The organism is Kitasatospora sp. NPDC004272 (assembly GCF_053603035.1).
In genome coordinates, this window is the sequence record NZ_JBSGET010000070.1 from 1 (window position 1) to 41,720 (window position 41,720).

General features: G+C 74.8%; 33 protein-coding genes, 1 tRNA gene and 3 pseudogenes. 18 read left to right on the forward strand and 19 right to left on the reverse strand.

Annotation, left to right across the window (positions count from 1 at the left end; all coding sequences use genetic code 11):
* Window positions 1-87: 87 nt before the first annotated feature.
* Both ACWEO5_RS21755 and ACWEO5_RS21760 read right to left on the reverse strand, forming a co-directional pair.
* Window positions 88-501, reverse strand: a complete 414-nt coding sequence (locus tag ACWEO5_RS21755; RefSeq protein ID WP_344557252.1) for a VOC family protein — start codon at window positions 499-501, stop codon at window positions 88-90.
* 10 nt (window positions 502-511) lie between these two features.
* A complete protein-coding gene (locus tag ACWEO5_RS21760; protein WP_452163972.1) occupies window positions 512-934 on the reverse strand; it encodes a helix-turn-helix transcriptional regulator in 423 nt (140 codons plus the stop codon).
* A 212-nt stretch (window positions 935-1,146) separates the two neighbouring features.
* Here ACWEO5_RS21760 and ACWEO5_RS21765 point away from each other — a divergent pair.
* Window positions 1,147-1,217: transfer RNA gene (locus tag ACWEO5_RS21765), tRNA-Cys, on the forward strand.
* A 66-nt stretch (window positions 1,218-1,283) separates the two neighbouring features.
* Complete coding sequence (locus ACWEO5_RS21770) at window positions 1,284-2,681, forward strand: NADP-dependent succinic semialdehyde dehydrogenase (RefSeq protein WP_452163943.1); 1,398 nt, start codon at window positions 1,284-1,286, stop codon at window positions 2,679-2,681.
* 69 nt (window positions 2,682-2,750) lie between these two features.
* Here ACWEO5_RS21770 and ACWEO5_RS21775 read toward each other — a convergent pair whose 3' ends face one another.
* Entirely contained in the window at window positions 2,751-3,029 is a 279-nt protein-coding gene (locus ACWEO5_RS21775; RefSeq protein WP_452163944.1) for a hypothetical protein, read from the reverse strand.
* 113 nt (window positions 3,030-3,142) lie between these two features.
* Here ACWEO5_RS21775 and ACWEO5_RS21780 point away from each other — a divergent pair, with 113 nt between their 5' ends.
* The gene (locus ACWEO5_RS21780) at window positions 3,143-3,952 is read left to right on the forward strand and encodes a phosphotransferase (RefSeq protein WP_452163945.1); all 810 of its coding nucleotides are present in this window, start codon (window positions 3,143-3,145) and stop codon (window positions 3,950-3,952) included.
* Here ACWEO5_RS21780 and ACWEO5_RS21785 read toward each other — a convergent pair.
* From ACWEO5_RS21785 to ACWEO5_RS21850, 14 genes and pseudogenes are all read right to left on the reverse strand, one after another.
* A complete protein-coding gene (locus tag ACWEO5_RS21785; protein ID WP_452163946.1) occupies window positions 3,852-4,439 on the reverse strand; it encodes a GNAT family N-acetyltransferase in 588 nt (195 codons plus the stop codon). The genes ACWEO5_RS21780 and ACWEO5_RS21785 overlap by 101 nt on opposite strands.
* 71 nt (window positions 4,440-4,510) lie before the next feature.
* On the reverse strand, window positions 4,511-5,815 hold the full coding sequence (locus ACWEO5_RS21790; RefSeq protein WP_452163947.1) for a M20 metallopeptidase family protein: 1,305 nt from the start codon (window positions 5,813-5,815) through the stop codon (window positions 4,511-4,513).
* Between the two features lie 115 nt (window positions 5,816-5,930).
* The gene (locus tag ACWEO5_RS21795) at window positions 5,931-6,146 is read right to left on the reverse strand and encodes a hypothetical protein (protein ID WP_452163948.1); all 216 of its coding nucleotides are present in this window, start codon (window positions 6,144-6,146) and stop codon (window positions 5,931-5,933) included.
* 257 nt (window positions 6,147-6,403) lie between these two features.
* Window positions 6,404-7,495, reverse strand: a complete 1,092-nt coding sequence (locus ACWEO5_RS21800; protein ID WP_452163949.1) for a caspase, EACC1-associated type — start codon at window positions 7,493-7,495, stop codon at window positions 6,404-6,406.
* Window positions 7,492-7,848, reverse strand: a complete 357-nt coding sequence (locus ACWEO5_RS21805; protein ID WP_452163950.1) for an effector-associated constant component EACC1 — start codon at window positions 7,846-7,848, stop codon at window positions 7,492-7,494. The genes ACWEO5_RS21800 and ACWEO5_RS21805 overlap by 4 nt, the downstream gene beginning before the upstream one ends.
* Window positions 7,849-7,857: 9 nt before the next feature.
* Window positions 7,858-8,976 (reverse strand): hypothetical protein, encoded by a 1,119-nt coding sequence (locus ACWEO5_RS21810; RefSeq protein ID WP_452163951.1) that lies wholly within the window; start codon window positions 8,974-8,976, stop codon window positions 7,858-7,860.
* The gene (locus tag ACWEO5_RS21815; RefSeq protein WP_452163976.1) at window positions 8,973-9,881 is read right to left on the reverse strand and encodes a hypothetical protein; all 909 of its coding nucleotides are present in this window, start codon (window positions 9,879-9,881) and stop codon (window positions 8,973-8,975) included. Before ACWEO5_RS21815 ends, ACWEO5_RS21810 begins: the two co-directional genes overlap by 4 nt.
* A 489-nt stretch (window positions 9,882-10,370) precedes the next feature.
* Window positions 10,371-10,433 (reverse strand): annotated as a pseudogene (locus ACWEO5_RS21820) (hypothetical protein); the annotation flags it as partial.
* Window positions 10,434-10,702: 269 nt separating this feature from the next.
* On the reverse strand, window positions 10,703-11,320 hold the full coding sequence (gene kdpC / locus ACWEO5_RS21825; RefSeq protein ID WP_452163952.1) for a potassium-transporting ATPase subunit KdpC: 618 nt from the start codon (window positions 11,318-11,320) through the stop codon (window positions 10,703-10,705).
* 17 nt (window positions 11,321-11,337) lie between these two features.
* Entirely contained in the window at window positions 11,338-13,431 is a 2,094-nt protein-coding gene (gene kdpB, locus ACWEO5_RS21830) for a potassium-transporting ATPase subunit KdpB (protein WP_452163953.1), read from the reverse strand.
* The gene (gene kdpA / locus ACWEO5_RS21835; protein ID WP_452163954.1) at window positions 13,431-15,092 is read right to left on the reverse strand and encodes a potassium-transporting ATPase subunit KdpA; all 1,662 of its coding nucleotides are present in this window, start codon (window positions 15,090-15,092) and stop codon (window positions 13,431-13,433) included. Before kdpA ends, kdpB begins: the two co-directional genes overlap by 1 nt.
* A 1-nt stretch (window position 15,093) precedes the next feature.
* Window positions 15,094-15,183 (reverse strand): K(+)-transporting ATPase subunit F, encoded by a 90-nt coding sequence (kdpF, locus tag ACWEO5_RS21840; RefSeq protein ID WP_014136735.1) that lies wholly within the window; start codon window positions 15,181-15,183, stop codon window positions 15,094-15,096.
* Between the two features lie 347 nt (window positions 15,184-15,530).
* Window positions 15,531-15,785 (reverse strand): annotated as a pseudogene (locus ACWEO5_RS21845) (DNA-binding protein); the annotation flags it as partial.
* 315 nt (window positions 15,786-16,100) lie between these two features.
* Window positions 16,101-18,032, reverse strand: a complete 1,932-nt coding sequence (locus ACWEO5_RS21850; protein ID WP_452163955.1) for a potassium transporter Kup — start codon at window positions 18,030-18,032, stop codon at window positions 16,101-16,103.
* A gap of 234 nt (window positions 18,033-18,266) precedes the next feature.
* Here ACWEO5_RS21850 and ACWEO5_RS21855 point away from each other — a divergent pair, with 234 nt between their 5' ends.
* From ACWEO5_RS21855 to ACWEO5_RS21890, 8 genes are all read left to right on the forward strand, one after another.
* Window positions 18,267-18,854: a universal stress protein gene (locus ACWEO5_RS21855; protein WP_452163957.1), complete on the forward strand. Its 588-nt coding sequence runs from the start codon at window positions 18,267-18,269 to the stop codon at window positions 18,852-18,854.
* Complete coding sequence (locus tag ACWEO5_RS21860; RefSeq protein ID WP_344557286.1) at window positions 18,770-18,958, forward strand: YegP family protein; 189 nt, start codon at window positions 18,770-18,772, stop codon at window positions 18,956-18,958. Before ACWEO5_RS21855 ends, ACWEO5_RS21860 begins: the two co-directional genes overlap by 85 nt.
* Before the next feature lie 167 nt (window positions 18,959-19,125).
* Window positions 19,126-20,199 carry an NUDIX hydrolase gene (locus ACWEO5_RS21865; RefSeq protein WP_452163958.1) on the forward strand — a complete coding sequence of 358 codons (1,074 nt, stop codon included), beginning with the start codon at window positions 19,126-19,128 and terminating at the stop codon, window positions 20,197-20,199.
* Window positions 20,200-20,358: 159 nt separating this feature from the next.
* Window positions 20,359-20,739, forward strand: coding sequence for a DUF6188 family protein (locus ACWEO5_RS21870; protein ID WP_452163959.1), 381 nt, complete (start codon window positions 20,359-20,361; stop codon window positions 20,737-20,739).
* 78 nt (window positions 20,740-20,817) lie between these two features.
* A complete protein-coding gene (locus tag ACWEO5_RS21875) occupies window positions 20,818-21,273 on the forward strand; it encodes a GNAT family N-acetyltransferase (RefSeq protein ID WP_452163960.1) in 456 nt (151 codons plus the stop codon).
* Between the two features lie 77 nt (window positions 21,274-21,350).
* Window positions 21,351-22,544 carry a DUF5685 family protein gene (locus ACWEO5_RS21880; protein WP_452163961.1) on the forward strand — a complete coding sequence of 398 codons (1,194 nt, stop codon included), beginning with the start codon at window positions 21,351-21,353 and terminating at the stop codon, window positions 22,542-22,544.
* Between the two features lie 50 nt (window positions 22,545-22,594).
* Window positions 22,595-23,125 (forward strand): GNAT family N-acetyltransferase, encoded by a 531-nt coding sequence (locus ACWEO5_RS21885; protein ID WP_452163962.1) that lies wholly within the window; start codon window positions 22,595-22,597, stop codon window positions 23,123-23,125.
* Window positions 23,126-23,600: 475 nt separating this feature from the next.
* Window positions 23,601-24,386, forward strand: coding sequence for a DUF4232 domain-containing protein (locus tag ACWEO5_RS21890; protein WP_452163963.1), 786 nt, complete (start codon window positions 23,601-23,603; stop codon window positions 24,384-24,386).
* Window positions 24,387-24,406: 20 nt separating this feature from the next.
* On the opposite strand, the gene ACWEO5_RS21895 is transcribed toward ACWEO5_RS21890, so the two are convergent.
* Window positions 24,407-26,290 carry an amino acid transporter gene (locus tag ACWEO5_RS21895; RefSeq protein WP_452163973.1) on the reverse strand — a complete coding sequence of 628 codons (1,884 nt, stop codon included), beginning with the start codon at window positions 26,288-26,290 and terminating at the stop codon, window positions 24,407-24,409.
* 435 nt (window positions 26,291-26,725) lie between these two features.
* On the opposite strand from ACWEO5_RS21895, the gene ACWEO5_RS21900 reads away from it, so the two are divergent.
* Window positions 26,726-27,253, forward strand: coding sequence for a hypothetical protein (locus ACWEO5_RS21900; protein WP_452163964.1), 528 nt, complete (start codon window positions 26,726-26,728; stop codon window positions 27,251-27,253).
* A gap of 185 nt (window positions 27,254-27,438) precedes the next feature.
* Window positions 27,439-28,119, forward strand: a complete 681-nt coding sequence (locus ACWEO5_RS21905) for a response regulator (protein ID WP_452163965.1) — start codon at window positions 27,439-27,441, stop codon at window positions 28,117-28,119.
* Between the two features lie 112 nt (window positions 28,120-28,231).
* Here ACWEO5_RS21905 and ACWEO5_RS21910 read toward each other — a convergent pair whose 3' ends face one another.
* Window positions 28,232-30,100 carry a serine/threonine-protein kinase gene (locus ACWEO5_RS21910; RefSeq protein WP_452163966.1) on the reverse strand — a complete coding sequence of 623 codons (1,869 nt, stop codon included), beginning with the start codon at window positions 30,098-30,100 and terminating at the stop codon, window positions 28,232-28,234.
* A gap of 224 nt (window positions 30,101-30,324) precedes the next feature.
* Between ACWEO5_RS21910 and ACWEO5_RS21915 the strand changes: the two genes are divergently transcribed.
* The 5 genes and pseudogenes from ACWEO5_RS21915 to ACWEO5_RS21935 form a co-directional block, all read left to right on the forward strand.
* Window positions 30,325-33,993 carry a DUF4132 domain-containing protein gene (locus tag ACWEO5_RS21915; protein ID WP_452163968.1) on the forward strand — a complete coding sequence of 1,223 codons (3,669 nt, stop codon included), beginning with the start codon at window positions 30,325-30,327 and terminating at the stop codon, window positions 33,991-33,993.
* Between the two features lie 232 nt (window positions 33,994-34,225).
* Window positions 34,226-37,624 carry a DUF4132 domain-containing protein gene (locus ACWEO5_RS21920; RefSeq protein ID WP_452163969.1) on the forward strand — a complete coding sequence of 1,133 codons (3,399 nt, stop codon included), beginning with the start codon at window positions 34,226-34,228 and terminating at the stop codon, window positions 37,622-37,624.
* Window positions 37,625-37,651: 27 nt separating this feature from the next.
* Window positions 37,652-38,152, forward strand: a complete 501-nt coding sequence (locus tag ACWEO5_RS21925; RefSeq protein ID WP_452163975.1) for a DUF4132 domain-containing protein — start codon at window positions 37,652-37,654, stop codon at window positions 38,150-38,152.
* A 643-nt stretch (window positions 38,153-38,795) separates the two neighbouring features.
* Window positions 38,796-39,902, forward strand: coding sequence for a hypothetical protein (locus ACWEO5_RS21930; RefSeq protein WP_452163970.1), 1,107 nt, complete (start codon window positions 38,796-38,798; stop codon window positions 39,900-39,902).
* Between the two features lie 159 nt (window positions 39,903-40,061).
* A pseudogene (locus tag ACWEO5_RS21935) lies at window positions 40,062-41,720 on the forward strand (hypothetical protein); the annotation flags it as partial.

Here is a 41,720-nt window from a genome sequence, read left to right on the forward strand (position 1 = left end):
GGGCCCCCGCGCCCCCCCCCGCGGTGGCCCGCCCACCACTCAGTCGGGGTCCGCGCGAACGGCGGCGGCCGGACGGCGCGGCGCCCCTCAGGCCCGGGGCTGGGCGAAGCGGACCATGTTGCCCGCCGGGTCGCGGAAGGCGCAGTCGCGAACGCCGTAGGGCTGGTCCATCGGCTCCTGGAGCACGTCGGCCCCGGTGGCGCGGATCTTCTCGAAGGTGGCGTCGCAGTCGGGGGTGCGGAAGTTGACGGCGCGCAGCAGGCCCTTGGCGAGCAGTTCGGCGGCGGCCTGCCGGTCGGCGTCGGTGGCGCCCGGGTCGGCGACCGGGGGTTCGAGCACGACCTCGACCTCGGGCTGGGCGGTCGAGCCGAGGGTGACCCAGCGCATCCCCTCGAAGCCGATGTCGTTGCGCACCTCCAGGCCGAGGGCGTCGCGGTAGAAGCCGAGCGCGGCGTCGTGGTCGTCGACGGCGATGAAGCACTGCGAGAGCTTGATGTCCATGCCCCCGACGCTACTGACCGGCGGGGCCGCGCGCTTCTCCGTTCCTGATCTCCTGCGCCGGGGTCCGCTGCGGCCGCCCGGTGTCGGTGCCGCGGATCGGGCGGGTGAGGTACATCGCGACGCAGGCGGTGATGTGCTCGGCGGCGCTGTGGTCGCGGGCCCGGTAGGTACTGGGGCTCTCGCCGACGAGTTCGGTGAAGCGGGTGCTGAACGAGCCCAGCGAGGTACAGCCGACGGCCATGCACACCTCGGTGACGGACAGGTCGCCGCGGCGCAGCAGCACCTTGGCGCGCTCGATCCGGCGGGTCATCAGGTAGCTGTAGGGGGTTTCGCCGTACGCGGCGCGGAAGCTGCGCTGGAAGTGGCCGACGGACATCAGGGCGACCCGGGCGAGGGCGGCGACGTCCAGCGGTTCGGCGTAGTCGCGGTCCATGGTGTCGCGGGCCCGGCGGAGGCGTTTGAGGTCGTCGATCTGCACGGGCCCAAGGGTAGCCGCGGCCCCCGACGGGCGGGGGGATGATTCGATCATCCGCTGACCGTTCGTCACACTTCGGTCGAAACGGGGCATTCGGGTGATGTCCGGGCGGTTCGGATTCCCGTCCCCCGCTCCCCCGCTGCTAGCTTTTGAGTCACGCGAGGGAGCCCGGTGGAGTGGCCGAGAGGCGAGGCAACGGCTTGCAGGGCCGTGTACATAGGTTCGATTCCTGTCTCCACCTCCTCGCTCCCCTCGATGTCCGCCCCCGCCCGGTTGGCCGGGCGGCAGTCGAGGAAGGAATGGTCCGATGGCCATCGCCACCGTCAATCCGGCCGACGGCCGCAGCGTCGAGGTCTTCGACCCGCTGGACGAGGCCGCCGTGGAGCGCCGGCTGGCCCGCGCGCAGTCCGCGTTCGAGTCCTGGCGGCTGACCACCTTCGCGCACCGCGCCGAACTGATGCACCGGGCCGCCGATTTGCTGGACCAGGCGAACGAGCAGGTCGCCCGGACGATGACGCTGGAGATGGGCAAGCCGCTGGCGCAGGCCCGGGCCGAGGCGGCCAAGTGCGCGAAGGCGATGCGCTGGTACGCGGACCGGGCCGAGGCGCTGCTCGCCGACGAGCACCCGGCGCAGCAGGACGTGGCGGACTCCGGCGGGGTGTCGGCGTACGTCCGGTACCGGCCGCTGGGGCCGGTACTGGCGGTGATGCCGTGGAACTTCCCGTTCTGGCAGGTGGTGCGGTTCGCCGCCCCGGCGCTGATGGCGGGCAACGTGGGCCTGCTCAAGCACGCCTCGAACGTGCCGCGCACGGCGCTCGCGCTGGAGGAGCTGTTCGCCCGGGCCGGGTTCCCGCAGGGCTGCTTCCAGACGCTGCTGATCTCCTCGTCCCAGGTGGAGGCGGTGATCCGGGACGAGCGGGTGGTGGCGGTGACGCTGACCGGCAGCGAGGGGGCGGGCCGGTCGGTGGCGGCGGTGGCCGGGGACGAGATCAAGAAGACGGTGCTGGAACTGGGCGGCAGCGACCCGTTCCTGGTGCTGCCCTCGGCGGACGTGGCGGCCGCGGCCGAGCGGGCGGTGACCGCGCGGGTGCAGAACAACGGGCAGTCCTGCATCGCCGCGAAGCGCTTCATCGTGCACACGGACGTGTACGAGGAGTTCCTGGCCGCGTTCACCGGGCGGATGCGGGCGCTGACCGTCGGCGACCCGACCGCGGCGGACACCGAGGTCGGCCCGCTGGCCACCGAGCAGGGCCGCACCGACCTGGAGGTGCTGGTCGCGGACGCGATCGGGCACGGCGCGGCGGTGGCCTGCGGCGGCGCCCGGCCGGACGACCCGGCGCTGGCGGACGGCTGGTACTACCTGCCGACGGTGCTGACCGGGGTGACCCCGAAGATGCGGATCCACCGCGAGGAGGCGTTCGGCCCGGTCGCCACCGTGTACCGGGTCGCCGACCTGGACGAGGCCGTCGCGGTCGCCAACGACTCGCCGTTCGGCCTGAGTTCGAACGTCTGGACCACGGACGACGCGGACCGCGAGCGGTGCGTGCGCGACCTGCGGGCCGGCGGGGTCTTCTTCAACGGGATGACCGCCTCGCACCCGGCGTTCCCGTTCGGCGGGGTCCGCCGCTCCGGCTACGGGCGGGAGCTGTCCGGCCACGGCATCCGCGAGTTCTGCAACATCACCACGGTGTGGTCCGGGAGCTGACCGCCCGCGGCGCACGGCCCGGGCCGCGTGCGGCTTCAGGCCGCGCACGGCTTCAGGCGGCGTGCGGCTTCAGGCGGCGTGCGGGTGGGCGCGTTCGTGGCGGCCGAGGAACTGCGCGGCGAACGCGACGATGGTGACGGCCCACACCACCGAGAACACGATCAGCAACCAGAGCTGGTCGAGCTGCGCCGCGACCAGGCCGAGGCCCAGGGACAGCGCGAGCAGGAAGACCAGCGAGGTGTTGTGCTTGGCGTTCAGCCAGGCGGCGAACCGGTGGAACGCGCCCGGGCCGGGCCCACCGGTGGCGGTCGTTCCCCTGGTGGTCGTTCCGGTAACGGTCGCGGGCATCGCCCTCACCTCCGCGGAGTTCGGTGTCCGTTCGAGTATCGCGCCGGTCCGGGTGGGCGGGCCACCCGTGGAAGGATCGCGGGACGGACGGGGAACCGAGGGACGGGGAGCCGGTGGGCGGGGAACCGAGGGACGGGGAGCTGTTGGCGGGCGGGCTGGCCAACGCGGGCGCGGTGCGGCGGCGCGGCGGCGTGGTGGAGCGGCCCGCGCCGCCGCACGCCGCCGCCCTGCACGGGTTCCTGGCGGCGCTGCGGGCGGGCGGGTTCGCGGGGGCGCCGGTGCCGGTCGGGCCGGTGACCGGCGGCCGGGAGCGGCTGGAGTTCCTGCCGGGGGAGGTCGCGGTGCCGCCGTACCCGGCCTGGGCGCTGGACGACGCGGCGCTGGTGTCGGTGGCCCGGCTGCTGCGCCGCTGGCACGCGGCGAGCGCGCGCACGCCGTTCGACCCGGCGGCGCACTGGCCGGACGAGTTCGCCGATCCGGAGGGCGGGCCGCTGCTGTGCCACAACGACGTGTGCGCGGAGAACGTGGTGTTCCGGGCGGGCGGGGCGGCCGCGCTGATCGACTTCGACTTCGCCGCCCCGGGCCGGCCGCTCTGGGACGTGGCGCTGACGGCCCGCTACTGGGTGCCGGCGCTCGACCCGGCGACGGCTGCCGAGACCGGCCGCGCGCACCTCGAAGTGCCGCGCCGGCTGGCCCTGTTCGCCGGAGCGTACGGTCTCTCCGCCGCCGACCGCCGCGCCCTGCCGTCCGTCCTGGAGCAGGCCACCGCCGTCTGCCGGGCCTTCGTCGCCCGCCGGGTGGTGGCCGGGGACGCCGCGTTCGTCACGTACTTCGACTCGTACGGCGGCTGGGCCCGCTGGGATCGGCTGCAGTCCTGGCTGGCGGATCAACGGCCGTCGTTGGAACGGCAGTTGCGGGACTGACGGCGAGCCGCCTGCGCATCAGGGTGCACACCGTCTCGTGGCGGCGGAGCGTGCCGTCCGCGTCCTCGACGTCCCAACCGTCGAGGGCGCGGCCGAAGGCGCGGTAGCCGAGGCGTTCGTAGAGGGCGCGGGCGCGCGGGTTGGACTCCTCGACGCCGAGTTCGGCGACGGCGAGGCCGCGGGCGGTGATCCGCTGCTCGGCGGCGCGGATCAGCAGGGTGCCGATGCCGCAGGAGCGCAGGGCGGGGTGGACGCCGAGCTGCCAGAGCGTCCCGGCGCCGGGGGCGGGGGTGTAGTCGACGCCGCCGACCGCGACGGGGAGGCCGACCGGCGTGCACACCGCCAGGTAGTCGACCTCGCCCGCCTCGGCGCGACGGAGCTGGTGGACGAGTTCGCGCACGTGCTTGGGCGAGCCGGCCCAGCCGCAGGAGGGCAGGTCGGCCTCGGTGAGGTCGCGCACCGTCAGGCGCAGTGCGATCTCCGGCATCCTCGGGCTCCCTCCGCCACCGGGTCGTCCGGTCATTGCAGCAGGTGGACTCCCGTCCCGTCCAAGGGGTTTCAGGCCCGGTCGGCCGGGAGCAACCGGCCGGTGAGGTGGTCGGCGGCGAGGTGGGCGTGGAGCCGGACGCCGGTGGGGAGGGTGTCGTCGTCGAGGTAGAAGTGCGGGTTGTGGTTGGGGACGATGCCGCGGCCGCCGGGGGTGGGGACGGGGTTGCCGGCGGCGTCGAGTTCGGTGTCCTGGGCGCCGAGCATGACGTACAGGCCGCCGTAGGCGTTGACGAACTCGGAGACGTCGTCGTAGCCGAGGGTCGCGCCGGTCTCCAGGACGCGGTCCGCGCCGACCACCCGGCGCAGGGTGGGCAGCGCGGCGTCCAGCCACTCCTGGCGGTTGTCGACGGCCGGGACGTCCTGCAGGTGCTCGACGGTGGCGGTGCAGCCGTACGCCTCGGCGGTGTGCTCGGCGAGCCGGGTCAGGCGCCGCTGGACGTCGGCCATGTCGCTCTCGACGGCGCAGCGGACGGTGCCCCAGAGGGTGACGCGCTCGCCGATGATGTTGAAGCGGCCGATGTCCTCGACGTGGCCGACGGTGACGGTGACCGGGTGGTAGGCGTCGAGCTGGCGGTAGAGCTGGCCGATGCCGGTGATGATCGCGGCGGCGGGCGGCATCGGGTCGACGCCCTGCCAGGGGGTGGAGCCGTGCACCTGGCGGCCGGTCACGGTGATCTTGACCAGGCAGGAGGCCGCGTACTGGTTCCCGGCCCGGTAGCCGACGTGGCCCTTGGGGTGCGGGGTGAGGTGCATGCCGAACACCATGGTGGGTTCGGGGTCGTCGAGGGCGTGCTCGGCGAGCATCTGCCGGGCGCCGCCGGCCTCGGTGACCGGCGGGCCCTCCTCGGCGGGCTGGAACACGAACAGCACGGTGCCGGGGAGCTGTTCGCGCACCCCGGCGAGCACGGTGGCGGCGCCGAGCAGCATCGCGGTGTGGCCGTCGTGGCCGCAGGCGTGCGAGACCGGGAACGGGCCGCCGGGGTAGTCGCGGTCGACGGCCGAGGAGGCGAAGTCGGTGCCGCACAGGTCGGCGACCGGCAGCGCGTCGGTGTCGGCCCGCAGCGCCACCACCCGGCCGCCGGGCCGGCCGCCGCGCAGCACCCCGACCACACCGTGCCCGGCGATGCCGGTGCGGACCTCGTCCAGGCCCAGCGAGGTCAGGTGCCCGGTGATCAGCTCGGCCGTGGCCCCCTCCCGGTTGGACAGCTCGGGGTGCCGGTGCAGGTGCCGCCGCCAGGCGATCACCTGCTCGGCGACGGCCGCGCTGCGGCGGTCCAGCTCGGCGTACAGGGTGGTGGCGTCCGTCGCGTCCATGGGTGTCCTCCGTCGGTGTCCCCGCTGTCCCCCGCCGTGGCCTCGGCTCCGGCTCCGGCTCCGGCTCCGGCTCCGGCTCCGGTCGAGCGTACGACGCGGGCGGGGCGACGGGGGGTCAGGACGTGAGCCGGGCCGGGGTGTCGGCGATCAGGTCGGCCCGGTCGGGGACGGGCCCGGGCGGGACGTCGAGCAGCCGGAAGCCGTACCGGCGGTAGGAGGCGAGGTGGACGCGCTCGAAGGCGAGCGAGGCCGGGTAGTCGATCCGGCGGGCGGCGGTGGGCGCGCAGAAGCCGATCGACCGGCGCTGCCGGGCCCGCTGGAGTTCCAGCACCCGGAGCGGGAGGTCCGGTACGGACGGCCGCGGTGCCGGTCGGGTCGACGGGCGGTAACGGCGCCCGACGATCCTGCCCGGAGCCGGTCATTCATACCTGCACACCTGTGCGGGAGATGTCGGAACCCTCCCGCCCGGGAACCCTCCCGCCCGGGAACCGTCCGTCCCGGTGCCCGGGCGGGCGTCCATGGCGGAGTCTCGCCGAGAACCTGATCGCGCGTGTCTCACGCCTCTGCCGCGTCTCCCCCGGCAGCTGGTCACCGACCGTGGTTCGGCTTCGGGGACTGCTCCGACCACCCCTGCAAGGTGGCATTGATGGTGGCCAGCTCCTTTGAATCAACGGGAAGCCGGACGGCGGCTCGGGCGGCGAGGGGCACCAGCAGGGCGAGTGCGGCCGCCGGGCCGTGCAGGAGGCCGACGGCGTGGCCGTGGGCGTTGGCGAGTTGCAGGGCCAGCGGGTGGTCCGGGCCGAGGGAACGGGCGGCGTCGGCGGAGATGTCGGCCAGCAGCGCCACGGCCTGGGGGCGGTGCCAGGGTTGGCGCTGGTTGCGGATGGCGAACTGCCGGTAGGCGAAGCCGGCCCGGGCCCGGAGCCCGGGCTCGGTGCACGACGTACCGTGGGCGGGGTTGCGGAACAGCGCGATGTGCCCGGTGGCGTCGACGGTGCGCTGCTGCGGTACGGGGGCCTGGTAATGACGGGGTGCATCGGTGGGGATCTGCGCCAGGTTGACGGCCAGGTGGTGGTGGATCAGGTCGAGGGGGAGGAAGGCGGGGCCGTCGGGGACGCCCTCGCGGCAGAGGCGGAGAAGTTCTTCGCCGAAGCGGGTGAGGCCGGTGTCCTTGTTGATCAGGGCCCTGCGGGCCCGGTCCACGGCGGTGAGCAGGTGGAGGTCGGCCGCAGCCGGTTCGTCCAGCGCGAGGCCGGCGTAGCAGCAGTCGAGGACGGCGATCCGGTGGGCGGCCCGCTGGCCGACGGCGGCGAGCAGGGCACCGACGGGGAGCGCGGTGCGGGGTACGTGGTCAGGTTTGTCCAAAGTGCCGGGGAGGCCGAGGTGGAGGTGGCCTGCCGTGCTGGTGACGCCGTGGCCGGCGTAGTGGACCAGGAACGTGTCGGTGGTCCGGGCAGAGGCGGCGGCGACCCGGTCGACCACCTCTCGGGTGCTCTCCGGGTCGACCACCCGAAGCACCTGAGAGGGGGCGAAACCACCGTCCGGGCCGGAGAGCTGATCGGCGAGCAGCTCCATCGAGGCGACCGCCTCGGGCATGTCGGACATGTCGGCGTAGCGGCCGACCGCGATCAGGACGGCCCAGGAGCCGGCCGGATCGGGCCGGATCAAGCGGTGGTTCATTCGGCGGAAAGGAACTCCTCGACCTGGTCGAGGAGTTCGGAGCTGTCCCGGGTGGAGTCGGTGGAGATCCGGAGTTCGGTGCCGTCGGGGCGGCGCAGTTCCAGCGAGACGGTGTTCTTGCGCAGGCGGGCCTCCAACCAGACGCAGAGCGGGCTGATCACCAGCGGGCCCAATTCGGCGGCGTACTGGACCGCGTCCGCGATGCCGCCCTGTTCGTCCGGGCGGGGCGGGCGAATCCGGTTGTTGGTGAGGCCGCGCAGTTCGGCGTCGCGGTTGAGGTGCTGCTGGAGGGCCTCGGCGGCCTCGCGGACCTCGTCGTCCTCGCCGTGGAAGGCAATGGTGTAGTCGGTCATGACGGCCTTTCAGTACAGGGTGGGCAGATCACCGGGAGCGGGGGGCGTCGAAGGGGCCGGGGCCTCCGGGAGTCGGGCGAACAGGCGGCCGGTCCGGCCGGGGAACTCGTAGGGGAGGCGGAACGCGGCGGTGGCCTCGTCCAGATCTACCAGACCGACCAACTCCTGTTCCAGTGCGGTCCATTCGGCCTCCGGGGCCCCGGTCGGACGGTGGCTGTCCGGCAGCGGGTCGAGGTCGAGCGAGCTGAAGTCGTTCCAGGCTCGGGCGCGTTGGGCGTCCGTGCGGAGTTGGACCGCCTCGCCACCGATCAGGCCGGCGAGCAGCTCGGGCAGGATCGGCGGAATCGGCCCGGCGGCGGCCAGCAGCATCCGGAGCCGGAAGACCCGACCCTGGTAGCGGTGCAGCGCGTCCTCGAAGAAACGCTGCCCGACCTCGGCCGCCGGATCACCCCGGCGGGCCTGCCCCCAGACCGGGCTGCCGGCCGAGGAGCGCGCCAACTCGCCGTACACGTCCGCGAACTGGCCGAGCAGCCGGCTCGTCCCGGCCGGCAGCACGGACGGCTCCAGGCTCACCGCGAGACAGGTCGACACCGACTGCCGGGCCAGTTCGGCCCAGACCGGCTCCCAGGAGCCGCCCGGCTCCAGTGGTACCGCGACGGTCGCCATGAGGCGCGGTGCGCCCGGCGCGGCCAGTCGGTACTGCCGGAGCTGCTTGCGGATCTCGTACAGGTCGAGCACGGCGGGCGCTGTTCCGAGCGGGTTCAGTTCCTCCGCGACGTCGGCCGGTGCCACCATCACGTGCGGCGGGAGGGCGTCACCGACCAACGCCCGGACGACGCCGACCGCCTGTTCGGGAGCGGCGGCCGCACCGCGGGCCAGCAGGGTGGCTCGGATGCGCCCTGACTCCCCTCCCGTGCAACGGAGCTCGATGTGTCCGCCGAGCCGGGGCAGTCCGCTCAGCCAGGCCCGTTCGGCCGCACCCGCCTCGGCCCGGTGTCGACCGTCGGGCCCGCCGAGCGGCGAGCTCGGCCCGAGCACCGGGGCGATCCGGTACGCCGCCCGGGCCAGCCCGCCTTCACCTCCCGGACCGTACGGCTCGACCGACACTCCGCCCCGGACGACCGTCACTGCCGGTCGGTCGTGCCACCGGCCCACGGGCCGGGAGGAGCGGGCGGCGCCGGCGGCACGGGAGACGCACCGGGCGGCGCGGGCGGCATCGACGGCTGCCGCTGCGGCCCGACCGCTTCGACGGTCGACACCGAGGCCACCTGCGGGAAGCGCACCTGGAGCTGTACCGGCCGCTGCTCGATCGCCACCACCAGGCCCTCGCGGCAGGCGGCGTGCACGGCTTCGCGCATCGCCCGCACCTGCCCGGTCCGAGACATCGCACTGCGCAGGTCGCTGCCACCGCTGACGTTGTCGGTGACGAACTGGACGAAGAGCCGGAACTTGCTCCTGGTGCGCCACATCTGCCAGCCCAGGTAGAGGCTGCTGCCGTAGTTGAAGACCGAGATGTGCGCGGTGCAGTCGTGCTGGGCGAGCACCAGTCGGCGGGCGGTCCCGCCGTACTGCTGGACGGCCTCGACGGACGGGGTCAGCGGGTAGCCCCGTTCGGCCACCACGTTGCAGATCTGGTTGTAGGCGGAGTCCACGTCAGCACGGGCGTGGAGCAGCACCCGCCACTCCGCGATCGGCTCGGTCAATTTCCCGACCACCAACACCAGCAGGAAGGTGGCGAAGGCTGCCAGCCCGGCGTAGAGCGGGACACCGACGAAGGCGCCCAGCGTCTCCGTCGGGTCACTGGAGCCGCTGCTGTCGGCCAGCGCGACCAGCAAGCCGAACGTCAGTACGACCAGCCAGACCGCCCCGGACACCAGCAGGGCCCGGGCTGCCATCCGCAGCAGGGCCCGGCCGCTGACCCGGTCGTCGAGCACCGTCTCGACCGGCATGTGCCGGAGCGTCTTGTCGAGATAGGCGTTGTTGCCGTCCCCGCCGTTCCAACCCGGGACGGGCAGCGCAATGTCACTGGACACGCCGTGGTTCCCCTGCTGATCCATCGATTGACCTGGGCGGAGGACATGTTCGCACATGAACAGCGTGCTGTCAGACGAACACGGAACCGAACAACGGGCAGGAGCGACCGCGGATCCGGCACGCTCCCGGCCGATCCTGCCCGCGGGTCCGAACGCGTACCCGAGTGGAACCACCCGGGAGACCTGGGTGACCAGGTGGACGTCGACGTCCTCGGAGGCGTCCACGGTGGCCTGTCCGGTGCCCGGCCCGGTGAGGAAGCGGTTGAACCGGCCTCGCCCGCTGGTGCCGAGGACCAGCTGGGTGGCGTCGTGGGCCCGGGCGAAAGCCATCAGGCTGGCCGGGGAGGTCGTCGCCGACCACCACCTGGTGGCTGCCGCCCAGGCTCTCGACCAGCCGCCGCCGCTCGGCGAGCGCGCCGGGGTCCGGGTCAGGCGCGGTGCCGTCTCCATGCCCCGGAGCATGTTCTCGGTGTGCCGTCGGCCGTGGCACTCGATGAAGCCGACCACCACGTCCGCGCCCCGGTCCCGCCTGCGGCGGGCCTGGTCGAGCATCCGGTAGGGGTCCTGCCGACGCCGGGGGCCGAACCGAGGTGGACCCGCAACTGCCCGCGGCGGTGCACGGTGCCGGGGGTGAGGTCACGGGGCATGGGCGCTGCTCTTTCTCGACGAAGGACGACCGGTGGCGGGTGCTTCGTGATCGGCGTGGTGACTGGGCGCGGTTTCCGCTCGGCGGGCGGCAGTTGCGGGCGGCAGTTGCGGCCGACCGGCCCGGGCCGGGGAGCACGTCCCCGGCCCGGGCCGGTGCGGTCAGCGGTCGGTCGTCACCCCTGCTCGCCGATCGCCTTGTTCAGCAGGACGACGTTGACGCCGTCCTGGCCGAGGAAGCCGAGCGAGCGGCCCTCGGTGTACTTCTCGATCAGCTGGTTCAGCTTCTCCGCCGGGATGCCGCGCTCCTTGGCGACCCTGGACACCTGTTCCTCGGCGTAGGCGACGGAGATGTGCGGGTCGAGTCCGGAGCCGGAGGCGGTGACCGCGTCCGGCGGGACGGCGGACGGGTCGACGCCGTCGAAGGCGGCGATCTCGGCCCGGCGGTCGTTGACGGCCTTGAGCAGGTCGTCGCTGTTCGGGCCCAGGTTGGAGGCGCCGGACGCCTTCGGGTCGTAGGAGCCGGCGGACGGGCGCGGCTGGAAGAACTTCGGGTCCGGCCGGGCCGGTTCGTCGGCGTCGTTCGGGTCCTGCTTCGGGAGGTCGTAGTTCTGGCCGAGGAGGCTGGAGCCGATCTCTTTGCCGTCGGACTTCACGATCGAGCCGTTGGCCCTGTCGGCGAAGGCGAGTTGGCTGACGCCGGTGATCAGCAGGGGGTAGGCGAGGCCGAGGATCACGGTCATCACCAGCAGCATCCGCAGTGCGGTGAGGTGGGTGCGCAGAAAAGCGGGCATGGGGATTCTGGCCTCTCTCAGCTCAGGCCGGGAATGAACCGGACGATCAGGTCGATCGCCTTGATGCCGACGAAGGGCACGATCAGGCCGCCGATCCCGTAGATCCCGATGTTGCGGGCGAGCAGCGAACTCGCGTCGCCGGGACGGTACTTGACGCCGCGCAGGGCGAGCGGGATGAGGCCGACGATGACCAGGGCGTTGAAGACGATCGCGGAGGTGATCGCGGAGGTGGGGCTGTGCAGACCCATGATGTTCAGGTGGCGCAGCCCCGGGTACACGCCCGCGAACATCGCCGGGATGATCGCGAAGTACTTGGCGACGTCGTTGGCGATCGAGAAGGTCGTCAACGCGCCCCGGGTGATGAGCAGTTGCTTGCCGATCTCGACGATCTCGATCAGCTTGGTGGGGTTGGAGTCCAGGTCGACCATGTTCCCGGCCTCCTTGGCCGCCATGGTGCCGGTGTTCATCGCCACGCCCACGTCCGCCTGGGCCAGCGCCGGGGCGTCGTTGGTGCCGTCGCCGGTCATCGCGACCAGCTTGCCGCCCTCCTGCTCCTTCTTGATCAGGGCCATCTTGTCCTCGGGGGTGGCCTCGGCGAGGAAGTCGTCCACGCCCGCCTCCTCCGCGATCGCCCTGGCGGTCAGCGGGTTGTCGCCGGTGATCATGACGGTCTTGATGCCCATCCGCCGCAGCTCGTCGAAGCGTTCGCGCATGCCCTCCTTCACCACGTCCTTGAGGTGGATGACGCCGAGGACGCGCGGTGCGCCCGCGGCCTCGCGCTCGGCCACCACCAGCGGGGTGCCGCCGGCCGCGGCGATCCCGTCGACCAGCGCGGCCACGTCCTCACCGACCGAACCGCCGTGCCCGGTCACCCAGTTGGCGACCGAAGCGGCCGCGCCCTTGCGGACCTGCCGCCCGTCCAGGTCGACGCCCGACATCCGGGTCTGCGCGGTGAACGGCACCCAGGTGGCGTGCGCCAACTCGCCCCGGGCGCGGGCCCGCAGGCCGTATCCGGTCTTGGCGAGGACGACGATCGAGCGGCCCTCGGGGGTCTCGTCGGCGAGCGAGGAGAGCTGGGCGGCGTCGGCCAGCTCGTCCGCGGTGACGCCCTCGGCGGGCCGGAACTCGGCGGCCTGCCGGTTGCCGAGGGTGATGGTGCCGGTCTTGTCGAGCAGCAGCGTGTTGACGTCGCCCGCCGCCTCCACCGCCCGGCCGGACATCGCCAGCACGTTGCGCTGCACGAGGCGGTCCATGCCCGCGATGCCGATCGCCGAGAGCAGCGCGCCGATCGTCGTCGGGATCAGCGCCACGATCAGCGCCACCAGCACGATCATCGACTGCGGCGCGCCCGCGTGGGCGGCCATCGGCTGCAGGGTCACCACGGCGACCAGGAACACGACCGTCAGCGACGCCAGCAGGATGTTCAGCGCGATCTCGTTCGGCGTCTTCTGCCGCGCGGCGCCCTCCACCAGGGCGATCATGCGGTCGATGAAGGACTTGCCGGGCTCCGAGGCGATCTTCACCACGATCCGGTCCGAGAGCACCTTGGTGCCGCCGGTGACCGCGGAGCGGTCGCCGCCGGACTCGCGGATCACCGGCGCGGACTCGCCGGTGATGGCCGACTCGTCGACGGACGCGACGCCCTCGACCACGTCGCCGTCACCGGGGATGGTCTGCCCGGCCTCCACGACGACGTGGTCGCCGAGCCGCAGCGCGGTGCCGGGCACCTCCTCCTCGGCCGGCGAGGCGGGCCAGTCGACGAGGCGCCGGGCGACGGACTCGGTCCTGGTCCTGCGCAGGGTGTCGGCCTGGGCCTTGCCGCGGCCCTCGGCGACGGCCTCGGCGAGGTTGGCGAAGACCGTGGTGAGCCACAGCCAGACGGTGATCGACCAGGCGAACACCGAGGGCGAAGCGAGGGCCGAGATCGTGGTGACGACCGAGCCGACCTCGACCACGAACATCACCGGGTTCTTCACCATGACGCGGGGGTCGAGCTTCCTCACCGCGTCGGGCAGGGACTTGGCGATCAGCTTCGGGTCGAGCAGGCCGGACCGCGCTCCGTGCGGCGTGCCGCCCTGCTCGGCCGGTGCGGGGACGAGGGTGCTGGACATCAGTGGAGACCTTCCGCGAGCGGCCCGAGGGCAAGGGCCGGGAAGTAGGTGAGGCCGACGACGATCAGGACGACGCTCGACAGCAGGCCGACGAACAGGGGCTTGTGGGTGGGCAGGGTGCCCGCGCTCGCGGGCACCGGCTGCTGCCGGGCGAGCGAACCCGCCAGCGCCAGGACGAACACCACCGGCAGGAACCGGCCGAGCACCATGCACAGGCCCAGCGCCGTGTCGTACCAGGGCGTGTTGACCGTGATGCCGGCGAACGCCGATCCGTTGTTGTTGCTCGCGGAGGTGAACGCGTACAGCACCTCGGAGAAGCCGTGCGCACCGGAGTTGAGCATCCCGGCCCGCTCGCCGGGCAGGGCCGTCGCGACACCCGTGCCGATCAGTACCAGGGCGGGGGTGGTGAGGATGTAGAGCGAGGCGAACTTCATCTCCCGGCCGCCGAGCTTCTTGCCCAGGTACTCGGGGGTGCGGCCGACCATCAGGCCCGCCACGAAGACGGCGACGACCGCGAGGACCAGCATCCCGTACAGGCCGGAGCCGGTGCCGCCGGGCGCGATCTCGCCGAGCATCATGTTGAACACCGTCAGCCCGCCGCCCAGCGGCGTGAACGAGTCGTGGAAGGAGTTCACCGCACCGGTCGAGGTCAGCGTGGTGGACGCCGCGAACAGGCCGGAGGCCGCGACGCCGAAGCGCTGCTCCTTGCCCTCCATCGCCGCCCCGGCCGCCTGCAGCGCGCTGCCGGCGTGCTGGTGCTCGAAGAAGGTGATCAGCGCCGCCGAGGCCGCCCAGAACAGGCCCATCACCGCGACGATCGCGTAGCCCTGGCGGTGGTCGCCGACCATCTTGCCGAAGGTGCGCGGCAGCGCGAACGGGATCACCAGCAGCAGGAAGACCTCCAGCAGGTTGGTGAGACCGGTCGGGTTCTCGAACGGGTGCGCCGAGTTGGCGTTGTAGAAGCCGCCGCCGTTGGTGCCCAGCAGCTTGATGACCTCCTGCGAGGCCACCGGCCCGCCCGGGATCGACTGCTGACCGCCGGTCAGGGTGGTCACCTGCTCGAAGCCGTGGAAGTTCTGGATCACGCCGTTGGCGGCCAGCACGAGGGCGAAGACGATCGAGATCGGCAGCAGCAGGCGCAGCACGACGCGGGTGAGGTCGACCCAGAAGTTGCCGACCCGGTCGGTGCGGTGGCGGGTGAAGCCGCGGATCAGTGCCGCGACCACCGCGATGCCGACCGCCGCCGAGACGAAGTTCTGCACCGCGAGGCCGGCCGTCTGGACCAGGTGGCCCATCGCCGACTCGCCGCTGTACGACTGCCAGTTGGTGTTGGTGGTGAAGGAGATCGCGGTGTTCCACGCCTGGTGCGGCGCCATCTCGGGCACGCCCAGGCTGAGCAGCAGGTGGGTCTGCAGCCGGATCAGCCCGTACAGGAACAGCACCGACAGCGCGGAGAACGCCAGCACCGAGCGCAGGTAGACCGGCCAGCGCTGGTCGGCGTCACCGTCGACGCCGACCGCCCGGTACAGCGCCCGCTCCGCTCGGAGGTGCCTGGCGGAGGTGAGCAGGTGGGCGATGTGGTCGCCCAGCGGGCGGTGGCACAGGGCGAGTGCGCCGACCAGCGCGAGCACCTGCAACCACCCGGCGAGAGTGGCACCCATGTCAGAACTTCTCCGGGTGGATCAGCGCGAGGACGAGGTAGCCGACGAGTGCGGCGGCGACGAGGAGACCCGCTATGTGTTCGGCGCTCACAGCTTCTCGACCCCCTTCGCGATGAGGGCGATGACGGCGAACACGGCGACCGTGACACCGACGAAGACGAGATCGAGCATGGCTGTCGCTCCACCAACTGGTCGAGGGGGCTGTCACCGCCGGAGGTCCGCGGACGCTCCGGGCGGGGCCGGTGAAGGACCGGCAAGAGCAGCGAACCAGCCGGTCAGCGCCGTTCCCGGTTCCCTGACGCCCTCCATACGGGCGGACGGGCGACCTTGACGCGGCCTTGACGCCCGCGTCGTGCGCGACGCCCGCGCCGTGCGGGCCGGGGCCTGAGCTCGGCCCCGTGGGCGTGGCCGAGGGCGCGCAGAGCGCTGGGCGGCGCCGCGCACCGCCGGGTCGGTCTCGGTGGCGAGCGTGCGGTTCCAGTGCCGGACCATGCCGATCCGGGAGAGCGTGAAGGAGGTGAAGACGCCCAGGATGTACAGGTGGATCAGGCTGGTGACGTCCGCCCGGTAGAACCAGAGCAGTCCGCCGGCCACCACGGCGAGCGCGATGATGCCGTCGGAGAAGGCCAGCCGGTCGCCCCGGGTGTGCATCTGCCGGGGCAGGTAGCGGTGTTCGGCCAGGATCGAGGCGACCGACACCGCGACCGTCATCACGTAGTCGACCAGCAGCGAGGCCGCCACCACCAGGCCCGAGTTCGCGCCGAGGTTCTCGGACACCACCTCGTACGACCCGCCGCCGGACGGGTAGGCGTGCACCACCTGCCGGTAGGACATCACCACGACCGCCATCGGTGCGGCCGCGCACAGCCCCACGGCTTTCCCCATGCGTTTGCGCAGGTCAGAGCAGCCATGAAAGATCGTGGACCGTTCGAACGGGCCGACCGCGTTCAGGCCCTCAGCCGCAGCCGGCCGACCACCGCGCCGGTGCGGCGGTGCACCCTCACCCCTTCACACCTCGATGTGCGAGCCCATGATCACCGTCCGGTCCCGGGGCAGGCCGAAGTGCTCGGCGGCGTCGGCGGTGATGTAGGAGGTGGCGATGAACAGCCGCTTGCGCCAGGACGCCATCGTCGGCTGCTTCCCCCGGCGCAGTTCGATCTTCGACAGGAAGTACGAGGCCCGGTCGAGGTCCAGCACTCCTTCGGTGTCGGCCGGATCGAGCAGCGCCAGCGTGGCCGGGACGTCCGGGGTCTCCATGTAGCCGTACCTGGCGGTGACGTGGACGATCCCGTCCTCGCCGTAGCCGAGGGCGTCGACCGCGCACCGCTCCTCGACCGGGACGCGCGGCACCGGCTCGGTGCTGATCGACAGGATCACCGACTGGGCGTGGCGGACGTGGTTGTGCTCGACGTTGGCGCGCAGCGCCAACGGGGTGGTCTCCTTGCCCCGGTTGAGGAAGACCGCAGTGCCGGGGACCAAGGCGGCCGACACCTGCCCGCTGTGCAACTGGTCCACGAACTCCCGCAACGGGCCCTCCTGCCGTTCACGTTCGGCGGTGACGGTCCGCCGGCCGTGCTGCCAGGTCGTCATCACGGTGAACACGGCCAGGCCGATCAGCAGCGGCAGCCACGCGCCGTGGAAGAACTTGGTGGCGTTCGCCGCCACGAACAGCAGGTCGACGGTGAGCAGCACGCCCGCGCCGGTGGCCAGCAGCCAGCGCGGGGTGCGCCAGCGGGTGCGGGCCAGGTGGAAGAACAGCAGGGTGGTGATGGTGATCGTGCCGGTGACGGCCATGCCGAAGGCGAAGGCCAGGGCGGCGGAGCTGCGGAAGGCGAGGACCAGGGTGAGGACGGAGACCATCAGCAGCCAGTTGATCCACGGCACGTAGATCTGGCCGATGGTCGACTCCGAGGTGTGCGCGATCCGCAGGCGCGGCAGGTAGCCGAGCCGGGCGGCCTGGGAGGTGACCGAGTACGCGCCGGTGATCACGGCCTGCGAGGCGATCACGGTGGCGGCGGTGGCCAGCAGCACGATCGGCCAGCGGGCCCAGCCGGGGGCCAGGAGGAAGAACGGGCTGCTGATGTTCGCCGGGTCGTCCAGGATCAGCGCGCCCTGCCCCAGGTAGCTGAGGATGCAGGCGGGGAAGACCAGGAACAGCCAGCCTCGGGTGATCGCGGGGCGGCCGAAGTGCCCCATGTCGGCGTAGAGCGCCTCCGCGCCGGTGACCGCGAGGACGACGGCGGCGAGCGCGAAGAACGCCGTCCCGAAGTGCCCGACGAAGAAACCGAGCGCGTAGGTGGGCGACAGCGCCCGCAGGATCTGCGGGCGCTCGGTGATGCCGCGCACCCCGAACGCCCCGACCACGGTGAACCACAGGATCATCACCGGCCCGAACACCCGCCCGACGGCTGCCGTGCCCCGGCGCTGCGCGAGGAACAGCAGCACCAGGATGCCGGCCGTCAGCGGCACCACCGCCTCCTTGAGCGAGGGCTGGACGACCTCCAGGCCCTCCACCGCGGAGAGCACCGAGATCGCCGGGGTGATCATGCTGTCGCCGAAGAACAGCGCCGCGCCGAAGATGCCCAACACGGTCAGCACGGCCGTCGCCTTCCGCCCGGCCCTGGCTCCCGAGCGCCGGATCAGGGTGATCAGCGCCATGATGCCGCCCTCGCCCTCGTTGTCGGCGCGCATCGCCAGCAGCACGTAGGTGACCAGCACGACGACCACCACCGACCAGAACACCAGCGACACCACGCCGTACACGTTGTCCGTGCTCACCGGCACCGGGTGCGGGTCGTCCGGGTTGAACACCGTCTGCAGGGTGTAGATCGGGCTGGTCCCGATGTCACCGAACACCACCCCCAGCGCCCCGACCATCAGCGCCAGGCGCGCGGGGCCCTTCACCGCCGGGTGGAGGACCGGGGAACCCTGATCGGTCATGCTGACCGCCTTCCTTCGCTCGTCTTCCGCCGTCACCGATCAAGAACCGAGTGGATCCGAAAGTACGACAGCTCGGTGCCGCCCGGCCGCCTACCCCGCCGACGGACCGGTCCCGCACCCGGACGTCAAGAAACCGTGAAGAACGCCCCCTCGCCCGTCGGCGGGCATCACTTGCGGCGATTTCCGCAGTCCACTGGAAGGAGAAGAGGAACCGCTCGGAAAGAGGCGAAGGACATGGACCGGGCACCCCGGGTCGTCGTCGGCGTCTGCGGAACGCTCGGCGGAACGGCGGCCCTGCAGCACGGCGTGCGGGAGGCGGAGCGGCGCGGCGCGGTGCTCGTTCCCCTGACCGCGTGGGAACCCAGCCGGCAGGAGGGGCCCCGGCCGCTCTCCGAACTGGAACACGCCGCCCGCCGCCGGATGGACACCGCCTTCGCACGGACCTTCGCCGGCTACCCCCCGGATCTCCTGATCCACCCGCTGATCGTGCGCGGCGACGCCGGACCCGCCCTGGTCGCGGCCGCCGACGGCCCCGACGACCTGCTGGTGGTCGGCACGGGCGGCCACCGCACGCTCCGGCGGGCGCCGGCCGGCTCGGTCACCCGCTACTGCCGGGCGCACGCCCACTGCCCCGTCCTGGTGGTCACACCCTCGAACGGCACACCCGGGAGGCGCGGGGCGGGAGTTGACCCTACGTTGGCCGTCGAGGGGGTACCCAACGAAAGGTGTGCGTTTCGATGGCTGGGAAGTTCGAGCTGTACGTGGACGAGTCGGGCAACCACCGCTTCCGGCTCAAGGCGAGCAACGGTTCGGTCGTGGTGACCGGCGAGCCGGAGGAGTCCCGCGAGCAGTGCCTGAAGAACATCGAGTCGATCCGCAAGCTCGCGCCGTACGCGCAGTTGCTGGAGGCTCCGGTCAACGCCTGACGGCGGCGCCGCACCGGCCGGGCCGGGCCCCGACGGGCCGGGTCGCGCCGGGGGTGCGAGCCCGTGCCGGACCGAGGGGTCCGGCGCGGGCTCGTCGCCGTTGCGGGGTGGCGGGCCGGGGGTCGGGCATGCTGGCGGGGAGGACGGCGCGCGGACAGGGGGTTGCGGTGGGCGGGCGGGAGATCATGGCGGCGGCGGGGGTGCTGTTCCCCGACCGGGACGGGCGGGTGCTGGTGGTGCGGAACTCGTACCGGGCCAAGCACCCGATCGCGGTGCCCGGCGGCGGCTGGGATCGGGCGGACCCCTCGCCCCGGCACACCGCCGTGCGGGAGATCCGCGAGGAGCTGGGCGTCACCCCGGTGTTGCGCGAACTCGCCTGCCTGGACTGGTCGGTGGACCACGACCGGCCCCCGATCGCGGCCTTCCTGTACTGGGCCGAGCCGCTGACCGACGAGCAGCGGGCGGCGGTCCGGCTGGAGGCGGCGGAGCTGGACGCGATGGTCCACCTGCCCGCCGACCTGCTGCTGTCGGCCGTGCCGCCGCTGCTGTCGCGCCGGATGGGCGCCTGCCTGCGGGCGCCGCGCTCGGCCGCGCCGCTGGAGCTCGCGGACGGCCTGCCCGTCGGCCACTCCGTCCTGCACCTGCCGCCCCGCCCGGCCCCCGCGTACCTGGGCGCGGCCGTCCTGGCGGGCCTGCTGCCGCCGGGTGCCGGGCTCCAGGCGCCGCCCCCGCCGCTGGGCAAGCAGGCGTACTACGCCAGCCGCCCCAAGGTCCGGGCCAAGGCCCGGATGCTGTTCACCGACCCGGACGGGCGGGTGCTGCTGGTGCGGCTGAAGCCGTGGCGGGGCGAGGCGCCGTGGGTGCTGCCCGGCGGGTCGGTCGAGGCGGACCGGGAGTTGCCCCGGGCGGGCGCCCGCCGGGAGGCCCTGGAGGAACTGGGCTGGGAGCGCGAGCCGGGGCGGCTGCTGGGCATCGACTGGGTGACCGTCCACCCGTGGGACCCGCCGCACCTGTCGCTGGTGTACGACGGCGGGACGGCCGGGCCGGAGCTGCTGGCGGCGGTCCGCCTCCAGGAGGAGGAGATCGCCGAGTGGCGGCTGTTCGCCCCGCGGGAGGCCGCCCGGGTGCTGACCCCGCCCGCGGCGGGCCGGCTGGCGGCCTGCCTGGCAGTGCGCGCGCTGCCGCCGGCCGCCGGACCGGCCGAGTTGGTGAACGGCGCGCCGCCGGTCGCCGTCCGCTGAACCGACCGCGCACGCCGGGCCCAGCGGGTCCGCCGGGCCCGGTGCCCGTTCCCGGCGTCCGCCCGGCGGTTCGCGGCGGGTACCGGGGCCCCGGGCGGGTATGAATGGGCAGGTCGGGACGGTGTCCGCCGGTGCGGCGCGAAGATCGGGAGGCACGGGATGGCACGGTCGATCGGGTCCGAACTGGACGGTCGCGCGGTGCGGTCGCTCGGCGGCGGCAACCGGCTGGTGCTGCGCCTGGACGGCGAGTTGCTGCTGACGGTGGAGAACGACTTCCGGCTGCGGCACGGCACGGAGGTCGAGCACTTCTACCCCGCGCTGGGCCTGTCCCCCACCGGTGCGCTCGGCCGGCTCGCGGACGCCGCCATCACCGCGGCCACCGTCACCCCGGCGGGCGGCCTGCAGCTCGCCTTCGACACCGGCCACGTGCTGGCCGTCGCCCCCGACCCGGCCCCCGGCGGCCCGGCGCACCCGTGGCAACTCTCCTCCCCCGCCGGGCTGCTGTGCACCGGCGGCCCGGACGGCTCGTTCACCCCCTGAGCGCGGAGGGCCGGCCGCCGCATCCGGGTACCGGATACCCGGATGCGGCGGCCGGCCGGCGCGGTGAACAATGACCGGATGGAACTGCTCGCACGGGACGTGGACGTCCCGAGTCCGGCCCTGTACCGGGACGTTGAGCCGCTGATCCGGGCCCTGCGCCCCGCCCTGAGCGGTCCCGGTTTCGCCGCGTTCGCCGCCGAAGCGGCGGGCCAGGGCCTGGTGTTCACCGCCGCGTACGACGACGCGCCGTCCGGGAAGGGCCGTTGCGTGGCCGTGGCGACGCACCGGACACTGGCGACCAGCCGGGGGCGGATACTCTTCGTCGACGACCTGGTGACCGGTCCGGCGCTCCGCTCCGGCGGCGTCGGCGCCTGGCTGATGGGCGAACTGGAGCAGCGGGCGGCCCGGGCCGGCTGCGTGCGCGTGGAGTTGGACTCCGGCGTGGTCAACCAGGGCGCGCACCGCTTCTACCACGCGCGGCGGATGTCGGTGGTGGCCTTCCACTTCTCGCTGGACCTGCCGGACCACCGCTGAGCCGGGGGGACGGAACCCCGCCCGCGACCACGGCGTCAGTAGGATGACCGGGATCTCGGCAGGAAAAGGGGCAGGGCGTGTTCGGAATCATCAGGCCGTGTCGGCACCGGCTCTCGGAGCGGCTGCACGCCTCCTGGATGGCCCACCTGTGCGGGCTGTGCCTCGCGCTGCGCGACGACCACGGGCAGTTGGCGCGGACGGCCACCAACTACGACGGCCTGGTGATATCCGTCCTGGTCGAAGCCCAGTCCCCGAAGGCCGCGGACCGCCGCACCGCCGGGCCGTGCCCGCTGCGCGGCATGCGCAGCGCGCCCGTCGCCCGCGGTGAGGGCGCCCGCCTGGCGGCGGCGGTGTCGCTGGCGCTGGCCTCGGTGAAGGTCCGCGACCACGTCCAGGACGGTGACGGGCTGTTCGCCCGCCGCACCGTCGCCGCCGGGGCCCGCCGGGTCACCCGGCGCTGGGACCGGCAGAGCGCGGGCAGCGCCGCCGTCGTCGGCTTCGACACCGGCGTCCTGCTGGCCGCCGCCGGGCGGCAGGAGGCCGCCGAGTCGGCCGTCAGCGCGGGCGGACCGCTGCTGCTGGCCACCGCGCCCACCGAGGAGGCCACCGCCGCCGCCTTCGCCCACACCGCCGTCCTCGCCGGACGCCCCCGCAACGCCGACGCGCTCGCCGAAGCCGGACGCCTCTTCGGCCGCCTCGCCCACCTGCTGGACGCCGCCGAGGACCGCGCGGACGACGAGGCCCGCGGGCTGTGGAACCCGCTCACCGTCACCGGCACGCCCCAGGACGAGGCCGAGCGCCTCTGCCGGGACGCCGTCCACGGCATCCGGCTCGCGCTCGACGAGGTGGAGTTCACCGACCGCGCCCTCGTCCACCGGCTGCTCGCGCACGAGACCGGCGAGGCCGTGGACCGGGTCTTCGGGCGCCGCGGCCACCACGCCTGCGCCAACGCCGGCACCTCCCCGCCCGGCACCGATCCCCACGCCCCGTCGTCCCCGGACCACTCGCACGACTACGGGAAGCCGAAGCAGCCGCGTTCGCTGATCCCGGGCTGCGCGGTGTGGGCGGCGATGGCCTGCACCTGCCAGTTGCTGTGCTGCAGCCACGACGACCCGTTCACCCGCGAGCGGCGCGAGGGCTTCTGCCAGCGCAACGGCTGCGACTGCTGCGACGGGTGCGAGTGCTGCAGCAACTGCTGCGACTGCTGCGGGGACGACGGGTGCTGCAGCAGTTGCGGCTGCGACGGCTGCGACTGCGGCTGCGACTGCTGACCCCGGGGCGGAACGGGGAACGGACCGAGCGGGAGCGGAGGGTGGTGGCGGTGGCGGATCGACCGGACTTCCCGGCGGCGACCGAGCTGGCGCAGTGGGGCGGCTGGCCCGCGCTGCAGGAGCTGGGCGAGTCGGAGGACCCGTTCGAGGTGGCGGCGGTCGGGGGCAGTTGGCGGCCGAAGGACCGGCACTTCGGGGTGCTCCTGGACGGCCGGCCGGTGGCGCACGCCGGGTCCGTGGTGGCGCCGGTCGAGGCCGGCGGGCGGCGCTTCGAGGTGGCGGGGATCGGCGGGGTGCTGGTCGCGCCGCGCTGGCGCGGTCACGGGCTGGCCCGGGCCGTCGTCGCGGCGGCGCTGGACGCGGCGCGGGCCGACGGGCTCGGGTACGCGATGCTGTTCTGCCTGCCGGACCGGGCCCCGCTGTACGCGCACCTGGGGTGGACGGCGCTGCCGGGCCCGGTGACGGCCGAACAGCCGGCGGGGCCGCAGGCCGTCCGGCTCGGGGCGATGTGGACCGGCTTGGCGCCGGGGGCCCGCTGGCCCGGGGACGGGACGGTGCGGCTGCACTCGCTGCCGTTCTGAGCCGGGCGGCCCGGCCCGGGCACTCGGGGCGGCCGCGAACTCCCGCGCAGCTGCCGGGTGTTGGACAAGTCGCCTTCCTGGCAAGGCCGTTGGTGGGCCGTGGCGGGCGGTCGCCGCACCTGCCGCCGACCCCGGATCCCCGGAAGCCGCTCCGGGCGGGCGAGTTGGCCCCGGTGCGGCCGGGTCCGGCAGGGGCGCGGTTCGCGACCGTTGCAGGGCTGTTGCACCGGATGTGATCCGGGTCACGGTCGGCGGGGGCGGTTCGTGGTCGACTCTCCGAATGGTTCTGATGCGGGCGGTTCGGGTGGGTGTGGGCGTCGTGGTCGCGGCGGGGGCGGTGGCGGGCTGCGGGTCGGCCGCGGGGCCCGGCGGCGGGACGGCGGCGGCTTCGGCTTCGGGGAGCGCGGGGCCGTGCGGGGTGGCGCCGACGGCGGCGCCGGCGGGGTGGGTGCGGGACCCGGTGCGGATCGTCGCGGTGAGCGCGGACTGCCTGGAGTACGAGGTGACCAACCGGGGCTCCGAACCCGCTGACGTGACGGTGCTGTTCGGCTGGTCGGGCAGCGGGGGGCGGCTGTCGGTGGACCCGTCGGTGACGCAGCGGGCGCTGGCCCCGGGGGCGTCGGCGCGGGGGCGGGTCCAGCTGACCGGCGGCCCGGTGGAACCGGACCGGCCGACGGGCGGCGTCCCGACCGGCCCGGTGCGGCCGGACTCGCTGGTGAGCGCCGCGCCGGGTTCCTCGGGCCCGTCCGGTGCGGCCCGTCCGGTTCCCGGGGTGAAGGTGGTCAAGGTGCGCAGCGTGCCGACGGCCGAGGCGCCGTCGGAGGGCGGGGCGTGCCCGGCCTCGGGGGTGCGGGTGTACGCGGACCGGGGGGACGCGGCGATGGGGCTGCGGGTGGTGGGGCTGCACCTGGAGAACTGCGGGACGAAGGACGTCGTGCTGGACGGGTTCCCGCAGGTGGAGGTGCTGGACGAGGCGCACGCCGCGGTGCCGGGGGTGCGGACGCTGGAGGGCGGTTCGGCGATCGCGACGGGGACGGGTGCGGACGCGCCGGCGAGCCGCTTCACCGTCCCGCCGGGCGGCCTGGCCCGTTCGTCCCTGGTCTGGCGCAACACGAACGACGCCTCGTCCGATCCGGTGAACGCCCCGTACGCGCGGGTGCGGGCGACGCCGGGCGCGGCGCCGGTGATGGTGACGCCGGAGCTGGACCTGGGGACGACGGGGAAGCTCGGCGTCGGGGCCTGGGTGCCGGTCGGGCCCTGACACCCGGGCCCCGGCCGGGGTCAGCCGACGTGGACCCGGGGGCGGCGGCCCCGGTCGGGTTCGGCCTCGCGGAGCACCTCGCGGGTGACGGGGGCGACCTCGCCCTGGCCGAACAGGAAGAAGCGCAGGAACTGGGCGAACGGGCTGCCCTCGGTCCACTCGAAGTAGATGTGCGGGAGTTCGCCGGTGGTGTCGCGCACGTGCAGCAGTATCGCGGCGAGCGCGTTGGGGATGCTGGAGTGCTCCAGGGTGAGGACCCGGTAGCGGTCGTGCAGGACCTCGCCGCGCACGTGCAGTTCGGCTTCGAAGTCGGACGGGTCGAGGACGGTGACCTCGACGAAGACCAGGTCGTCCTCGACCGGGATGTCGTTGTCGGCGCGGATCTGGTGCACCTTGTCGCGGTACTCGGCGAGGTCGCGCCCGGCCGGTTCGTTGGCGATGAAGCGGATCGTGCGGTGCGCGGTGTCGCGCACGAAGCGTTCCGCGACCTCGTCCAACTGCACGTCGGTGACCCGGAGTTCGAAGGCGCGGGCGAGCCGGGAGGCGAGCGAGACCAGCACGATGCCGGCGATGAAGCAGGCGCCGATCTTGACGCCGTCGGGGCGTTCGGCGATGTTGATCGCGGTGGTGTAGAGGAAGACCGCGGCGATCACCGCGAAGCCGATGGTCCAGCCGCGCTGGCGGGCGGCCCGGGCGGCGATGGTGACGGCGATCGCCGCGGAGGTGATCAGCACCAGCACGCCGGTGGCGTACGCGCCGCCCTGCTTGTCGACGTTGGCGTCGAACAGCCAGGTGACCAGGAAGGCGATCGCGGTGAGCACCAGCACCATCGGGCGCACCGCGCGGGCCCAGTGCGGGGCCATGCCGTAGCGGGGCAGGTAGCGGGGCATCAGGTTCAGCAGGCCGGCCATCGCGGAGGCACCGGCGAACCACAGGATGGCGATGGTGGAGAGGTCGTAGACCGAGCCGAAGGCGCCGCCGAGGTAGTGGTGGGCGAGGTAGGCCAGGGCGCGGCCGTTGGCGGCGCCGCCGGGCTCGAACTCGTCGGCGGGGATCAGCAGGGTGGTGATGAAGCTGGTGGTGATCAGGAAGCAGCTCATGATCACGGCGGCGGTGGTGAGCAGCTTGCGGGCGCCGCGGATGCGTCCGGTGGGGCGCTGCTCGGTGTCGTCCGGGTCGCCCTCGATGTGCGGCATGACGGCGACGCCGGTCTCGAAGCCGGACAGGCCGAGGGCGAGCTTGGGGAAGACCACCAGGGCGACGCCGATCATCGCGACCGGGTTGCCGTGCTCCAGGGTCAGGGCGTGCGTCCAGTCGGTGACCAGGGAGGGGGCGCTGACCACGTGCCACAGGCCGACGGCGACCACCACCACGTTCAGCGCCAGGTAGACGCCGACCAGGACGACCGCGACGCCGATGGCCTCGCTGAAGCCCTTGAGGAAGACCGCGCCGAGGGCGGCGACCAGCAGCAGGGTGATCAGCACCTGGTGGCCGCCGAGCGCGCCGCGCAGGTGCGGGTTCTCCACCAGGTGGGCGGTGGCGTCGGCGGCGGACAGCGTGATGGTGATCAGGAAGTCGGTGGCGGCGAAGCCGAGCAGTGCGAGGACGAACAGCTTGCCCTTCCAGAACGACAGCAGCCGCTCCAGCATGGCGATCGAGCCCTCGCCGTGCGGACTCTCCTGGGCGACCCGGCGGTAGACCGGCAGCGCGCCGCACAGGGTGACCAGCACCAGCACGATGGTGGCGACCGGGGAGAGCAGTCCGGCGGCGAGCGCGGCGATGCCGGGCTGGTAGCCGAGGGTGGAGAAGTAGTCGAGGCCGGTCAGGCACATCACCCTCCACCAGCGCTGGCCGTGCTGCTGGTCGGTGGCCTGGGCGTGCGGGCCGGGGTGCTGCTTGGCCATGTCGGACAGACCTTCGAGCAGCCAGGCGCGGAGCCGCTGCCGGGCCGTTCCTCCGTCCGCGGGGGCGGGATCGACCACTGTGCTGACTCCTGTCGGGACGCGGGGCGCCCCGGGCCGCCGGAGGGTCCGGCCCGCGGGGCGAACTCCCACGTCAATGTAGGTCACGTCCGCCGCCGACCGGGGCAGGCTGGAGCGTAGCCCCACCCTTCGGCCCAGCGGCGCACCGGTCCCGGGGCGTTGACGGGCCCTTGGGACGGGGTTGGCGTACGGTTTGCCCCCGCACTGCGACTTGTGGCGTTTCGCCCGTTTCGGGACCATCGGCCCCGCCGGGGGGACCGCCCGGCCCTATCCGCGCGCCGCGCGGCTTCGACACGCTGCCAGCGGCGCGACCGCCCACGGGGGGCCGGTCGCGCCGCCGAGGAGAGGAATCCGCGCGTGCCCCACCCGCGCCGCCCGTCCGTGCGCCTGCTGACCCGCCGCCGGCTCGACCGCCGTCAGGAGGCGCACCACTGGCGGGGCCGGGGCGCGCGGTGCAACCCGCTCCGCCGCGGGGTGGACCGAGCCCGGCGGCGGGCGGTCGCCCTGGCGTGCTGCACCTCGGCGGCGGGCCTGGTCGCCGGTGCGGCGGCGGCCGGGTGCGCCCCGGGGCGAGCGTTCCCGTCCTGGTCGGCCCCGTCCTGGCTGCTCCCGTCCTGGCTGCTCCCGGCGGACCTGGTGACCGCGCCGTACGGGGTGGTGGACCGGGCGGTGCTGGGGCTGCTGGCGTTCGGGGCGGTGGCGGCCGGCGGGGCGTTCGGGCTGCGCTGGCGGCTGCGGGTGCTGGAGCGGCGGGCGACGGACTCCTGGGAGCGTTCGTGGCGGCGGGTGGAGCCGCTCTGGTCGGGGCGGGCGCTGCCCTGGTCGGACGGCGGGGACGGTGGTGGTGGCGACGGTGGGGGGCGGGGTGGGGCCGGGGAGCGCTGAGCCGATCGGAACCGGAAGCGGTTCGAGCACGTCCGGGCGGAAAGTGTCAAGGGCCGGTCGGGACCGTGCCGGGGACCGGTCGGGACCGCGTCCGGAACGGGGTCGGGGGCGGGTGGCCCTGTCGGTGGACGGGTGGGGTTTGGCAGACTGCCGGGTGTAGGGGTCTGCGAGGAGGAGTTGCTGCCATGTCCGAGGGTTCGGCGCCAATCAGGGTGTTCCTGCTGGACGACCACGAGGTGGTCCGCCGCGGGGTGCACGACCTGCTGGATTCGGAGCCGGACCTCCAGGTGGTCGGCGAGGCCGGGACGGTCGAGCAGGCGCTGGCCCGGGTGCCCGCGCTGCGCCCGGACGTCGCGGTGCTGGACATGCGGCTGCCGGACGGCGACGGCGTGACGGTCTGCCGGGAACTGCGCTCGCGGATGCCGCAACTGGCCTGCCTGATGCTCACCTCCTTCGACGACGAGGAGGCGCTGCTCGACTCGATCATGGCGGGCGCGGCGGGCTACGTGCTCAAGCAGATCAGCGGCACCGACCTGGTCACCGCGATCCGCACGGTCGCCTCCGGGCAGTCGATGCTCGACCCGGGCGCGACGACCCGGCTGATGGCCCGGCTGCGCGGCGAGGCGCCCGCTCCCGCCCCGGAGTTCCCGCAGCTGACCGACCGGGAGCGGGAGATCCTGGCGCTGATCGGCGAGGGGCTCACCAACCGGCAGATCGGCGAGCGGGTGTTCCTGGCCGAGAAGACCGTGAAGAACCACATCTCGCGGCTGCTCGCCAAGCTCGGCGTCGAACGCCGCGTGCAGGCCGCGGTGATCGCCACCCAGACCCTGGCCGCCCAGCCCGGCGGCGGTGAACGGGGGCACTGAACGGGGGCACCGAACGGGGCCGTCCCCGTCTCCCCGGTGGGTGGCCGTCCGCCGTTCCGGGGCCGGGGTCGGGCCGGGGCCCGGGTCGGGCCGGGGCCGGAGTCGCGGGGCGTTACTTCGCCGCCGGGTACAGGTCCGGGTACAGCACCGACTCCAGTGGGTCGGGCCGGCCGATCTCCCGGGTCCGGCCCAGGGCTTCGGCGAGCGGGCCCTCCCCGGCGACGGCGAGGGCGGCCCCGGCCGCGGCGACGTAGCGGGCGCCGCGCCGTCGGGCCGCGCTGAGCAGCATGACGATCCGTTGGCCCTGCCCGGCGGTGCGCAACCCGGAGAGCACGGCGGGGAGTTCGGTGGGGTCGCGGTGCTCCGGGACGCTGCGGACGATCCGGCTGGCCAGGTCGTTCCGACCGCCGCTCTGGTACAGGGCGAGCAGCTCGCCGATCCGCTCCGCCGGCCAGGCCCGGGCCGCCGCCTCCACCCAGGCGTCGGACTGCCGGCTGCGGATCAGGTGCGCCAACTCCCGTTCCGGCCCGGCGAGTCGACCGGCGGCGTCCAGGGCGCGGATCCACTCCGCGTACTCCGTCTCCCCCGCGTCGGCGTCCGGCACCCGGCCCGGGACGGACACCGGCCCGGGGCGGGAGACGGGTACGGACGCGGGGGCGGGGGCGGGGGCGGGTACGGACGTGGGTAGGGGGGCGGACGCGGGGGCGGGTGGCGCGGGCTGCTCGGTGCGGGTGGCGCCGAACCGGGCCGACAGGGCGTGGAGCCGGTCGCGCTGCCCGGCTTCGCTCATTCCGGCGAACAGGGCGGGGAGTTCGGCGGGGTCGCGCTGTGCCGCCGCGAGTGCGGCGAGGCGGTCGGCGAGGTCGGCGCGCCCGGCGGTGTCGTACGCGCCGAGCAGGGCGGCGAGTTCGGCGGCGGGCCAGGCCCGGGCGGCGGCGGCGATCCAGGGGTCGCTGCGGTACTCGGCCCCGCCACGGGCCAACTCGCTCAGCAGTAGCGGCAGTCGGCCGTCAGCGGCCGAGGAGCGGATCCGGTCCGCGTACTCGTCCTGCCCCGGCCCGGGGCGGTGCGCCGGGGGGTCGAGCAGTGTCACGGGGGCGGTGGGCGTGCGGAGTCGGGGCGCGTCCCGCTCGGTGGGGGTGCGGACCGGGGCGGCCGGGGCGGCGGACAGCGGGCGGAGGCGCGCGGTGACCTCGGCGGCGGAGCGGGGCCGGTCCCCGGGCTCCTTGGCGAGCAGGTCGAGGACCAGCCGGTCGAGCTCCGGGGGGACCGGCCCGGGAGCCTCCGGTCCGGCCGGGCGGGCGGGTTCGGTGAGGTGGCGCATCATCAGGGCGGCGGGTGCCCCGGTGCCGAACGGCGGTCGTCCGGTGAGGAATTCGAAGAGCACGCAGCCCAGCGAGTACAGGTCGCCCCGGTGGTCGCCGGAGCGGCCGTGGAAGCGCTCGGGCGGCATGTACGCCGTGGTGCCCATCACCCGGCTGTGCGAGTCGCTGAGGCCCTCGGCGTACTTGGCGATGCCGAAGTCGAGGACCTTCAGCCTCCCGTTCGGGGCGAGGAACAGGTTGGCGGGCTTCAGGTCGCGGTGGATGACCTTGGCGGTGTGCGCGAAGGCGAGCGCGTCGCAGAGTTGCAGCATCCAGTCCAGCGCCTCGGCGACCGGCGGCGGCCCGTCCCGGCGCAGTCGGACCGCGAGGTCGGTGCCGGTGAGCAGTTCCATCACCAGGTAGACCGTCCCGTCCGGCTCCCGGTCCAGGTCGTGGACGGTGACGATCCCGGGGTGCGCGAGACCGGCGGACAGCCGCGCCTCGTTGAGGAAGCGTCCGGCCGCCCGGGGGTCGTGCGGCTGGTCGTCGTGCAGCAGCTTGACGGCGACCCGGCGGTGCAGCGTGACGTCCCAGCCCTGCCAGACCTGGCCCATCCCGCCGCGCCCGATCAGCTCGTCCAGGCGGTACCGCCCGGCGAGCACCCGCACCTCGGCCACCTCTGCCTCCCCGGTCTCCCCGGTCTCCCCGACCGGGCCCGGGAGTTCTGCCCCGGGCCGGCCCGTCCCGAAAGCTACCAGCTCGCGGTGACCGGTCCGGGCCCGTTCGGGAGGGTCGTCGGGGCGGGCCGGAGGGTGCCCGCCGCTGCCTGTCCTGGCCGCTGGCTAGGGTCTCCCCAGGTGGTCGGCCGGTTCGTGGCCGACCGGTGGGCCTGGAGGGGCTAGTGCGGCGCTGGGAGCTGGTCGGCGGCGGTTCGGCGAAGTTCTGGGAGGCCGGGGCGGAGGGGGCCTCGGTGCGGGTGCGGTACGGGCGGATCGGCTCCGAGGGGCGGCTCCAGGTCAAGGAGCTGGCCGATGCGGCGGCGGCCGGGGCGCACCTGGCGAAGCTGGTCGCGGAGAAGGAGCGCAAGGGTTACCTGGCGGTGGGCGGGGGCGCCGCGGTGGACGGGGGCGCCGCCGGGCCCGGCGTGCCTGTTGCCGCCGCCGGGGCCGCCGTGCCCACCGGGCCCACCGCGTCCGCCGCGACCGCCGCGCTCCCGGACGAGGACGCCTTCACGCTGCCCGAGAAGTGGCGCGGGTGGGTGGTGCCGCGCCGCCGGGACGGGGTGCCGGTGCCGCTGCCCGAGGGGTGGCCGGTGGTGGAGGCGGCGGAGGTGGCCGAGCTGGAGGTCCGGCGGGTGGCCGAGCAGGGCGAGGCGATCGAACGGGTGCTGACCGCCCCGGAGTCCGAGCCGGGGCCGGTGGCCGCCGTCCGGGCGTACCTGGGCGGGGCGCCGGACGCGGCGGGTCTGGCGACCGTCACCGCGATGGTCAGGCGACCGGGCCCGCGGGACTGGCTGGAGCGGGAGTTCGAGGGCTGGCGGGCACGCTTCGGCCTGGGCACGGCGGTGCGGACCGCCCTGGCGTCCCTGGAGGTGGACACCGCCCGGGCACTGCCGGACCAGTGGCGCGCCAGGGTGAGCGCGCTGGACCTGGAAGCTCCGGGCTACCACTCGATGGCACACCACTTCCGGCTGCTGGCAGTCGCCCGACGGGCCCTGGCCGCTGCCGACGGGCCCGAATACGCTTCCGTGGTGGCGGAGTTGGCACAGCTGCGGACCACGACGCCGCTGCGCCGGGCGGTGACCGCGTACCTGGTGCCGGAGCGGGCGGACTGGGTGGACGAGTGCCTGGCCGAGGCCCCGGCGTACGGGCCGCGGGGCGGTCCGGTGCTGCGCACGCTGCTGCTGTGCGCGCTCGGCGGCGCGGAGCAGGTGGAGCGGTTCGGGTCGACCGACATCAGGTCGTACCTGCACTGGGATCCCCAGGTGGTGGCCACCCTCGCCGACGGGACGGGGCCGGCCGCCGGGCGGCTGTTGGCGGGCACGCTGGACTGGCAGGTGGAGGGCGAGGCGATGCGCCGGTACGCCGAGTACCTGACCGAGTTCCCGACCGACGAGGCGATGGCCGGGCTGGTCGACCGGATCGCCGACAAGCACGTCCGGCTGGTGCTGCGGACCGCGGTGGGGCGCTACCCGGTGCGGGCGGTGCGCCTGCTGGCGGCGGCCGCGCGGCGCTCGGGCGCCGACGGGCGGGCGGCCCGGCAGTTGCTGAACGGGCAGGTGGCGAAGCTGCGTTCGCGGCTGCCGGAGATCCTGCCCCGGCTGGACGCGGAGAGCGCCGCGTTCGTGCTGGCCCTGGAGGGCGCCCGGGAGCCGCTGCCCGAGGCCCCGCCCGAACGGCTGCCCGCACTGCTGGTCGACCCGCCGTGGGAGCGCCGGCGCACCGCTCGCGGCCCGGTGGTGCTGACCGACGCAAGCGCCGACGAAGCCCCGGAACTGCACTGGCTGGAAGGCGAGTTGGAGCAGTTCGCGGACGGGTCCGGATACCGCCGGGAGTTCCCGCCGGACACCGACTGGGCCAGGCAGGCGAACCGGGCCGAGATCAGCGGCTCGTTCTGGGACCGCTGCCAGGTCCTGCTGAAGGGACCGGCCGAGGTCATGGCCCCGTACCTGGAGTCCTGGCACCCCCAACTCCTGGCGGATGCGGGCGAGTCGCTGATGCCGGTGCTGGCGAAGTACGGCACCGCCGCGCTGACGTTGCTGCACGGCGCGGCGCTGAGCAATCCGGCCCAGACCGCGCCGGTGCTGCTGCCGGTACGGGACGCGACCGTGGCGGGCGTGATGGCGGACGCCCTGCTGCGGCTCAAGTCCGTTCATTCGGTGGCCCGTTCGTGGTTCGCCCGGCACGGGGTGGCGGGGGCGCTGCTGCTGGTTCCGGCGGCGGTCGGCAGGGCCGGTCGGGAGCGGGCCGCGGCCGAGCACGCACTGCGGCTGGTGGCCGCCCGGCAGGGGGCGGAGGTGCTGACGGCGGCGGTCGCCGAGCGGTACGGCGAGCGGGTCGCGGCGGTGGTCGCGGGGCTGCTGGCGGCGGATCCGCTGGAGGCGGCACTGCCCGCGAAGCTGCCCGCGTTCCCGGACTGGCTGCGCGTCGAGGCCCTGCCGCAGGTGCTGCTGGCGGACGGGGGCGGTGCGCTGCCGGAGTCGGCGGTGCGGAACCTGCTGACCGTGCTGCAGTTGGGGAAGCTCCGCGAGCCGTACCCGGGGCTGGCGCTGGTCGCCCCGGCGCTGCGGGCCGACACCCTGGCGGCGTTCGGCTGGGCGCTGTTCGAGGAGTGGCGGCAGAGCGGGATGCCGGCCTCGGGCAGTTGGGCGCTGCACGCGCTGGGGGTGCTGGGTGATGACGCGACGGTGCGCCTGCTGACGCCGGTGGTGCGCGAGTGGCCGGGGCAGGGCGCCCACCAGCGGGCGGTGGAGGGGCTGGACGTGCTGGCCGTGATCGGCACGGACGCCGCGCTGCTGCACCTGCACGGCATCGCGCAGCGGGTGAAGTTCAAGGCGTTGAAGGCCCGCGCGCAGGAGAAGATCGCCGAGGTGGCGGAGGGCCTGGGCCTGACCGCCGAGCAGCTCGGCGACCGCCTGGTGCCCGACCTCGGCCTGGAGCCGGACGGCAGCACCGTCATCGACTACGGCAGCCGGACGTTCACCGTCGGCTTCGACGAGCAGCTGCGCCCGTACGTGAAGGACGCCGACGGCAAGCGCCGCAAGGACCTGCCCGCCCCGGGCGTCAAGGACGACGCTGAACTCGCCCCCGCCGAACGCAAGCGGTTCGCCGCCCTGAAGAAGGACGCCCGCACCCTGGCGGCCGACCAGAGCGCCCGGCTGGAGGCCGCGATGGTCGCCGAACGCACCTGGAGCGCGGGCGAGTTCACCGACCTGCTGGTCGCCCACCCGCTGCTCGGACACCTGGTGCGCCGGCTGGTCTGGACGGCGGCTCCGGCCGGGGGCGACGACGGCACCGCGTTCCGGGTCGCCGAGGACCGCAGCTACGCCGACGTCCACGACGGGCCGTTCGCGCTGCCCCCGGACGCGGTCGTCCGACTCGCCCACCCGCTGCACCTGGCACCCGCGGACCTCGCCGCCTGGGCCGAGCTGTTCGCGGACTACGAGATCCTCCAACCCTTCCGCCAACTGGGCCGCCCGGTCGCCGCGTTGACCGAGGAGGAGGCCGCCGGGCACCGACTGCGCCGGTTCGAGGGGCACACCGTGCCGGTCGGGCGGCTGCTCGGGATGACCAAGCGCGGCTGGCGGCGCGGCGAACCGCAGGACGCGGGCGTGGAGTGCTGGATCCACAAGCCGCTGCCGAACGGCCGCCACCTGGTGATCGAGATCCAGCCGGGCATCACGGTCGGCCTCCCCAACGAGTTCGGCGACCAGACCTTCACGGCGGTCCGGCTCGACACCGATCCGGACGACCACTGGCGCACCGGCCGCACCCTCGTCCGGCTCGGCGAACTGGACGCCGTCACCGCCTCCGAACTGCTGGTCGACCTGGAGGAGTTGACCTCGGGCTGACAACGCCGCCGCCTGCTCCTCCGTCCGGGTCAGTGCGCCGGTCTCGCGCGGCTCGCGGCCCCGCCGCACCAGCGGCAGGCCGCGCGGCCGACCCGGGGTCGACCGGCTTGGGCGTGCCGAGCGCGTTCGCGGCGTCCCAGCGGTGCACCGGGGCCACCCGGGGGCGTCGGTGGGCTTCGTTAGGGTCTCCTCGCGGTAATGGGCTTGATCGTTCGGGGAGTTGGAGGAGCGCGTGCGGCACGGGGGACGGGACGGCAGGGGTGGCGGTGCGGTGGTGGCGGACGGGTGCGGCGGGCTGCCGGACGAGGACGCCTTCGAGCTGCCGGCGGCGTGGCGCGCGCAGGTGCTGCCGCTGCGCCGGCGCGGGGCGCCCGCCCCCGCGACGGAGGAGTGGCCGTCGGTGGACCCGGAGGACGCCTGGCAGCGGGAGGCCCGGGCGCTGAACGGCCTGGCGGAGGGGATCGAGTGGCTGATGGCCGACGAGCTGTCCGCCCCCGGGCCGGCAGCCGCCCTCCGGGCCTACCTGGACGGGGCGGAGGACCCGCTCGGAGCGGCGGTGGCCGCCGAGATCATCCGCGGCTCGACCGAACGGGCGGCCCTGCGGCAGGAGTTCGCGGACCGAGTGGCCTGGGCCGGGCTGCCCTTCGAGGTGCGGGCGGTGCTGGCCGCCTTCGAGGCGGCCCTCGCCCGGTGGTGGACGGGCTCCGACCACCACTACTGGCTGGCCGTCCTGGACCTGGAGGGCGACGTCTACTTCGACCTGACCGCGCAGTACGGTCTGCTGGCCGTCGCCCGGCAGGCCCTCGCCGAGGTGCCCGAGGACGAGTACGCGACCGTGGTCGGGGAGTTGGCGCCGCTGCGGACCACGCCGGTGCGCCGGGCGGCGATCGCGCACCTGGTGCCGGAGCGGGCGGACTGGGTGGACGAGTGCCTGGCCGAGCTGCCCGCGCACCGCGGCCGGACGGCCACCGTGCTGCACACCCTGCTGATGTCCGCGCTCAGCAGCACGGAGCAGTTGGAACGGCTCCAGGCCCAGCGGGGCGGCGCCTCCCCCCGCTGGACGCCCCGGCTGGTGGTCACCCTGGTCGACCGGGCCGGGCCCGCGGTGCTGGCCCCGCTGCTGGCCGAGCTGGAGCGGGGCCCGGAGTCCCGACTGCACGAACTCGCCGATCTGCTGGCCGAGTTGCCGACCGACGGGGCGATGCGCCTGCTGGTCCGCGCGAGCGGGGACCCGCACTCCCGCCGGCACCTGCTGGCGGCGGTACGGCGCTTCCCGGCGCGGGCGGTGCGCGTCCTGGCGGCGGCCGTGCGGGACGGCCTCGGCGGCCCGGGGGTCCGGGAACTGCTCGACCGGCACGTCCGGCTGTGGCGTTCGCGGCTGCCGGAGATCCTGCCCCGGCTGGACCCGGAGGGCGCCGCGTTCGTACTGTCGTTGGACGGCGCCCGGGAGCCGCTGCCCGAAGCCCCGCCCGAGCGGCTGCCCGCGCTGCTGGCCGAGCCGCCGTGGGAGCGCCGGCGCACCGCCCGCGAACCGGTGGTGCTGACCGGCCTGGCCGTCGAGCAGCACCCGCAACTGGTCTGGCGGGACGGCGAGTCGGCCGCCTACGCGGGCGGCGGCGACCCGTACTGGCGGTACCCGGCGGGCACCGACTGGGCCGAGGTGCTCGGGGAGTTGTCGCCGGGCGTCTTCGACTGGCGGATGGCCAGGCTGCTGGCCTGGGGCCCGGCCGAACTGGTGGCGCCGTACCTGGCGGACTGGCAGCCGTCGGAGTACCTGAGCCACGGCGGCCACCTGCGGCAGATCCTCGGACGGCACGGCACCGCCGCGCTGCGGCTGCTGCGCTTCGCCGCCCGGGAGCGGCCGGAGGAGGTCGCCCCGGCGCTGCTGCCGGTGCTGGACCCGGCCGTGGCGGGTCTGATGGCGGGCCTGCTGCGGCTCAAGTCGGCCCAGCCGGCGGCGCGTTCGTGGTTCGCTCGGCACAAGGTGGCGGGGGCGCTGCTGCTCGTCCCGGCGGCGCTCGGCCCGGTGGGCCCGGAGCGGCAGGCCGCGGAACACGCACTGCGCCGGGTCGCGGCGGCCCGGGGCGCGGACGCGCTGTTGGCGGCGGTGGCCGAGCGGCACGGCGAGGAGGCCGCGGCGGCGGTCGCGGACGCCCTGGGCCCCGGCGCCCTGCTGCGGACGCTGCCCGCCCGGCTGCCGGTGCTCCCGGAGTGGCTGCGCACCGGCGTGCTGCCGCAGCTGCTGCTGGCCGACGGCGGCGGGGCGCTGCCGGAAGCCGCGGTGCGGAACCTGCTGGCCATGCTGCAACTGGGCCGGTCGCACGACCCGTACCCCGGCCTGGCGGCGGTCGTACCGGCACTGCGGGCGGATTCGGCGGCCGCCTTCGGCTGGGCGCTGTTCACCGAGTGGCAGCGCAACGGTGCTCCGCCCAGGGCCAGTTGGGCGCTGCACGCGCTCGGCGAACTCGGCGACGACGACACCGCCCGCCGACTGGCCCCGCTGCTGCCCCGGCTCTCCCACCAGCGCCAGGTGGACGCCCTGGACGTGCTGGTGTCCCTCGGCGGCCCGGAGGCCCTGGCGCAGTTGCACGGCGTGGCCAGGGCCGCGAAGTCCTCCGCGCTCGGGGAGCGGGCCCGGGAGCGGGTGTCGGAAGTCGCCGAGGCGCTGGACCTGACGGCCGAGCAGCTCGCCGACCGGCTGGCCCCGGGCCTGGGCCTGGACCCGGACGGCCGCACGGTGATCGACTACGGCAGCCGGACGTTCACCGTCGGCTTCGACGAGCAGGTGCGGCCGTACGTGCTGGACCCGGCGGGCAGGCGGCGCAAGGCGCTGCCCGCGGCGGCGGCCGCGGACGACCCGGAGCTGGCGGCGGCCGGGCGGCGGCGGTTCACCGCGCTGAAGAAGGACGCCCGGGCCTTCACGGCCGAGCGGACGGCCCGGCTGCGGAACGCGATGACCGCCGAACGCACCTGGAGCGCGGGCGAGTTCACCGGCCTGCTGCTCGCCCACCCGCTGCTCGGCCGGCTGGTGCGCGGGCTGCTCTGGACGGCGGACGGCGCCGCGTTCCGGGTCGCCGAGGACGGGACCTTCGCCGACGTCCGCGACGAGCCGTTCGCGCTGCCGCCGGGTGCGGTCGTCCGGCTCGCCCACCCGCTGCACCTCACGGCCGCGGACCTCGCCGCCTGGGCAGAGCTGTTCGCGGACTACGAGATCGTCCAGCCGTTCCCGCAACTCGCCCGTCCCGTCCTCGGGTTGACGGAGCAGGAGGCCGCCGGGCACCGGCTGCGCCGGTTCGAGGGGCGCACCGTCCCGGTCTGGCGGCTGCTCGCCCTGACCGGGCGCGGCTGGCAGCACGTCGAGCCTTCGCGCAGCTACCGCGGGGTGGCGGAGCGGTTCCACCGGCCGCTGCCGGACGGCCGCCACCTGGTGCTCGCGCTCGACCCGGGCCTCCGGGTCCACTCCCCCGCCGAGGCGGTCGAGCAGACCCTCGAAACGGTGTGGCTCGGCGCTTCCTCCGGCTCCTACCGGCCGGAGCACCAGGAGGCCGGCGCGCGGCTCGGCGACCTGCCGCCCGTCCTCGTCTCCGAGCTGCTGGCCGACCTGGAGGAGCTGACGGCCGGGCCGCGGTAGCCGAGCCGTGCGGGAGCATCGGCGGGCCTGGCCAGGGTCTCCCCCGGTGTCCGACTCGCCCACCCGCTGCACCTGGCACCCGCGGATCTCGCCGCCTGGGCCGAACTCCTCGCGGACTACGAGATCATCCGACCCTGCCCCCAACTCGGGCGCACGGTGCGGGGGTTCACCGAGCAGGAAGCGGCCGGGAGCCGACTGCGCCGGTTCGAGGGGCACACCGTGCCGGTCGGGCGGCTGCTCGGGATGACCAAGCGCGGCTGGCGGCGCGGCGTCCCCCTGGAGGCGAACGTGGAGCGCTGGATCCACAAGCCGCTGCCGGACGGCCGCCACCTGGTGCTCGAACTCGACCCGGGCATCACGGTCGGCGCCGCCGTCCACCTCGGCGACCAGACCTTCACGGCCGTGCGGCTCGACACCGATCCGGACGACCACTGGCGCACCGGCCGCACCCTCGTCCGGCTCGGCGAACTGGACGCCCTGACCGCGTCCGAACTGCTGGCCGAACTGGAGGAGTTGACCTCCTCCTGAGCCCGGCTGCGGGCGGGCCGGGCGCACGGTTCCGGCCACCTTGCCCGCGCGGCCCCGGCGGTCTGCCGGGGTGGAACGCGACGGGTGGGGCGGCCGGTGGTGAGTGCGGGTGGGCGCTGGGGCGGGACGGGGTGGCGGGCCCCGTGGGGCGGGCCCGGGATCGGCCGGGACCGGGCGCACCGGGGGGCTGGGCGGCCGGGGTCCGCCGCTCCTAGCATGTAGTCGCCGCCGGGCCGGGCCCTGCGGCGGTGGCCGCCCCGCGGCCGGACGCCGTGGCAGCCGGCGTCGAGGACAGCACCGGGCGCCCGGGTTCCGTGACCGCGCCCGGGTTCCACCGCGCACCGCGGCGCTCCCGCGGTGACGTCGGGCTCCCCGCTCCGAACCGTTCGACCCGTTCCGAACCGTTCGACCCGTCCGGCTCCGGCACCTCGCAAGCCCCGGCAGTTCGCAGACCCCGGCACCTCGCAGACCCGGCTCACCACGGGCCCGGCCCCGGCACACCGCCGACCGGTCCGCGTCCGGCCGACCGGCCTGCGTCCAGCCGGTCGGCCCGCGCCCCACCGGTGCGCACCGGACGGGAATCACCAGCGCACGTCCCGCACGCAGTCGGCACCCGTCCTCACCACCCTGGGGGTCAACGCCCATGCCCGTCCGTCCCGCCGCGCCCGTACGCGGCTCCCTCCGCCTCGTCCCGCTCGTCCTGGCCCTGCTGGCCGCCCTGCTGGCGGTGGCCGTTCCGGCGGCCGCCCCGGCGCACGCCGCGGTGCCCGACCGGTGGGGCTTCGCCTACCTGGACAACCCGACGCCGCCGCCCGGCTACGTCCCCGACCCCTCGCGCCAGTGGGGCAGTTGGCCCACTCCGGCGACCAACCCGGTCAAGGTCGACCAGACCGGCACCGGCACGTACACGGTGCACTTCCCGCTGATCGCCGGCCCGGGCGGGGTCGCGCACGCCACCGCCGTCAACCGCACCGGCACCTGGTGCCAGATCCAGGGCTGGGGCACCGCCGGCACCGGACTGGACGTCAAGGTGGCCTGCTACAACCCGGGCGGCGCGCCGGACAACTCGCCGTTCACGGTGCTGTTCAGCAGCAGCACCGGCACGCCCCCGCCGCCCGGCGGCGACTACGGCTACCTGTACTCGCTGCCCTCCGGCGCGCTGCTCTCGCAGTACAACTCCGCGGGCGGGGCGAACACCTCCGGCCACGGCTCGACCGGCCTGTGGAAGGCCTGGCTGCCCGGCCTGGGCTCCTCGGTCGAGGTCGGCGACGTGCAGGTCACCGCGGTCGACGCCGCGCAGGGCGCGCGCTGCAAGGTCGCGGCCTGGTACCCGGCGAGCACCGGGCAGACCTTCCTGGTGGCCTGCTTCGACTCCACCAACACGCCGTACGACACCGCCTGGACGCTCAGCTACTCGGTCAAGCGGGCGGTGCACGGCCCGGCGTTCCCGCCGAAGTCCTTCGGGTACCTCTGGTACAACGGCACCGTGCCGGCCGGGACGAACTTCAACTCGGTGGGCGGCACCAACACGCTGAGCACCGGCGTCCCGTCCGCGGTGCTGATGCCCGGTGTGGCCGTCCCGTCCGACCACGCGCAGGTCACCGCGTACGGCAGCGGCCCCGGCTGGTGCCAGCTCGCCCTGCCCTGGACGCGCAGCTCGGGCACGGTGAAACTCGCCCCGCTGTGCTTCAACCCGGGCGGCTCGCCGGTGGTGGCGCCGTTCCTGCTGGCCTACACCTCCGCGTTCTGAGCCACCTCCTGACGCTCCGTCAGATGCCGCCCCGATGCCGCCGGTTCCGGTGGTGTCGGGGCGGCTGGCTAGGGTGTGGCGGTGATCGATCATCGGGGTACGGGCGCGGGTACGGGCGCGGGCGCGGGTACGGGCACGGGTACGGGCGCGGGAGGCGCGGTGCGGCAGGGGGAGCCGGTCGGCGGGGCGGAGCGGGAGGACGCGTTCGAGTGGCCGGCGGCCTGGCACGCGCTGGTGGTGCCGCGGCGCGGTGGCGGCGCGTCCTCGCCCGCGGTGTGGCCGGGCCCGGCGGCGGTGGCCGCCGAGGACGCGCTGATCGACGGGCACCGGGAGCGGTTCGAGCGGGTGAGCGTGGCCGCGGACTCCGACGGGGAGCTGGTCCGGGCGGCCCGGGCCTACCTGGGCGGCGCCCCGGACGCGCTGGGCGCGGCCTGCGTCGCCGCGATACTGCCCCCGCTGCACGCGGAGGACCACGCGGGCGGGGCGCTGCTGGTGGACGCCTGGACGGCGCGGCACGGGCTGGCGTTCGCCGTCCGGGCCGCCCTGGCGACGCTGGACGTCGGCTTCCGGCGGGCCGGGCCCGGCCACCCGGCGCCGGCCCTGACGGCGGCGGCCCCCGACGCGTACGGCTACGGCGCCGAGCAGACCAAGGTGCTGCGCTGGGCCCGCCACCTGCTGTCGGTCGCCGACGCCCCCGCCCACCGGGAGGCCCGGGCGGCGGCCGGGGCGGAGCGGTCGGGCGGGTACCTGCGGCGGCTGGGCACCGCGTACCTGTTCCCGGAGGCCGAGGGCTGGGTGGACACCTGGATCGACGAGCTGCCGCACCACCAGCGCGAGCCGCTGCGGGCGCTGCTGCCGGCCTCGCTCGGCAGCCGGGCGCAGGCCGTCCGGCTGGCGCCGCTGCTGGACCGGTTCAGCTGGTCGGCGGAGTCGGCGGCGACCGTCGCGGACGGCCTCGGGACGGACGCGGTGCCGCTGCTCGCCGGGGCGCTGCGCCGGCTCGACAGCGGTGACGAGGCGCCCCGACTGGCCGGGCTGCTCCTGGAGTTCCCCTCCGACGAGGCGTTCGGGGCGCTGCTGGGACGGGTGGACGACAAGTCGGTGGCGCCGGTGCTGTGGCAGGCGGTGGAGCGCTACCCGGTGCGCGCGCTGCGCCTGCTGGCGGCGGCCGCCCGGGACGGCGGGGCGACCGCGCGCCACCTGCTGGAGCGGCAGCTGCGCTCCCGCACCGGGGACGCGGCGGAGCTGATCGGCGGGCTCGACCCGGCCGCGGCCGGGTTCGTGCGCACGCTGCCCGCCGCGGGCCCGGCCGGTGCGGGACCGGCCGGTGCGGTGGCCGGGGAGCGGGAGTGGCCCGCCGTACTGGCGTCCCCGCCGTGGGAGCGGCCCCGTCCGGCCGGGCGGCCGGAGGTGGTGGCGGTGGCCGTCGACGGGTCGTCCGCGCTGCACTGGCAGGACGGCGAGCGGGAGTCGTGGATGGCGGAGGCGCTCGACTCCCACGAGTGGCGCACCCACCCCGACGACACCGACTGGGCCGTGGTCGGGCCGGAGGCGTTCCGCACGGCCACGAACTCGCTGACCGTCTGCCGGCTGCTCTGGCAGGCCCCGGTGGAGGTGATGTCCCCGCTGTTGCCGGAGTGGCGGCCCGAGCTGAACCCCGGGGCGGACGTGCTGCGCCCGGTGGTCGCCAAGTACGGCGCGGCGGCCGTGCCCGTGGCGCTGCACGCCGTCGGGCTGCGGCCCGCGCAGCTGGCGCCGCTGCTGCTGCCGGTGCTGGACGTGGCGGCGGCCCGGCTGATGGCGCAGGGCCTGTCCACC

Bases quoted from the DNA above. Each gene is read 5' to 3' on its own strand.
- ACWEO5_RS21755 (WP_344557252.1), bottom strand. From the start codon at position 501: ATGGACATCAAGCTCTCGCAGTGCTTCATCGCCGTCGACGACCACGAC.
- ACWEO5_RS21760 (WP_452163972.1), bottom strand. From the start codon at position 934: ATGGACCGCGACTACGCCGAACCGCTGGACGTCGCCGCCCTCGCCCGG.
- ACWEO5_RS21770 (WP_452163943.1), top strand. From the start codon at position 1,284: ATGGCCATCGCCACCGTCAATCCGGCCGACGGCCGCAGCGTCGAGGTC.
- ACWEO5_RS21775 (WP_452163944.1), bottom strand. From the start codon at position 3,029: ATGCCCGCGACCGTTACCGGAACGACCACCAGGGGAACGACCGCCACC.
- ACWEO5_RS21785 (WP_452163946.1), bottom strand. From the start codon at position 4,439: ATGCCGGAGATCGCACTGCGCCTGACGGTGCGCGACCTCACCGAGGCC.
- ACWEO5_RS21790 (WP_452163947.1), bottom strand. From the start codon at position 5,815: ATGGACGCGACGGACGCCACCACCCTGTACGCCGAGCTGGACCGCCGC.
- ACWEO5_RS21800 (WP_452163949.1), bottom strand. From the start codon at position 7,495: ATGAACCACCGCTTGATCCGGCCCGATCCGGCCGGCTCCTGGGCCGTC.
- ACWEO5_RS21805 (WP_452163950.1), bottom strand. From the start codon at position 7,848: ATGACCGACTACACCATTGCCTTCCACGGCGAGGACGACGAGGTCCGC.
- kdpC (WP_452163952.1), bottom strand. From the start codon at position 11,320: ATGCCCGCTTTTCTGCGCACCCACCTCACCGCACTGCGGATGCTGCTG.
- kdpB (WP_452163953.1), bottom strand. From the start codon at position 13,431: ATGTCCAGCACCCTCGTCCCCGCACCGGCCGAGCAGGGCGGCACGCCG.
- kdpA (WP_452163954.1), bottom strand. From the start codon at position 15,092: ATGGGTGCCACTCTCGCCGGGTGGTTGCAGGTGCTCGCGCTGGTCGGC.
- ACWEO5_RS21850 (WP_452163955.1), bottom strand. From the start codon at position 18,032: ATGACCGATCAGGGTTCCCCGGTCCTCCACCCGGCGGTGAAGGGCCCC.
- ACWEO5_RS21855 (WP_452163957.1), top strand. From the start codon at position 18,267: ATGGACCGGGCACCCCGGGTCGTCGTCGGCGTCTGCGGAACGCTCGGC.
- ACWEO5_RS21860 (WP_344557286.1), top strand. From the start codon at position 18,770: ATGGCTGGGAAGTTCGAGCTGTACGTGGACGAGTCGGGCAACCACCGC.
- ACWEO5_RS21870 (WP_452163959.1), top strand. From the start codon at position 20,359: ATGGCACGGTCGATCGGGTCCGAACTGGACGGTCGCGCGGTGCGGTCG.
- ACWEO5_RS21875 (WP_452163960.1), top strand. From the start codon at position 20,818: ATGGAACTGCTCGCACGGGACGTGGACGTCCCGAGTCCGGCCCTGTAC.
- ACWEO5_RS21895 (WP_452163973.1), bottom strand. From the start codon at position 26,290: ATGGCCAAGCAGCACCCCGGCCCGCACGCCCAGGCCACCGACCAGCAG.
- ACWEO5_RS21905 (WP_452163965.1), top strand. From the start codon at position 27,439: ATGTCCGAGGGTTCGGCGCCAATCAGGGTGTTCCTGCTGGACGACCAC.
- ACWEO5_RS21930 (WP_452163970.1), top strand. From the start codon at position 38,796: ATGCCCGTCCGTCCCGCCGCGCCCGTACGCGGCTCCCTCCGCCTCGTC.